General features: G+C 70.6%; 51 protein-coding genes. 30 read left to right on the top strand and 21 right to left on the bottom strand.

From position 1 onward, the window contains the following. Positions 1-279 precede the first annotated feature (279 nt). The 3 genes from ENSA5_RS36320 to ENSA5_RS24220 all read left to right on the top strand — a co-directional run bounded on the left by ENSA5_RS36320 (position 280) and on the right by ENSA5_RS24220 (position 4,474). A complete protein-coding gene (locus ENSA5_RS36320; protein ID WP_146156055.1) occupies positions 280-1,611 on the top strand; it encodes an FG-GAP repeat domain-containing protein in 1,332 nt (443 codons plus the stop codon). 98 nt (positions 1,612-1,709) lie between these two features. Further along, entirely contained in the window at positions 1,710-3,011 is a 1,302-nt protein-coding gene (locus ENSA5_RS24225) for a hemolysin family protein (protein ID WP_106394065.1), read from the top strand. A 311-nt stretch (positions 3,012-3,322) separates the two neighbouring features. Beyond that, the gene (locus ENSA5_RS24220; protein ID WP_106394064.1) at positions 3,323-4,474 is read left to right on the top strand and encodes a hypothetical protein; all 1,152 of its coding nucleotides are present in this window, start codon (positions 3,323-3,325) and stop codon (positions 4,472-4,474) included. A gap of 5 nt (positions 4,475-4,479) precedes the next feature. Here ENSA5_RS24220 and ENSA5_RS38155 read toward each other — a convergent pair whose 3' ends face one another. Both ENSA5_RS38155 and ENSA5_RS24205 read right to left on the bottom strand, forming a co-directional pair. After that, entirely contained in the window at positions 4,480-5,286 is an 807-nt protein-coding gene (locus ENSA5_RS38155) for a hypothetical protein (RefSeq protein WP_181198086.1), read from the bottom strand. Positions 5,287-5,441: 155 nt separating this feature from the next. Beyond that, positions 5,442-6,872 carry an RtcB family protein gene (locus ENSA5_RS24205; RefSeq protein ID WP_106394101.1) on the bottom strand — a complete coding sequence of 477 codons (1,431 nt, stop codon included), beginning with the start codon at positions 6,870-6,872 and terminating at the stop codon, positions 5,442-5,444. Between the two features lie 147 nt (positions 6,873-7,019). On the opposite strand from ENSA5_RS24205, the gene ENSA5_RS24200 reads away from it, so the two are divergent. The 7 genes from ENSA5_RS24200 (at position 7,020) to ENSA5_RS24170 (ending at position 14,066) form a co-directional block, all read left to right on the top strand. Then, positions 7,020-7,274: a metallothionein gene (locus tag ENSA5_RS24200; RefSeq protein ID WP_258182997.1), complete on the top strand. Its 255-nt coding sequence runs from the start codon at positions 7,020-7,022 to the stop codon at positions 7,272-7,274. Between the two features lie 3 nt (positions 7,275-7,277). Continuing rightward, positions 7,278-8,393 carry an AmmeMemoRadiSam system radical SAM enzyme gene (amrS, locus tag ENSA5_RS24195; RefSeq protein WP_106394060.1) on the top strand — a complete coding sequence of 372 codons (1,116 nt, stop codon included), beginning with the start codon at positions 7,278-7,280 and terminating at the stop codon, positions 8,391-8,393. Next, positions 8,390-9,061 (top strand): phosphoribosyltransferase, encoded by a 672-nt coding sequence (locus ENSA5_RS24190; protein ID WP_181198085.1) that lies wholly within the window; start codon positions 8,390-8,392, stop codon positions 9,059-9,061. The genes amrS and ENSA5_RS24190 overlap by 4 nt, the downstream gene beginning before the upstream one ends. A 62-nt stretch (positions 9,062-9,123) precedes the next feature. Continuing rightward, positions 9,124-10,359 carry a Mur ligase family protein gene (locus tag ENSA5_RS24185; protein WP_106394059.1) on the top strand — a complete coding sequence of 412 codons (1,236 nt, stop codon included), beginning with the start codon at positions 9,124-9,126 and terminating at the stop codon, positions 10,357-10,359. A gap of 112 nt (positions 10,360-10,471) precedes the next feature. Beyond that, complete coding sequence (locus ENSA5_RS24180; protein ID WP_146156052.1) at positions 10,472-11,080, top strand: hypothetical protein; 609 nt, start codon at positions 10,472-10,474, stop codon at positions 11,078-11,080. A 47-nt stretch (positions 11,081-11,127) separates the two neighbouring features. Next, a complete protein-coding gene (locus ENSA5_RS24175) occupies positions 11,128-12,975 on the top strand; it encodes a M20/M25/M40 family metallo-hydrolase (protein WP_106394057.1) in 1,848 nt (615 codons plus the stop codon). Between the two features lie 131 nt (positions 12,976-13,106). Next, the gene (locus tag ENSA5_RS24170; RefSeq protein ID WP_106394056.1) at positions 13,107-14,066 is read left to right on the top strand and encodes a hypothetical protein; all 960 of its coding nucleotides are present in this window, start codon (positions 13,107-13,109) and stop codon (positions 14,064-14,066) included. 5 nt (positions 14,067-14,071) lie between these two features. Here the strand turns inward: ENSA5_RS24170 and ENSA5_RS24165 are convergent, their stop codons facing one another. The 3 genes from ENSA5_RS24165 to ENSA5_RS24155 all read right to left on the bottom strand — a co-directional run bounded on the left by ENSA5_RS24165 (position 14,072) and on the right by ENSA5_RS24155 (position 18,565). Next, a complete protein-coding gene (locus ENSA5_RS24165) occupies positions 14,072-16,150 on the bottom strand; it encodes a gluzincin family metallopeptidase (RefSeq protein WP_106394055.1) in 2,079 nt (692 codons plus the stop codon). A gap of 1 nt (position 16,151) precedes the next feature. Then, entirely contained in the window at positions 16,152-16,709 is a 558-nt protein-coding gene (locus ENSA5_RS24160) for a ClpXP protease specificity-enhancing factor SspB (RefSeq protein ID WP_106394054.1), read from the bottom strand. Between the two features lie 293 nt (positions 16,710-17,002). Further along, positions 17,003-18,565 carry a dicarboxylate/amino acid:cation symporter gene (locus ENSA5_RS24155; RefSeq protein ID WP_106394053.1) on the bottom strand — a complete coding sequence of 521 codons (1,563 nt, stop codon included), beginning with the start codon at positions 18,563-18,565 and terminating at the stop codon, positions 17,003-17,005. 117 nt (positions 18,566-18,682) lie between these two features. Between ENSA5_RS24155 and ENSA5_RS24150 the strand changes: the two genes are divergently transcribed. Beyond that, positions 18,683-19,417 carry a hypothetical protein gene (locus ENSA5_RS24150; protein WP_106394052.1) on the top strand — a complete coding sequence of 245 codons (735 nt, stop codon included), beginning with the start codon at positions 18,683-18,685 and terminating at the stop codon, positions 19,415-19,417. A gap of 1 nt (position 19,418) precedes the next feature. Here ENSA5_RS24150 and ENSA5_RS24145 read toward each other — a convergent pair whose 3' ends face one another. After that, positions 19,419-20,393, bottom strand: coding sequence for a hypothetical protein (locus ENSA5_RS24145; RefSeq protein WP_106394051.1), 975 nt, complete (start codon positions 20,391-20,393; stop codon positions 19,419-19,421). A gap of 29 nt (positions 20,394-20,422) precedes the next feature. Between ENSA5_RS24145 and ENSA5_RS24140 the strand changes: the two genes are divergently transcribed. Then, positions 20,423-20,971 carry a gamma-glutamylcyclotransferase gene (locus ENSA5_RS24140; protein ID WP_106394099.1) on the top strand — a complete coding sequence of 183 codons (549 nt, stop codon included), beginning with the start codon at positions 20,423-20,425 and terminating at the stop codon, positions 20,969-20,971. Between the two features lie 164 nt (positions 20,972-21,135). On the opposite strand, the gene ENSA5_RS24135 is transcribed toward ENSA5_RS24140, so the two are convergent. Then, positions 21,136-22,353, bottom strand: coding sequence for an MFS transporter (locus tag ENSA5_RS24135; RefSeq protein WP_106394050.1), 1,218 nt, complete (start codon positions 22,351-22,353; stop codon positions 21,136-21,138). Positions 22,354-22,363: 10 nt separating this feature from the next. After that, a complete protein-coding gene (locus ENSA5_RS24130; protein WP_181198084.1) occupies positions 22,364-23,233 on the bottom strand; it encodes a class I SAM-dependent methyltransferase in 870 nt (289 codons plus the stop codon). A gap of 128 nt (positions 23,234-23,361) precedes the next feature. On the opposite strand from ENSA5_RS24130, the gene ENSA5_RS24125 reads away from it, so the two are divergent. The 13 genes from ENSA5_RS24125 to ENSA5_RS24060 all read left to right on the top strand — a co-directional run bounded on the left by ENSA5_RS24125 (position 23,362) and on the right by ENSA5_RS24060 (position 42,115). Then, on the top strand, positions 23,362-24,195 hold the full coding sequence (locus ENSA5_RS24125; RefSeq protein ID WP_106394048.1) for a hypothetical protein: 834 nt from the start codon (positions 23,362-23,364) through the stop codon (positions 24,193-24,195). Then, positions 24,177-26,972 carry a GNAT family N-acetyltransferase gene (locus ENSA5_RS24120; protein ID WP_146156051.1) on the top strand — a complete coding sequence of 932 codons (2,796 nt, stop codon included), beginning with the start codon at positions 24,177-24,179 and terminating at the stop codon, positions 26,970-26,972. The genes ENSA5_RS24125 and ENSA5_RS24120 overlap by 19 nt, the downstream gene beginning before the upstream one ends. Next, a complete protein-coding gene (locus ENSA5_RS24115) occupies positions 26,969-28,720 on the top strand; it encodes an IucA/IucC family protein (protein WP_106394046.1) in 1,752 nt (583 codons plus the stop codon). The genes ENSA5_RS24120 and ENSA5_RS24115 overlap by 4 nt, the downstream gene beginning before the upstream one ends. Positions 28,721-28,722: 2 nt before the next feature. Then, positions 28,723-30,027: a lysine N(6)-hydroxylase/L-ornithine N(5)-oxygenase family protein gene (locus ENSA5_RS24110; protein ID WP_181198083.1), complete on the top strand. Its 1,305-nt coding sequence runs from the start codon at positions 28,723-28,725 to the stop codon at positions 30,025-30,027. Next, positions 30,017-31,753 carry a PepSY domain-containing protein gene (locus ENSA5_RS24105; protein WP_181198082.1) on the top strand — a complete coding sequence of 579 codons (1,737 nt, stop codon included), beginning with the start codon at positions 30,017-30,019 and terminating at the stop codon, positions 31,751-31,753. Before ENSA5_RS24110 ends, ENSA5_RS24105 begins: the two co-directional genes overlap by 11 nt. Before the next feature lie 315 nt (positions 31,754-32,068). After that, positions 32,069-33,607: a zinc metalloprotease gene (locus tag ENSA5_RS24095; protein ID WP_106394042.1), complete on the top strand. Its 1,539-nt coding sequence runs from the start codon at positions 32,069-32,071 to the stop codon at positions 33,605-33,607. A 75-nt stretch (positions 33,608-33,682) separates the two neighbouring features. Continuing rightward, on the top strand, positions 33,683-34,489 hold the full coding sequence (locus ENSA5_RS24090) for an NYN domain-containing protein (protein ID WP_106394041.1): 807 nt from the start codon (positions 33,683-33,685) through the stop codon (positions 34,487-34,489). A 362-nt stretch (positions 34,490-34,851) separates the two neighbouring features. Continuing rightward, positions 34,852-36,294 carry a DUF4215 domain-containing protein gene (locus tag ENSA5_RS24085; RefSeq protein ID WP_106394040.1) on the top strand — a complete coding sequence of 481 codons (1,443 nt, stop codon included), beginning with the start codon at positions 34,852-34,854 and terminating at the stop codon, positions 36,292-36,294. A gap of 149 nt (positions 36,295-36,443) precedes the next feature. Continuing rightward, a complete protein-coding gene (locus ENSA5_RS24080; RefSeq protein ID WP_181198081.1) occupies positions 36,444-37,877 on the top strand; it encodes a carotenoid oxygenase family protein in 1,434 nt (477 codons plus the stop codon). A 294-nt stretch (positions 37,878-38,171) separates the two neighbouring features. Further along, positions 38,172-38,711, top strand: a complete 540-nt coding sequence (locus ENSA5_RS24075) for a hypothetical protein (protein ID WP_106394038.1) — start codon at positions 38,172-38,174, stop codon at positions 38,709-38,711. A gap of 251 nt (positions 38,712-38,962) precedes the next feature. Then, positions 38,963-40,759, top strand: a complete 1,797-nt coding sequence (locus ENSA5_RS24070; RefSeq protein WP_181198080.1) for a PAS domain S-box protein — start codon at positions 38,963-38,965, stop codon at positions 40,757-40,759. 76 nt (positions 40,760-40,835) lie between these two features. After that, a complete protein-coding gene (locus tag ENSA5_RS24065; protein WP_146156050.1) occupies positions 40,836-41,471 on the top strand; it encodes a hypothetical protein in 636 nt (211 codons plus the stop codon). Beyond that, positions 41,468-42,115 (top strand): hypothetical protein, encoded by a 648-nt coding sequence (locus ENSA5_RS24060; protein WP_106394035.1) that lies wholly within the window; start codon positions 41,468-41,470, stop codon positions 42,113-42,115. Before ENSA5_RS24065 ends, ENSA5_RS24060 begins: the two co-directional genes overlap by 4 nt. A gap of 18 nt (positions 42,116-42,133) precedes the next feature. Here the strand turns inward: ENSA5_RS24060 and ENSA5_RS24055 are convergent, their stop codons facing one another. Together ENSA5_RS24055 and ENSA5_RS36315 are read right to left on the bottom strand one after the other, a co-directional pair. Further along, positions 42,134-42,829 carry a hypothetical protein gene (locus tag ENSA5_RS24055; RefSeq protein WP_106394034.1) on the bottom strand — a complete coding sequence of 232 codons (696 nt, stop codon included), beginning with the start codon at positions 42,827-42,829 and terminating at the stop codon, positions 42,134-42,136. A 283-nt stretch (positions 42,830-43,112) separates the two neighbouring features. After that, positions 43,113-43,400 carry a hypothetical protein gene (locus ENSA5_RS36315; protein WP_146156049.1) on the bottom strand — a complete coding sequence of 96 codons (288 nt, stop codon included), beginning with the start codon at positions 43,398-43,400 and terminating at the stop codon, positions 43,113-43,115. Positions 43,401-43,529: 129 nt separating this feature from the next. On the opposite strand from ENSA5_RS36315, the gene acsA reads away from it, so the two are divergent. The 3 genes from acsA to ENSA5_RS24040 all read left to right on the top strand — a co-directional run bounded on the left by acsA (position 43,530) and on the right by ENSA5_RS24040 (position 46,939). Further along, positions 43,530-45,269 carry an acetate--CoA ligase gene (acsA, locus tag ENSA5_RS24050; protein WP_106394033.1) on the top strand — a complete coding sequence of 580 codons (1,740 nt, stop codon included), beginning with the start codon at positions 43,530-43,532 and terminating at the stop codon, positions 45,267-45,269. Positions 45,270-45,332: 63 nt separating this feature from the next. After that, positions 45,333-46,190: a zf-TFIIB domain-containing protein gene (locus ENSA5_RS24045; RefSeq protein ID WP_106394032.1), complete on the top strand. Its 858-nt coding sequence runs from the start codon at positions 45,333-45,335 to the stop codon at positions 46,188-46,190. A gap of 5 nt (positions 46,191-46,195) precedes the next feature. After that, a complete protein-coding gene (locus tag ENSA5_RS24040; RefSeq protein ID WP_106394031.1) occupies positions 46,196-46,939 on the top strand; it encodes a hypothetical protein in 744 nt (247 codons plus the stop codon). Between the two features lie 47 nt (positions 46,940-46,986). Here ENSA5_RS24040 and ENSA5_RS24035 read toward each other — a convergent pair whose 3' ends face one another. From ENSA5_RS24035 to atpD, 10 genes are all read right to left on the bottom strand, one after another. Then, a complete protein-coding gene (locus tag ENSA5_RS24035; protein WP_146156048.1) occupies positions 46,987-47,349 on the bottom strand; it encodes a hypothetical protein in 363 nt (120 codons plus the stop codon). A 160-nt stretch (positions 47,350-47,509) separates the two neighbouring features. After that, positions 47,510-48,349: a F0F1 ATP synthase subunit gamma gene (locus tag ENSA5_RS24030; protein WP_106394029.1), complete on the bottom strand. Its 840-nt coding sequence runs from the start codon at positions 48,347-48,349 to the stop codon at positions 47,510-47,512. Beyond that, the gene (locus ENSA5_RS24025; protein ID WP_106394028.1) at positions 48,346-49,932 is read right to left on the bottom strand and encodes a F0F1 ATP synthase subunit alpha; all 1,587 of its coding nucleotides are present in this window, start codon (positions 49,930-49,932) and stop codon (positions 48,346-48,348) included. Before ENSA5_RS24025 ends, ENSA5_RS24030 begins: the two co-directional genes overlap by 4 nt. Continuing rightward, the gene (locus ENSA5_RS24020) at positions 49,929-50,687 is read right to left on the bottom strand and encodes a F0F1 ATP synthase subunit B family protein (RefSeq protein WP_106394027.1); all 759 of its coding nucleotides are present in this window, start codon (positions 50,685-50,687) and stop codon (positions 49,929-49,931) included. The genes ENSA5_RS24025 and ENSA5_RS24020 overlap by 4 nt, the downstream gene beginning before the upstream one ends. A gap of 7 nt (positions 50,688-50,694) precedes the next feature. Next, a complete protein-coding gene (locus tag ENSA5_RS24015) occupies positions 50,695-50,946 on the bottom strand; it encodes a F0F1 ATP synthase subunit C (RefSeq protein ID WP_106394026.1) in 252 nt (83 codons plus the stop codon). Continuing rightward, on the bottom strand, positions 50,943-51,641 hold the full coding sequence (gene atpB / locus ENSA5_RS24010) for a F0F1 ATP synthase subunit A (RefSeq protein WP_106394025.1): 699 nt from the start codon (positions 51,639-51,641) through the stop codon (positions 50,943-50,945). The genes ENSA5_RS24015 and atpB overlap by 4 nt, the downstream gene beginning before the upstream one ends. A 6-nt stretch (positions 51,642-51,647) precedes the next feature. Next, on the bottom strand, positions 51,648-51,914 hold the full coding sequence (locus tag ENSA5_RS24005) for a hypothetical protein (RefSeq protein ID WP_106394024.1): 267 nt from the start codon (positions 51,912-51,914) through the stop codon (positions 51,648-51,650). Between the two features lies 1 nt (position 51,915). Beyond that, complete coding sequence (locus ENSA5_RS24000) at positions 51,916-52,236, bottom strand: AtpZ/AtpI family protein (RefSeq protein WP_106394023.1); 321 nt, start codon at positions 52,234-52,236, stop codon at positions 51,916-51,918. Continuing rightward, positions 52,233-52,655 carry an ATP synthase subunit epsilon domain-containing protein gene (locus ENSA5_RS23995; protein WP_106394022.1) on the bottom strand — a complete coding sequence of 141 codons (423 nt, stop codon included), beginning with the start codon at positions 52,653-52,655 and terminating at the stop codon, positions 52,233-52,235. Before ENSA5_RS23995 ends, ENSA5_RS24000 begins: the two co-directional genes overlap by 4 nt. After that, on the bottom strand, positions 52,652-54,073 hold the full coding sequence (gene atpD, locus ENSA5_RS23990) for a F0F1 ATP synthase subunit beta (RefSeq protein ID WP_181198079.1): 1,422 nt from the start codon (positions 54,071-54,073) through the stop codon (positions 52,652-52,654). The genes ENSA5_RS23995 and atpD overlap by 4 nt, the downstream gene beginning before the upstream one ends. Before the next feature lie 130 nt (positions 54,074-54,203). On the opposite strand from atpD, the gene ENSA5_RS23985 reads away from it, so the two are divergent. Both ENSA5_RS23985 and ENSA5_RS39925 read left to right on the top strand, forming a co-directional pair. Continuing rightward, positions 54,204-55,670, top strand: a complete 1,467-nt coding sequence (locus ENSA5_RS23985) for a cryptochrome/DNA photolyase family protein (RefSeq protein WP_106394021.1) — start codon at positions 54,204-54,206, stop codon at positions 55,668-55,670. A 41-nt stretch (positions 55,671-55,711) separates the two neighbouring features. Continuing rightward, positions 55,712-56,707: an FKBP-type peptidyl-prolyl cis-trans isomerase gene (locus ENSA5_RS39925; RefSeq protein WP_106394020.1), complete on the top strand. Its 996-nt coding sequence runs from the start codon at positions 55,712-55,714 to the stop codon at positions 56,705-56,707. Positions 56,708-56,721: 14 nt separating this feature from the next. On the opposite strand, the gene ENSA5_RS23975 is transcribed toward ENSA5_RS39925, so the two are convergent. Beyond that, positions 56,722-57,015: a hypothetical protein gene (locus ENSA5_RS23975; protein ID WP_106394019.1), complete on the bottom strand. Its 294-nt coding sequence runs from the start codon at positions 57,013-57,015 to the stop codon at positions 56,722-56,724. Between the last annotated feature and the right edge of the window lie 125 nt (positions 57,016-57,140).

Genomic DNA, 57,140 nt, shown 5'->3' with positions numbered 1-57,140 from the left:
AGACGCGCCCGTCGTCACTGACCACCAGGTGGGCCCGCGCGTCGGTCGGGTCACGACCCCGCGGGCGCGAGAGCTCAACCGGCGCCCCGGCGGTCGGGCTCGGGACCGTAGGCCGCGTACACGACCCCCCCATCGCCCGAAGCCGAGACGGTCCTCGAGCGCATCGCGCCAGTGTCCCCCACCCGCGGCTCGGCTCGGCGTCCAGCGTGTCTCGAGTCGATGCGCTCACTCTCACCCACCCGAACAAGCACAAATCAGGCGCGCGACGTAGAATGCGCCATGCCCCGAACTCTGATCGCTCCACTTGCCCTTCTCGTCCCCCTCGCGTGCTTCGCCGATCCGCAGCCCAGCGACGACGTCAGCACCAACGCAGACACGAGCGGCGGGACCACGAGCGACGACACGACGAGCACGAGCGACGACGACGACGACGACGACGACGACGACGACGACGACGACGACGACGACACGAACGACGACGACACGAACGACGACGACGACACCAACGACGACGACGACACCAACGACGACGGCACGACCGAGGGCGGCTGCGTCGACCCGATCTGCTACGAGGTCGGCGTCGAGCTCGGCGCCGGGTTCGGGCCACGGGACGTGATCGTCGCCGACATCGACGGCGACGGCGAGCGCGACATCGTCACGGCCAACGCTGGCGGGGACAACGTCGCGGTCTTGCGCAACCTCGGCGGGGGTGACTTCGGGGCCCCGAGCTTCTACCCGACCGGGGTCGAGCCCGTCGCGGTCGCGGCCGTCAACCTCGACCCCGAGGCGCCCGACGACGCGGGCATCGATCTGGTCGTCGGCAACGCGGGCGGGCAGTCGATGAGCATGCTGACCAACACGGGCGACGCCGTCGCCTTCGACGCCCCCGAGACCGACGCGATCGGGGCCGCGATCGTCGACCTCGACGTCGGCAACCTGACCCTCGACAGCAACTTCGAGAGCGTGGTCGGGGCGATCGGCGATCAGGGCATCCTGATCACCCACGGGACCGGGCTCGGGCTCGCCGGAGATCTCGACGCGGCGCCGACGGCCGACCCCGCCGTGGCCGTGACCGCCGGCTTCCTGACCCAAGACCCCTACTCGGACTTCATCTCGGTCTCGAACCTCGGCCCCTCACTGACCGTCGTCCACTTCCTGCCCGATCCGCCCTACCTCGACGTGTTCGACCTCGTGATCGCCGACGCAGCCGACGATCTGATCCTCGCGGACCTCGACGCGGACCCCAACCTCGACCTCGTCGTCGCGTCGGGGGCCCTCGACATCATCACGGTGTTCCCAGGCGACGGCAACGGCATGTTCAACCAGCCAACGCCGATCTCGGTCGAGGTCGGGCCCGACTCGCTCGCGGTCGGGGATGTCGACGACGACGGCAACGTCGACGTCGTCTACGCGTCGTCGACGGCCAACGAGGTCGGCGTGATGCTCGGCAACGGCGACACGACCCTCGCACCCGCGCTGACCTTCGACGTGGGCATGCGGCCGATGGCCGTCGCGCTGGCCGACTTCAACGACGACGGCCAGCTCGACATCGTCACCGCCAACGCCGACGGCGACAACGTGACGGTCCTGCTGTCGACGACGATGCCCTGAAGCGCGCGCTCGCAGGCTGCGCAACCAGCGCAGCTGTGAGCTTGACGTGGCGGCGGCCCTTGAGTCTGCGGTCCGGATCGGCGAAATCCCATGGTGAGATGCTCGCCAAGCTCATCTGGACTGCGGTGTTCGTGTTCCTCAACGGAATCTTCGTGGCCGCCGAGTTCGCGCTGGTCAAGACCCGTCCCGCGCGCATGCAAGCCCTGGCCGAGCAGGGCGACGCGCGGGCCAAGCGGCTGCTGGCCATGATCGACGAGCTCGATCTGTACCTCTCGGCCTGCCAGCTGGGGATCACGATCGCGAGCCTGGTCCTCGGCTACCTCGCCGAGCCCGCGTTCGCGGCCCTGATCGAGCTGGGGGCGGAGTCCGTCGGCATCGACACCCACGGCAGCACGACCCTGCACGTGGTCTCCTTCGGCCTCGCCCTGACGATCGTCACCTTGCTGCACATGGTGCTCGGCGAGCAGTGGCCGAAGATCTGGGCGATCCACACGGCCGAGCGGACCTCCTTGCGCCTGTCCTTGCCGCTCAAGATCTTCACCATGATGTTCAAGCCGCTGATCATCGTGGTCAACGTCTTGTCCAACGGCTTGCTGCGCCTGGTCGGAGTCTCGGGCGGGCACGGTGAGCACAACGCCGACGTCCGCGAGCTCAAGGGCATCATCGGCGCGGCGGCCTCGGCCGGGAACATCTCGGCCCGCCAGCGGATCTTTGCCGAGAACATCCTCGACCTCGTCGAGCTCGAGGTCCGCCACGTGATGTTGCCGCGGACCTCGGTCGCGTTCCTCGATCTGAGCGCGCCGACGAAGGACAACCTCGAGCGCCTGCGCTCGCTGGGTCACTCGCGCTGGCCGCTGTGCAACAAGAACCTCGACGAGGTCGTCGGCATCGTGCTCGCCCGGGACGTGCTCGACACCTTGCTCGCGGGCGGCGAGGTCGAGCTCGAGGCCATCGCCCGACCAACGCAGTTCGTGCCCGACACCCAGCCCCTGTCGCGCTTCATCGTCGGCTCGCAGCAGACCGGCCACCAGGGCGCGATCGTCCAGGACGAGCACGGCACGACGGTCGGCATGGTGTTCCTCGAAGACGCCCTCGAGGAGATCGTCGGGCCGCTCCACGACGAGCGCGACGAGCTCCAAGAGCCGTTCGAGAAGGGTGAGGACGGCGTGATCGACATGGACGGCGCCCTCGACCTGCCAGCGGCGAGCGCCCTGCTCGGCGTCGAGCTCGAGGACAGCCACGACACGATCGGGGGCTACATCATCGCCACGCTCGGCCGCTTGCCGCGGCAGGGCGACAAGCTCGTGGTCGGGGCCTTCGACGCCGAGGTCACCCGCGTCGGCCGACGCCGCAGCGTCGCGCGGGTCTGCTTCACCCCGCGCGAGGACGCCGAGAGCTGAAGCAGCCCATGGCAGCGATCATCCTCCTGGAACAGCTCGCTCTCCCACTTCGAGTGCTCACGGATGACTCGCTTGGTCGGTCGCTTTGTGCCGAGACGAACACACGGTCGATGGGCCAGGTTCAACAGCCCCGCCTTCTGCAGGCCCGACAGGGCCACGTGCAGGGCAGCCCGATCGCGACCTGCGGCTCCAAGGGGATCCGCCGCAGCGCACGGACCAGCAGGCGCCGCTGCTCGTCGCGCGCGAGCGAGGGCCCGCAGGGCTGGGACCCTGTCCGGAATCGTCGACATCGATCGTGCGTAGTCGCGGCGATGAGCACGCGCACCCGACTGCAGCTGGTCCTGATCGCCCTCGTCACAGGCGACTCCCTGGCCTGCACCTGCGGCTCCATCGAGGGCGACAGGATCGACGACGAGGCCGCGCTCAACGGCGCCCTCGACGATCGCCTGCTAGCAGCCCGGGGTGCAATGCCTCGCGCCGCCTCGCTTGGCCTTTTCGCCGAGGGCTTTGTCGCCAAAACTTCCAGTACGCCCGGTACAGCGGCGTTTTGGCTTCGCGCCCTCGGCGAACATTCCGGCGCGAGGCGACACGATGCATTGCACCCCGGGCTGCTAGAGCTCGTCCCGGCCCCGGATCGCCAGGCCGAGCCGGCCCCCGAGCGGCCCGTCGAGCCGCTGCCCCGCCCCGAGCTCGACGAAGACGGGCCGTGGCGGCCCGTGACCTACGGCGAGCCCAGCGGCCCGCCACACCTGAGCCTCGACGAGACCGGCTACGCCGGACCCTGCGAGTTCGGCCTCGCCAGCCAGGGCCTGCCCGCCGTCAACCGCGACACCGAGCGCGTCGTCAACGTCGAGTTTCAGCGCCCGGAGGGTCCCTCGGATTACGACGAGTCCCGCGTGGTCCTGGTCTGGCGCGACTTCGACGACGCGGTCGAGCGCAGCGTCGAGATCTACGACGCCCGCGCCCTCGCCCCCGGCGACTACGAGTCTGCCCCCCGGGTCTACTGTGCCCGAGCTCGGCGCGCCTTCGAGGCCCGCCTCCCCGAGCTCAACGCTCTGCTCGACGCCGAGCCCCTCGTACCGATGATCGCCCAACCCGTGCAGCTCGCCCCCAGGCCCAACGTGTTTGACGAGGTGCCCCTGTCCCCACGCGGGTCCGAGCGCCCCGTCGAGGTGCTGTTTAACGGCGGCGAGCTGATCACCCGCGTGCGCGGCCTGAAGGTCCTGGCCCGGCGCGCGCACCCGGACTGGCAGGGCGAGGCCTACACCATGAGCGCGTACAACCCCAACATCCTCGCGGTCCACGGTGACCGCGAGATGGAGGTCGCGGTCATCGAGCGCAGCTACGAGAGCGCGAGCTGCATGAGCGACACGCAGACCTACGCTGGAGTCACGCGGATGTCCGAGGCCGTGTTTGCACAGATCGAGCTGCGCTCAGAGCTCGCCCTCGAGCTCCGAGAATAGCGAGCCTACTTCGGCGGCCCCGAGGTGCTGTCGAACCCGAGCGTGACCCGCAAGCGCTCCATCTGGCCGACCGTGTTGCCCATGGTCGTGTGCGTCTGGAGATCTCCGTCGATCGCCCGCTCGACGTTCTCGGGCGCGGCGTTGTCCCCGAGGGCGACGAAGCTGGCGACGTAGTTGCCGTACTCGACGGTCTGGTCCGAGAAGTTGAGGCTGATCTCGGCGAGGTTGAGCCCGCCGCCGGCCGGGAGGGCCTGGGCGAAGGTCCCGGAGATCGTCAGGTAGCTGCCGTCGAGCTGAAACTGGCCGTCCTCGTCGGAGTAGTAGACGTCGTAGAATTCCCCGCTCGCGCCGTCGATGTCGTGGTTGGCGTTGGCCAGGGGGTCGTCGAGGCGCACGGTCAACTCGGCGCCATCGACCGTGAACGTGAAGGGATCCGGAGTCGCGCCGCCTGTGCGCTCGTAGAAGGTGATCGACTCGAGCATGGGCAGCTCCTTGACCGGGACCAGCTCGGGCGCGGGCACGTCGTCGGGTGTGCCGAGATCGAACTTGGGGCCGTCGTCACCGTCGCCCTCGCCCTCGTCGCCGTCGCCGTCGCCGTCGCCGTCGCCATCGCCATCTCCAGAGCTGTCTCCCGAGCTGTCTCCGTCTCCATCTTGGCTGCCCTCGCCGTCGCCGTCGCCGCCGCCGTCGGGACCATCGGACTCGTCTTGCGTAGTCGCGCCCTCGAGGGCATCGCCGCCGTCATCGGCGTCGGGCTTCGCACACGCGAGGAACAGCGGCAGCAGACACGAGAGGGACAGCGAGCGGCGCATGCCGCAGGCTACTCGATCACCACAGGCCGAAGCCACACGGCATGCCTCGTGATGCGACAACCCGTGCCCCGGTCGGTCCGCCACGTGATCGCCGTCGCCCCGCTCTCGGCGTGCACGATGCTCAACCCGAGCGGGCTCCTGGGTGTCTCACGGCCTCAGCCCTTGATGCAGATCAGCGGCTCGAGCCGCGCGACCTTGCGCGCGAGCCCGACGTGGTCGACCGCGTCGATGACTCCGCCGAGGTCTCTGTAGGCCCCCGGAGCCTCCTCGGCGACGCCGCGGGGCCCGACCGCCTTGATGAGGATCCCGCGCTCGACGAGCTCATCGGCGAGCTCGCGGCCCTGCCACCTGCGCGTCGCCTGAGCTCGGCTCACTCGGCGGGCCGCGCCGTGACACGCCGATCCAAACGAGAGCGCCATCGAGTCGGAGGTCCCGACGAGCACCTGAGACTCGGTCCCCATCGTGCCAGCGATGAACACGGGCTGGCCGAGCTCGCGCAAGGACTCGGTCAGCTCCGGGTGCCCGGGCCCAAACGCCCGCGTCGCGCCCTTGCGGTGGACGAACAAGCGACGGCGCGCGCCGTCAATGACGTGCTCCTCCTCTTTGCAGGTGTTGTGCGACACATCGTAGATGAGCTCGAGCTCGGCGCCGGGGACCACGTCGGCGAACACCCGCCGGATCAGGTGCGTGATGATCTGACGATTGGCGAGGGCGCAGTTGATGCCCGCGCGCATGGCCCCGAGGTAGCGCTGGCCGAGCGCCGACGCGATCGGTGCGCACGCGAGCTCCTTGTCGGGCAGGTCGAGTCCGTAGCCCTCGGCGGCGCGGACCATCTCGCCCAGATAGTCGGTCCCGATCTGATGGCCGAGCCCGCGCGAGCCACAGTGGATGCTGACCACGACCTGGTCGACGACCAGCCCAAACGCGGCCGCGAGCTCGGGCGCGAAGATCTCGGCGACCCGCTGGACCTCGAGGTAGAGATTGCCCGAGCCGAGCGTGCCCAGCTCGCTTCGCTGACGGGACTGAGCGCGCGCGGACACGTGCTCGGGCCGGGCCCCAGCCATGCAGCCGTACTCCTCGATTCGGTCGAGATCCTCGATGCGCCCCCAGCCCTGCTCCACGGCCCAGCGCGCGCCGCCGCGCAGCATCGCCTTCATCTGCCTGTCGTCGAGGTCAATCCGCCCGGTGCAGCCCACGCCAGCCAGGATTCGATGAAACAGCGCGTCCGCGAGGGGGTATTGCGCCGCCTTGACCCGCTCGACGCCGCCACCGGTCCGCAGGCACCGGACCCCGCACGAGATGTCAAAGCCGACGCCGCCGGGCGACACCACGCCGCCCGCCTGGGCGTCGAACGCGGCCACACCACCGACCGGAGCGCCGTAGCCCCAGCGTCCGTCGGGCATGACGTAGACGGCGCCGACGATGCCCGGCAAGGTCGCCACATTGGTGGCCTGGTCGAGGACCTTGTCGTCCATCTCGCCGACGAGCGCTTCGTCGCCGTAGAGCACGACTGGCACCTTCATCGGCCCCGTCGCCGGTCGCCGCCAGATCAGATCGGTCACTCGGTCGAGCGCGCTGAGGTCCACGAGGGTCTCCGTCGACAACGGTAATCTGCAAGACATACACCAGCGGGCGCCCCGCGGGGCGCTAGGCTTGCGCTAACGAAAGACCTGCGGTGGCATGGAGGGTGCAGCAAACTTGGAGTCAGAGGTGAATCCCCCATGGCACGATGCATGACCTGCGGCAACGACTACGAACACAGCTTCGAGATAAAGCTAGACAATCACACGTACACCTTCGACTCCTTCGAGTGTGCCATTCACAAGCTCGCGCCGGTCTGCCGAAACTGCGGCTGCCGAATCCTGGGTCACGGCGTGGAGTCCGGCGACGAGATGTTCTGCTGCGCTCACTGTGGCCGGGAGAAGGGCGTCGAGGGCCTCAGCAGCCGTGTCAGCGCCCACAGCGCTGAGCACGTGGCGGCGAGCTAAGCCATGGCAGGGGCGACACCACTGCGCGAAGAGATCGAGCCCGGCGTCGTCCGCGGTCAGTGGTGGCACGTGCTCGAGGATGGACGCATCCAGTGCGATGTCTGCCCGCGCTTTTGCAAGCTTCGCGAGGGTCAAAAGGGCTTTTGCTTCGTGCGCGAGGCCCGAGATGGCGGGATCGTGCTCACCAGCTACGGCCGCGCGAGCGGCTACTGCATCGATCCAATCGAGAAGAAGCCCCTCAATCATTTTTATCCCGGGTCCAGCGTGCTCTCCTTCGGGACGGCGGGCTGCAACCTCGGTTGTCGCCACTGCCAGAACTGGGACATTTCGAGGGCCCGAGAGGACCGCGTCCTCGCGGCCTCGGCGTCGCCAACGCGGGTCGCCGAGGCCGCCGCAGAGGCCGGCTGCAGGAGCGTCGCGTTCACCTACAACGATCCGACCATTTTTGCGGAGTACGCGATTGACTGCGCGATCGAGGCCCACGCGCACGGGCTCGAGACCGTCGCGGTCTCGAGCGGCTACATGACCCCGGAGGTCCTGCCTCACTTCTACGCCCACATGGACGCCGTCAACATCGACCTCAAGGCGTTCACCGAGAATTTCTATCGCAAGACCTGCTTCGCCCACCTCGATCCAGTGCTCGACACCCTCGAGTGGCTCCGGCACGAGACCGATGTCTGGCTCGAGGTCACGACCTTGCTGATCCCCGGATACAACGACAGCGAGACCGAGGTCGAGCAGCTGTGCGCGTGGTTCGTGGACAAGCTCGGACCCGACGTGCCCCTCCACTTCAGCGCATTTCATCCCGACTTCAAGGTGACGGATGTGCCGCCGACGCCGGCGGCGACGCTGCGGCGGGCCCGCGCTCAGGCCAAGGCCGCGGGCCTTCAATACGTCTACACTGGCAACATTCGCGACACTCACGGCCAGTCGACCTACTGCACCCACTGTGGCCAGGAGCTCGTCGGCCGCGACGGCTACGCGATCACCAACTGGCACCTCGACGCCGAGGGCCGCTGCGACGCCTGCGGCGAGCGGGTGCCTGGCCACTTCGCGGCGGAGCCGGGCGACTGGGGCATGAAGCGGGTGCCGGTCTCTTTGACCGAGGAGGCCAGGTGACCCTGAGGTTCCGCGACCGCGAGGATGCCGGGCGGCAGCTGGCGATGGAGCTCGCCTCCTACGCCGTCGACGATCCGATCGTGCTCGCGCTCCCGAGCGGGGGCGTACCGATCGGCGATGAGGTCGCGCGGGCTCTCCGGGCGCCCCTCGATGTCTGGGTCACGCGCAAGATCGGCGTCCCCTGGCGGCCCGAGCTCGGCATGGGCGCCGTGGCCGAGGGCGGGAGCGTGCACCTGTGTCCGAAGATCCTCGGCCGCGTCGGGCTCTCGGAGGAGGAGCTCGGCGACGCGATCACCCACAAACAACGCGAGGTCGAGGCCCACATCCAGCTCTATCGCGGTGGCGCTCCGCGACCGATTTTGCGCGACCGCACCGTCATCGTCATCGATGATGGCATTGCGACCGGCGGCACGATCCGGGCCGCGATCCCGTCGATCCGTGCCCAGGGTCCGAGGAAGATCGTGATCGCGGTGCCCGTCGCGGCGCCCGAGTCGGTCCGCGCGCTCGAGCCCGAGGTCGATCGCGTCATCTGTCTGCTGACGCCGCCCAACCTGTTCGCGGTCGGCGTGTGGTACGAGAACTTCGATCAGATGAGCGACGACGAGGCCGTGCGGGTGATCGAGCGTGCTCGACGAGACCTCGCAGAGTCCGGTCACGCGGTCGCCTGAGTGCGCAGGATTCCCCAGCGTCGCGTGGTTTCGCGCACCGCCAGGCTGCTAACTTGCCCCCAGTGAGCGAGACAGCGCCCCGACCGGTCCCGCCCGCGGCTTCGTGGGCCGAGGACATGTTCACCTTCGGCGTGACCGGGACCAACGGCAAGACCTCGACCACGCACCTGCTGGCCGCCGCGGTCGCGGCCGCGGGTCACTCGACGCTGCGGATCGGGACCGTGGGCGTCGATCTCGACGGCGAGGCCCTCGCGCGGGGCAAGAGCTACCAGGACTTCCTGGCGACCCTGCAGCTCGCGGCCGAGCGCGGCTGTCGTCACGCGGTGCTCGAGGCGACCAGCCGCGGGCTCGCCCAGGGCTACGCGCGAGCGTGGCGCTTCGACCTCGGCGTGTTCACCAACCTCTCGCCGGATCACCTGAAGACCCACGGTACCTGGGAGCACTACCTCGCGGCCAAGGCCCAGCTCTTCGTGCACCTCGGGCCGGGGCAGACGGCGGTGCTCAACGCCGCCGATCCCTTCGCGCTGTTCATCGACCAGGCCACGCCCGGCGACGTCACGCGGCGGTGGTTCGCGGCGCCCTCGCGCGGGCCCAAGCTCCACGACGCCGATCTCGAGGCCGCGCGCGTCGAGGTCACGGCTGCCGGGACCCACGTCGAGCTGCTCCCCTCGCCGCTCGCCGAGGCGCTCGGCGGCGAGCTACGCACGCGGATGGTCGGCGAGGTCTTCGCCGAGAACGCGCTCGCGGCCGCGCTCGCCGGCCTCGCCGCCGGCCTCCCGGGCGAGGCCGTGACCCGCGGGATCGCGAGCTGCCCCGGGGTTCCGGGCCGCTTCGAGATCCTCGATCACGGCGAGGCGCGCCCGGTCATCGCCGTCGACTACGCCCACAGCCCCGACGCGCTCACGCGCAGCTGCGCGACGGCCCGCGAGCTCGCCGGCTCCGAAGGCCGCGTGATCGTGGTCTTCGGTGCGGGCGGGGACGCGAGCGCGGACAAGCGCGAGCCGATGGGCGCGGTCGTGGGCGCGGGCGCCGAGCTCGCGATCGTCACGAGCGACAACCCGCGCAGCGAAGACCCCCAGGCGATCGCGGACATGCTGCTCGCCGGGCTGCGCCAGGGCAGCGCTCGGGTCCTCGTCGAGCTCGACCGCGCGCGCGCGATCGAGCTCGCCGTCCACGAGGCCGGGCCCGGCGACGTGGTCGTGGTCGCGGGCAAGGGCCACGAGACCGGGCAGGTCGTCCGCGGCCGCACCCTGCCCTTCTCCGACGTCGATCAGCTGCGGCGGCTGCTCGGGTCGTAGCCGGTCAGGCAGTGCGCCCGCACACGAATTTTCTCCGTTTTTGCTCCGACTGGGCGCTCGACCGCGGGCGCGCGGGCCTGGCACCGTGTGCATCGACCGGAGCAATCCCAGCATGAAGATCGACCTCAAGAAATTCTTGGCCATCACTGCGTTCATGAGCCACGGCCTCGCGGCGTCCAGCGGCTGCCTGATCACGTTGAACGACGGTGACGGCGGCACCACGCAGTCCGGCGACGGCGACGGCGACGGCGACGGCGACTCCGGCGAGACCGGGACCGGCGACGGCGACTCCGACACGGGCGACGGCGACTCCGGCGACGGCGACGGCGACCCCGGCGACGGCGACGGCGACCCCGGCGATGGTGACGGTGACACGGGCGACGGCGACGGCGACGGCGACGGCGACAGCGACAGCTGGATGTGCACCGACGGCTCGACGATCCCGCTCGACTTCGTCTGTGACGAGGAGGCCGACTGCCCCGACAACTCGGACGAGGTCACGGGCTGCGGGCTCCCGGCCGCGCAGTGCGGCGACGGGAGCGAGATCCCCGAGACCTGGCTGTGCGACGAGTTCGACGACTGCGAGGACAACTCCGACGAGGTCGAGGGCTGCGGCCTCGAGGCCTTCGTGTGCGACGACGGCTATCACATCCCGCTCGAGTACGAGTGCGACATGTACTACGACTGCCCCGACGACTCCGACGAGACCAACTGCGACTGAGTCCGGGGGTCGCTTGATCGAAGCGAGCGACGGGGTACGGTCCGGCCATGCGTCGGTCCCCCGTCCCCGCGCTCGCGCTGCCCCTCATCCTCGCCGCGACCGCCTGCGCCGACCCCACGCCCGCGCCGGTCGTACCGAGCGAGGTCGCGGTCGACACCCCGCAGCCACCGACGGCGCCCGAGCTGTCGGCCCAAGACATTCATGAGGCGGTCGCGTTCCTGGCCGACGACGCCCAGCAGGGCCGGCCGCCAGGCACCGAGGCCGACGCCCGCGTCCAGGCCTGGGTCATCGCGCGCATGGAAGCCGTCGGCCTCGAGCCGGGCGCGGGCGCGGGTGAGTTCGTCCAGCGCTTCGAGGTCGGCGACGGCGCGCGCCTGCGCGAGGGCCAGGCCAGCCGCCTCGGCGACATCCCCCACGCGATCGTGCCCTTCGGCCACGACACCGGTGAGACCGCGGTCTCGGCCAAGCTCGTGTTCGTCGGCCACGGCGTCACCGGTGAGGGCGACGACCCCGGCGACTTCGCCAAGATCGAGCTCGACGGCGCGATCGCGGTCGCGCTGGTCGGCAGCGCCGATCCCCACGCGCCCGCGGCCAAGACCCGACCCCAGGGCAAGCTGATCGCCGCGCGCGATCGCGGCGCCGTGGGCCTGGTCCTGTGGGACCCCGACAGCGACAGCCCGTGGCCCAACCACGGCCAGTTCAGCGAGCTCGAGATCCCCGCGGTGTTCGTGGGCAAGTCCGGCAACGAGGCCCTGCGCAAGGCCCTGCGAGCCCGCGGCGAGGCCCCGCCCAAGCTCGGCGCGACCAGCCGACGCGCGCTCGAGCTGCACACGCCGATCGAGCCCGTCGTGCTCGGCACCGCCAACGTGATCGGCGTGCTCCCGGGCAGCGCGCCCGCAGACACGCGCAAGCGGGTGATCATCGGCGCGCACATGGATCACCTCGGGCTCGGGACCAGCAGCTCGCTCGCGCCCGGCGAGCACGCCGTGCACAACGGCGCCGACGACAACGCCTCGGGGGTCGCGGTCGTGCTCGAGCTCGCCGAGGCCTTCGCCGCGCTCGGGCCCGAGCACCGCCCCCACGACCTCGTGTTCGTGACCTTCGGCGCCGAAGAGATGGGCCTGCTCGGCAGCAAGCACATGGTCGAGGCCCTCGACGCGTCCGAGCGCGCGCGGATCCTCGCGATGCTCAACTTCGACATGGTCGGGCGCCTGCGCGACAACGAGAGCCTGCTCGTCAACGGGACCGGGACCGCGCAAGAGTGGCCAGCGCTGCTCGAGCGAGCCAACGGCGGCGGCGGCGTTGCCAAAGCCGAAACCGAAACCGAAACCGAAGCCGGCGAGGGTGAAGCGCTCGTCGGGCGGCTGCGCCTCGCGGGCATGGCCGACGGCTGGGGCCCCTCGGACCACGCCTCGTTCTACGCGGAGGGCGTCCCGGTCCTGCACTTCTTCACCGGGGCCCACGACGACTATCACAAGCCGAGCGACGACCTCGACAAGCTCGACAGCGACGGGGCCGCGGAGGTCGGCGAGCTCGCGGGCCGCATCGTGCTCGGGCTGCTCGAGCGCTGCGATCCGCTGACCTACGTGAAGGTCGAGCGCCCGAGCCAGGGCCGGACCAAGTTCCGCGTCTCGCTCGGGACGATGCCCGACTACGGCCGTGACGTCGACGGCATGGGGATCGACGGCGTGCGTGACGGGGGCCCCGCTGCGGCCGCGGGCCTGCAAAAGGGCGACGTGATCAAGCGGATCGGCGCGCGCGAGATCCACAACATCGACGACTACATGGCCTGCTTCGGCGAGCTCGAGCCCGGCGTGGCCGTCGAGATCGAGTGGGAGCGCGACGGCGCCATCCAAACCGGGGAGCTGGTCCCCGCGGCCCCACGCTCGCGCTAGCACCCCGGGCTGCTAGCGGGCCGCCCAACAAACCAGCGCGGCCCAGAGTGCGTCCCTGGCCTTCGAGGCCGCGCGGGGCTCTTCGGCAGCCTGCGAGCACCGCGGCAGCCGCGATCCGCTAGACTGGGGCGGTGCGAGAGCTGATCGTCGCCTCTTGTCTTGTCTCCCTCGTCGCCGGCTGCAAGCAAACCCCCGAGCCACCCAAGAAGTCGCCCGCGGCCGAGCCCGCGACCAAAGAGGCGCCCAGCGCCGAGCCGCTGCCCGCTGGCGTGCGGGTCGAGCTGGCCAACACCGAGGGCCGAAGCTGTCGCCGGACCCTGTGCGTCGCCGGGCCGGGCGAGCTCGACAGCGTGGCCAACCGCGACCTCGCCGAGCTGTGTCGGCGCTCGCCTGGGATCGTCCAGCGCTGTGAAGGCGAGCGCTGCGCCACCGTGTGGACGAGCGAGCAGTGGCAGACCGGGCTCGACGGGATGATCGGGACCCTCGATCAGAACGAGGACGGCAAGGTCGATGAGAAGGATCCCAGCTGCTCCGTAGGCCTCGCCGGGTGGTCGACGGGGGCGGTGATCGTCAGCGACGCGCTGCCCCGGGCGCTCGCCGGCGACGCGCGCGTGAACGCCGACCGCGCCGAGGTTGATCGGCTCCTCGCGATCGCCCCCTACTTTGCCGAGCCCGGCCCGGACCGAGCGCAGCTCCAGATCGCAGACAACGTGCGCAAGGCCTTCATCTACCGCCAGACCAAGAGCCCCGCGGGCGACTGCTCGGCGGCGTTCGAGGGCGGCCCGTGGCTCAGCCCGGCCCCCGTCTGCGGCGAGAACACGACCTGCTACGACTACGACTACTCACAAAAGAGCGACAACTTGGCCTACATCGGACGCCGCGGGTCGAGGTCGGGTAACGAGGTCGGGCACTGCAACATCGTCTCGCTGGTCGCCAAGATCGGGCTCGACAACCTCGCCCGGGGCCAGGAGTCGTACACGCAGCTGGTCCCGCCCTACAGCGACGGCACCCACGGCGGCCGCGAGCTCCCCCATGGGCCGGCGAAGCCCGATCCGGTCGTGGTCCTGCCCAACGAACCCGAGCCGGACTGAGCCGGTCAGCGCCGGGCCTGAAGCCGCTCTCGCCGGCAAGTGGGGGCGACGCCTCGGGCCCGCCGCCGACGGCCGAGCCCGCCGAGCAGGAGCAGCGCGAGACCCCCGATCCACCCGAACGGCCCCGCGCCAAACGGCCCCGCGCCACCGCCCGCGCTCACGCACCCGCAGCCGGGCCCCTCGACCTCGGCCTCGACGTCGCTCGCGACCACGAAGAAGTTGGACACCGACACCCCACCGGCCGTGCGGTTGGCCAGGGCGACGTGGAGCACGTCGCCCGGCGCAACGGGGACGCGAGCGATGAAGTCATGACCGTTGAGCAGCTCGGCCTCGGCGGCGAGGTCCCAATCGCCGGTCACCGTGATCACATCCTCGTCGTCGAGCCCGTACTCGAAGGTGATCGGCTCGCCGCCGATCTTCATGAGCACGGTCGCGGCCGGAGGCCCCTCGCCCGAGCTCAGGCTCATGGTGAAGAACACGGTGACCTCGGTCTCGCCGGGCGGGACCTCGTAGCGCAGCTGCAGGGGCCCCGGCGCGAAGGGGGCGATCGACTCGTCGGCGGCGATCAGGACCATGCGCTTGCCGTTGGTCGCGAGCGAGAGGTCGTCGATGATGTGGGGGCAGTCGAGCAGCCCCCGGCCGGTCAAGCTGCGCTCGATCAGCTCGTAGTCGAGCTCGGCGAGGGTCCCCGCGGCGACGAAGGCCTCGGCGGCGGCCATGTACGCGCGGCCGAAGTCTTCGAGCGTCGCGTCGGGCGGCAGGCGCGGGAGGGTCTGGAGCAGGATCTCGTCAACCACCACGCCGACCCGAGCGCGAGCCGCCCACAGCGCCCCCGAGACGATCAGCCCGTCGCTGTGCCACTGCCCGACCAGGTCGTCGGGGCAGACCTTCTCGTGCAGCGCGGTCCGGATGTAGGGCGTCGAGCCGCTCACGCCGAAGCGCCCGATGTACTCGCCGACCTCGGGATCCCCCGAGAGCGACATCGCGAGGTAGTCGGCCACCCCCTCGTGGAGCGCCCCGGCCTCCGACACGATCCCGGTCGGGCTGAACCTGCGGTCGGCGAGGCCGTCGGGCGCGAGGTGCTGAATGACCGAGTGGCCCATCTCGTGAAACAAGATGTCGGCGTCGTAGGCGTAGTCGGCGTAGCGACCCTGGCCGATGATCAGCGTGGGCGACCGCTCGGGATCGCACTCGTCGACGAAGTTGGCTCCGCCCAGGGGGATCTGCTCACCGTCCTCGTCGAGCGCGTAGCGGTTGACGACGACCGTGAAGTGATCGCAGCGCGCGCTGTCGAGGCCGCGCTCGCTCATCCGCTCAAAGAACTGCTCGACGTAGTAGTAGGCCGCGACCTCGGCGTAGAGGTCGTCGGTCGCCTCGTTGTCGGCGATCAGCCCGATGTTGGGCAGCGGCACGAAGAAGTCGCCGCTCGCGTCGGACCGAGCCCGGGCGTAGGGAAAGCACTGGCCCGGCGTCCACCAGCCCGGCGGGGTCTCGTCGGACTCGTCCACGCAGCCGCGCACGTCGATCGTCGGTGAGGCCAGGGGCGCGTCGGCGACCGCGACGTCGATCGTTGTGAATTCGATCTCGATCGGCGTGGGCGTGGACGCCGGGTTCTCGGGATAGACGAGGGCGCCGCTGTCGAAGGTCAGCGAGCGCCGGGCCAAGACCGCGCCCGTCGACGCGCTCAGCCAGACCCGCGCGCGGGCCGGGGCCGGGTCCAGGTCGAGGGGCGAGGTGACCTCCCAGGCCAACACCGCCGCGTCGAGATGGCGCAGATAGACCAGCTCGAGCTCGAGGCGATCGGGCGCCCAGCCAAAGCGTGCGGCCGCGAGCGCGCGCGCGTCATCGCCCGATACCCGAGCCTCGTCGGGCGACGAGCGGACCGAGCCGATCTCGCGCGCGGCGACGCGCGTGGACGCGGCGTCGGCTGCCGTCGCCCACAGCTCGTAGGCGCCGCGGACCGGCAAGCCGTTGACCCTCGGCGTGTGCTTGACGATCTGGGTCTGCCCGCCCGCCTGACGCAGCTCGACCGTGCTCGGTGATCCGGCCAGGATCACACTCAGCGCGACCGAGCTCGCGATCATCTCAGCTGCCCCCGTCGATCACGGTGAACGCCGCGCGGCGGGTCTTGACCTCGGCCTGATCGACCGAGGTCTCGCCCTCGTCCTCGTCCTCGCCTTCACTGTGCTCGGCCGCCGCGAGCCCGACCACGGCCGGCGGCGACTCCTTGACCGGGCGGCGACGCTTGCGGCGACGCGAGCCGCGGCCGCGATCCTTGTCCGTGGCCTTGGTCAGCTTCGGGTCGACGGCGGTCGGCGCCAGCTTGGCCCGCAAGGACGCGGGGACGTGGTCCTCGAACACGCGGCCGCGGCCCGTGTCGCGCTCGGCGACGACATAGATCGCCGCCCAGGGGAAGACGCAGCGGGTCACGTAGCCGCCAAACGAGAGGTTGGCCTCGACCCCGAGGGCGGTGAACTCGAGCTCCAGCGGGTAGCTGGGGTCGAGGTCGATGACGAGTCGCTCGGTCCACTTCTCGCGCACGAAGTCTGGACACACCGCGTCCGCGTGGGTCACGTCAACGTGGAGGCGAGGGCAGGCGTCCTTGGCCTGGAGCGACTCGATCGTGCGTTGAATCTGCTGCATGGCTGAGGGCCGAGCCTACCAGAGTCCACCGACGTGGGCTGCCCGCGGGGCTGTCCAAGCGAGGGGCGGCGCACTGCGCGAGATCTGGTTCGACCGCGAGCACCGCCGCGCAGCGAGAAGGCAAGCGATGGCCTGGATCCGCACCGCGCGACGTGACGAGCTCCCTACGACAAGCTCCACAACCAGGACGAGGACCAAGCCCGGGCGGGACCCTGGCCACGGGCCGCTGGGGCACCTGCCGGAGCCACAGGTGCCGCGACCTCGAGGGGCGCGCGGGCGAGTGGGAGCGGCTCTCATGTCGCGCCCGCGGGGAGCTCGGGCGGATCGGGCGAGCCCTCGAGCTGATCGATCACGGCCGCGCCGATCGAGTCGCCCCACACGTTGACCGTCGTCCGACAGCGGTCGAGGAACCAGTCGATCGCGAGGATCAGCACGATCCCATCGGTCGGGAGGTTGACCGCGTTCAACACGATCACCATCGTCACGAGCCCGGCCTCGGGGATCCCGGCGGCGCCGATCGCCGCGAGGGTCGCGGTCAAGAAGATGATGACCTGGTGGGCGATCGTCAGCTCGATCCCGTAGGCCTGAGCGATGAACATGGCCGCGACCGCCTCGTACATGGCCGTGCCGTCCATGTTGATCGTGGTGCCGAGCGGGCACACGAAGCTGGCCGCGCGGGCACGCACGCCATTTTTGGCCACGCCGCGCAGGGTCAGGGGCAGCGTCGCGGCGCTCGACGCGGTCGAGAACGCGGTCATCAGCGCGGTGACCATGCCGCTCGCGTAGGCGATCGGGTTCTTCTTGCCGACAAACAAGAGCAGCGCGGGCAGCACGATCAGCGCGTGAAAGCCGAGGGCGCCGATGACCGTGCCTGCGTACCAGGCGATCTGTCGCAGCTGGGGCAAGAAGCCCTCGAAGCCCCCGGCGCGGCCGAGCCTCCCGGCGACGAGCGCGAAGATGCCGATCGGCGCAAAATACATGATCCCGCGGACCATGATCATGATCGCCTCGTTGAGCCCGTCGAAGAACAGGATCACGTGACCTCCGCGCTCGCCGAGGGTCGTCAGCACGGCCCCGAGCGCGAGCGCGAACAGGATCACGGGCAGGACCTGCGTCTCGGCTGCGGCCATGATCAGGTTCTTGGGCACGAGCCCGACGACGACCTCGCGCACGACCTCGAGGATGGTCTTGTCCTGGACTGGCGCCCTCGCGAGCTCGAGCTGGAGGCCGGGCTCGCCGCTGACCGGCGGGGCCACGCTCGTGCCGTCGGCGAGCTCCCAGTGCTGGATCGGCAGCTCGGTCTCGGTCACCGCCGCGTACTCGGGGATCCGACCGTGGTAGGTCTCAACCTCCGCGTCCGGCTTGGCGCGGCCCTGCACGACCACCCGGTACTTGTGGTCATAGTCGATCTTCTCGAGCTTGGCGCCGCCCTCGATCACGAGGGTGTCGTCTTCGATCCGCCAGCTCGCGGCGACGGACTCGCCGATCGTCACGCCCTCGCCTGGACGCGTCAGGTTGACGGCGACGAGCCCGACGAGGACCGCGAGCGCCGTCGTGATCGTGTAGTAGACCAGCGTCTCGAGCCCGATCCCGCCGAGCTTGCGCACGTCGCCGAACGCGGCCACGCCCATGACCATGCTGCAGACCACGAGCGGGACGACCATGAGCATGAGCGCGTGCAGGAACACCTCGCCGAGGAACTCGACCCCGCGCCCGAACTGGGGCCACTGACCGCCCGCGACCGCGCCGAGCGCGACCCCTGCGAGGATCCCGATCAGGAGCAAATTCGAGCCCCGTCGGGGGTCGTCTGCGTCACCCGACGGCTCACCTGGCGGATCTTCGAGCACCTCGGACATGGTGCCCTATCTGTGGGTGTGACACCGAATCGCAGAGGCCAGCGAGCACGCAGCAGTTGCGCGGAGCCTCGACGATCGAGACCTTGGCGACCTTGGCAGAGCTGATAACGTCAAGCGGTGGAGTGGGTTGGCAGGGCGGACTTCGCCATCACCTTGCTGGCGTCGGGTTGCATCTGGGGAGTCAACCCTGAGTTCCGCCCGGGCGACGACTTCCACGCTGACACGACCGACAGCGGGGACGGCGACAGTGGCGACAGCGACGGCGACACCGGCGACGGCGACGGCGACGGCGACCCCGGCCCCGGCCCGTGCGAGAACTTCCAGCCCACGGTCGAGCTTCACCGGCTGCTCGCCTCCGCGTCCGGCTTTCCCGATCCGCTGACCTCGTCAAACGCGAGCAACATCGAGCTCAGCGTGTCCGAAAACTCGATGGTCGACGACGAAGACCGAATCTACCTCTACTTTGATCACGACATGGCCGGCCAGTCCTTGACCACGCAGTTCAGCTACTTCGTGCTCGAGCTCAACGACGCCGGGTGTGCGCTCAACGCTGCCGTCGATATCGCCTCGCTCGACCTCGTCGATGCCCCGATCGTCGACTTCAGCGACGCCACGGCCGAGCCCGTCGAGCAGGGTGAGCTCGGTGGCGGCCCCGAGGGCGAGGGCGTCAACGTATGGGACATCACCGAGATCGGGCTCCAGGATCCCGACTGCGATCAATCGGTCCGAGACTCGGTCGCCTTCAGCATCAACGGTGGCCCCTACGATCTCCTCTGGGACTACCCGGGCGTGGCGGCGGTCATCCGCGAGACCCGGATCTACGCTGGCCGCGAGCTCGACGTGTGCCTTTGAGTCAGACTTCGTTGGCGCAGGTCGTGAACGCCTCGCAGGTCTCGACCGCCGCGCAGGCGTCGAAGGCCGCCCGCGCCGCCTCGTCGCCGGGCGCGAGGTCCTTGCCGCACTGGACCGCACACTCGACGTAGGTGCTGGTCATCACCTGCTTGAGCTCTTCGAGCTCCTCGGGCTCGAGCTCGACGTTCTCTTGCTCGGCGCCGCACACGATCGCGCGGGTGCAAAAGGCGTCGCAGGTCGGGCTGATCCCCGGCGTCGGTCCGCTCGCGTCGCCGTAGTCGGTCTCGGCCCAGCTGTCGAGGCAGCTGAGCATGCCGTCACACGAGGCGTGGTCGATGCAGCCGATCAGCTCGGTCCGCGCGGGGCTGTCGACGGGCGTGGCCTCGCACGAGAGCAGGCAGGTCTCGTCGAGCTCGCTGCGCCGGACGTCGTCTCGCATGCACTCGGGGTCGATGACCTGCTCGTCCTCGCCCGCGTCGGCGCCGGCCTTGCCGGGCCGCGTCTTGCGTCCGCCCGCCTCGGTCTCGCAGACCTTGGCGATCGCGCACGCGCTCGCCTGGCTGCACAAGTTCTCGCAGGTCCGCTCGCCGACGGGCGCGACCGCGGCCAGCCACGGCCGGACCGTCGCGGTCCCGACGCAGCCCCAGTAGGCGTTGCACGAGTCGAGGTTGAGGCAGTCGCGCAGCGCGAGGCTCGAGCCCCGGTCTTCGAAGGTCGCGCACGCGGAGTCGCACTCTTGCCCGAGGCGATCGGCGATCACCGTCGGGTCGCCGTCGATCTCCCCGACGAGCTCGGGCACGCAGCGCTCGAGCCGGTCACAGCCCGCGCTGCAGACCCCGGGGGCGTCGACCTCTTCGTCGACGACCGCGATCGGCGCGTCCTCGGGCTGCTCGACTGGCGTGGTCGGCTTGCGACATGCGCCCCCGAGAGCCCCCGTCGCCAGGGCCAGGACGAGCACCAGGCCTCGCTGCGGCATGCCGGGAGTGTAGATTAAGATTGAAAGTCATGTCCCCCGCCTCGAACCCGCTTTGGATCTTCGGCTACGGCTCGCTGGTCTGGCGACCCGCCTTCGCCCACGCCGAGCGCCACGCGGGCTACGTGCGCGGGTTCCAGCGGCGCTTTTGGCAGGGCTCGACGGACCACCGCGGCGTCCCCGGGGCGCCCGGGCGGGTCGTGACGCTGCTGCCGAGCACGCGAAACGAGCGCTGCTGGGGCACGGTCTACCGCGTGGCCCCCGGCCACGAGCCCGAGGTCCTCGCGAGCCTCGACCACCGCGAGAAGGGCGGCTACGAGCGCCGTCGGGTCGAGGTCGTGCACGGCGCGGGGCGGATCGCCGACGTGCTCGTGTACCTCGCGACGCCGACCAACCCCGAGTGGCTCGGCGAGGCCCCGCTCGAGCAGGTCGCCGCCCAGATCCTGACCAGCGTCGGACCGAGCGGGGCCAACGTCGAGTACCTCCTGCGTCTCCACGACGCCCTCGCCGAGATGGGCGGCGACGACGGCCACGTCAGCGCCCTCGCCGAGCTGGTCCGCGCACAGCTCCCGCGTGGGTGATCCTGCAGCCCACCCCATCGCAAAGCACGACCGAGAGCCCCGACGGCAACGACACCTGCGACACCCTGCTCGGCGCGGGCGCGACCTCGAAGGGCATCAAGCGCGCGCCTGGATCTGTCGGCGGCGCGGAGCTCGTGGCGCTCGGGCTGGGCCGAGCTTCGAGTTCACGACCCGCTTCGCGGCGACGAAGCTGTAGCTTGGTCCTGGCCGCGGAGCCTGGCGCCCGTGCACGCAAGCATCACCAGGGTCACGCCAGCGCCGAGCAGCGCGGGCGATCCGGGTCCGAGGAGCTCGAAGGCGCTCCCGGCTCCGACCGGTCCGAGCACGCGGCCGAGGCTCGCGGCCGCCGAGGCCAGGCCCAGCGTGGCCCCCTGGCGACTCGGCTCCGTGCCCTGACTGATCAGCGCGGACAAGCTCGGCGAGACCAGCCCGTTGCCCAGCGCCACCGCGCACGCGGCCACGATCAAGCTCGGCGCGTGGCTGGCCGCGCCCAAGCCCGCGAGGCCCAGGCTCAACACGACGAGGCCGACGCGCAGCGTGCCTCGCTCACCGAGCCGCGCGACCACTCGCCCGACCACCACGCCTTGGCTGAGCACGATCGTCACGCCGATCAGCGTGAACAAGAGCCCGACCTCCGAGGCGCCCCAGCCCAGCCGGGCCTCGAGCAGCAGGGCGAAGGTCGACTCCATGCCCGCGAACGCGACAAACAAGCCGAGGTTGAGCCCGATGAGCGCCAGCACGGGGGAGCGCCGCAGCGTGGCCCGGGGGCCTCGCGGGGTCGGCCGGGCGCGGGCGTTGCGAGCTTCGGGCAGCCACACGAACGCGAGCACCCAATTGCACACGCTCAGCCCCGCCGCGGCCACGAAGGGCAGCGCCGGCCAGCTCGGCGTGGTCAGGAGCGCGCCGATCGCCGGGCCGAGCACGAAGCCCACGCCGATCGCCGAGCCCACCCGACCCAGGGCCTTGGCGCGTCGCTCGGGCGCGCAGCGATCGGCGACGTAGGCCTGCGCCGTCGGGACCTTGGCGCCGCACGCCCCCGCGCACAGTCGCGCCACGAACAGCCAGGCGAGGTCATTGGCGACGGCGAGCAGCAGCATCGACGCGCACGATCCGGCGATCGAGAGCAGGAGCACCGGTCGTCGGCCAACGCGGTCCCCGAGCCGCCCGAGCAGCGGCGCGGCGACGAGCTGGGCGAGGGAGAAGGCCGCTGCCAGGTAGGCGATCGCGGCCGGCGTCGCCCCGAAGCGCTCGGCGTGAAAGGGGAGCACCGGGAGGATGATCCCGAACCCAACCATGTCGAGGCAGACCGTCAGCCACAGCGTGAACAAGGCGCGACCGGACAGCCCTGGCTCGACCCGCGCTCGCGCGGGGTCACCGATCATCGGTCACCGGTCATCGGTCATCGGTCATCGGGGGGTGGAGCTCGACGCGGTTGAGGGCGTGCGAGCGGAGCAGCTCGGGCTTGCGCCAGCGCAGGTAAGGGAGCATCAGGCGGTGCTCGAGCGGCACGCGGCGTCGAAGCTCACGGGGCAGCTCGTCGATCGTCGTCGTCTCTCGCAGCCGGTGTTGGGCCCAGCCCTCGATCACCCGCGGATCGTCGCAGCCCCACACAAAGGGGGCCTGGTAGGACTTCATCATCGGTCGGTTGCGAGAGCTGACCGCCCGGGTCGTCACGGTGTCGAAGATGATCTCGCTGCCCGGGAACGCCCGAGCGATCTGCTCGAAGCCCCGGCGGACCACGGCCTCGTCGAGGTAGACGAGCACGGCCTCGACGATGAACAGCTTGGGGCCCTCGGCCGGCTCGATCCTCGCGAGCCAGTCCTCGTCGCCAAACGCCCCCTCGATCATCGTGCGCCTGCTCGTGTCCGTGAAGAAGCGTCGGCGCAGCGCCATCGAGTCGGGCAGGTCGACGTCGAACCATCGCAGCGCCCCGTCATCGACCCGCTCGAAGCGAGTGTTCAGGCCCGTACCGATCTCGACGACCGTGGCGTGGCGGCGCGCTCGGATGAAGCGCTGGACCCAGCGATCGATCATCACGGTCCGCAAGCAGGCCCGGAACGCGAGTCGACGCAGATCAGCGAAGCGACGGTCGAAGTCGTAGTCGAGCGCGGCGACCATCGCCTGAGCCTTGGGGTCGTGCAGGAGTCCGCGGCGTCGCTCGCTCTCGATCGCTCGGCACCACAGCGGGATCATCAAGGTCTCGCTCACCTCCCCGAGCACGACGGGCTCGGACAGAGTCGAGGTGGATGCCAGGTTGACCATGGCGACCGACATTATTGATATCCGTTTTCAAAATCAATTAATTTTCAAGACCTACAGCTTGAGAAGACTCTCAGGCGATAAAATCATTTAAGTTGAAAACAATTTTCAATATCTAGTAGAAGCGGCCCATGCTCTCAGCCTCTTCTCGCGCTCTGGTCCTGACGGCCTCGTGTTGGCTGCTCGCCTGTTCGACCCCTCCGGGGATCGACGACGAGGGCACCGAAACCCACGCCGAACACGAGGATGAGGCCGACCACGAAACACCCGGCGAGACCGGCGAGGCCAGCGAGACCGGCGAGACCGAGGGCGAGGGCCAGGGCGATCCCGAGGGGGCGCAGTGCCTGCCGGAGGCGCAAGACTGTCCCGACGACTACAAGTGCCTGCTTCGTCTCGGCGCCGACGACTGGGAGTTCGTGTGCTTGCCCGTAGAGGGCGACAACGGTGCCGGCGAGGAGTGCATGCACGACGGCGTGATCGCCGGGACCGACGACTGCGATCAGAGCTCGTGGTGCATCGGCCCCTTCGATCCGAACGGCGCCCCGTGGTCGGGGCTGTGCTACCCGCTGTGCGTCGAAGAGGGCTGCGCGAACGAGGAGCGCTGCGTGGGCATCGGCTCCCTGCCCGTGTGCGCGCCGGTCTGCGATCCCCTGATCGTGGGATCTTGCGGCAGCGATGAGGCCTGCATCTACCGGCCGCCCGAGGGCTTTGTCTGCTTCCCGCGGGGCGCCGAGGGCAACGGCGTCGGTCAGCCCTGTGCGACCGGCGCGAGCTGTGCGGCCGGCCTCCACTGCTCGCAGTTCGTCGCTGGCTGCAGCTCGGAGGACTACTGTTGCACGGACTACTGCGACACCACCGAGGACACCAACACCTGCGCGGCCCAGGGCATCGGCGCCGTGTGTGAGTCGATCGGCGCCTCAGACCCCAACCAGGCCCACGTCGGCGCGTGCGTCGTTCCCAACTGATGGACGACGCACGCACACACTCGGGTCCCCCTCGGCGCCTCGGCGATCACCCGGCGCCGGGCTTTGATGGATCGGTCCAGGCGCTGCTCAGCGCGCTGATCCGCGAGTTCGAGGGCTGGTCGGTGCGCGAGAGCGCGGGCCGCCATGAGCTCGAGCTGCCGCTCCCAAGCCAGGCCGGGGTCGTCGTGGTCGCGCTGCGTGAGCCGATCGGGGTCGGCCGGATCGCGGCCGGCCCGGCGCGCTGGCGCGACCTCGAAGGAGAGCTTCACCCGCTGCCGATCACCGAGCTCATCGCCCGGCTCGTCGCCGAGCCCGAGCTCGCGCAGGCGATCGGACTCGACGGCCGCGACCCGGCCGCCGGAGATCGCCTCGTCGCCCGGGTCCGCGCCAGCGCCAGCAACCTCGAGCGGGTCCTCGACGCTCGCGCGGCCGACATCGAGCACCTGCTCCGCGAGCCCCTCGGCTTCGTCGAGGCCGAGCAGGGCTTGCTCCTCGGTCACTCGGTCCACCCGGCCCCGCGTCTGCGCGAGCGCCTCGACGCCAGCCACGACGGCCGCTTCGTCCCGGAGCTCGGCGGTCGCACGCAGCTCGAGCTGTGGGCGGTGGCGCGCGAGCGCGTGTTCATGGGCGGGGGGCCCGAGGCCGCGACCCGACTCGACGAGCTGATCGCCAGCGATCCGAGCTGGTCCGCGCGCGCGGGCGAGCTCGGCGAGGACTTCGTGCTCCTGCCCCTGCATCCCGTCCAAGGCCGCGCTCTGGCCCGCGATCCCGAGCTCGCGCAGCTGCGCGAACGCGAGCAGCTCCGGGCGCTCGGCCCAAGCGGCAGGCCGTGGGCGCCGACCTCCTCGCTGCGCACGCTCCACGCCGACGCGGCCCCGTGGATGCTCAAGGCCTCGCTGCCGATCCGCCTGACCAACTCGCTGCGGACCCTCGCGCCGGCCGAGCTCGAGCGCGGCGTCCTGCTCGGGCGGGTGCTCGACGAGACCGAGGCCAGCGCCCTCGAGCGTCGCCACCCGAGCTTTCGGATCCTGCGCGAGCCAGCCTACTTCGGACTCGACGACGGCGCCGGAGGCCCCGGCCCCTCGGTGTCCTTCATCGCGCTGCGCGAGAACCCCTTCGCCGCCGAGGTCCCGGTCGAGACCCTCGCGACCTTGGTTCAAGACCACCCGCGATCCGGTCGCAGCCGCCTCGCCCTGCGCCTCGAGCACGCCGCCTCGCGCTGCGCCTCGACCACGGCGGTTGAGCTCGGGCAGCGGTGGTTCGCCAGCTTTCTGGCCCGCGTGCTCGTGCCGATCATCGAGGCCCAGGCCGAGTTCGGGCTGCTGCTCAGCGCCCACCAGCAAAACCTCGTGCTCGGCTTCGCCGCCAACGGCGAGCTCGCCGGGCTCGAGCCGCGCACGGCGTGGTTCCGCGACGCCCAGGGCACGGCCTACACAACGCTCGCGCTGCGGCGCTTTGGTGAGCGCCTCCCGGGCCTCGCCGCGGCCAGCTTCGCGGCGCCCCTGGCCGAGCGGGTCTGGGCCTACTCGGTCGTCATCAACGGCGTGTTCAACGTGATCGCCTCGCTCGCGATGATCCCCGGTCTGACCCAGTCGGCGCTGGTCGAGCAGCTCCGAGCCACGCTCGAGACCCAGCGCGAGCGCGGGCTCGCGGATCCCTCGGCGCTCGACTACCTGCTCGACGCGCCGCAGCTGTGGACCAAGGCCAACCTGCGCTGCTTCGCGGCCGGCATCAGCGAGGTCTCGCTCCCCGATCCCCAGCTCATCTATCGCGCGCTGCAAAACCCCCTGGCCCGCGCCGCGTCGCCCGGGCCCGAGCTCGCGGGCGCCCACCGCATCGCCAACTACGCCGACCCCGACGCCCGGATCACCTGGCAGACGCCGACGCGCTCGAGCTGGCGCCGCGCTCGGCTCGACCTCGACGGTCAGGCCCACGACTTCGAGCTGCGCGACGCTGGGCCCCGCGCCGAGCTGCGCTGGATCGGGCCCCCGACCACGCGCAGCCGGGCGCTGATCCTCGATCACCTGTTTGCGACCCGGGCGGGCCTCGCCCACGTCGTCGACGGCGATCGGGTGGTCCTGCGCGAGACCTTCTATCAACGCCCCGGGCCCTGGCATCACCGCAACGATCGTCCGCCGCCGCCCGAGCTCGGGCGCACGACCACCGCCGGCATCGAGCACCCGCGTCGCCCCCCGGCCCCGGCTGGGCTGCTCTACCGACGCTACTGCGCGAGCATCGATCGCAGCTTCAGCCTCCGACACTTCGACCCCGAGCGCGACCTCGACCGCTTCTGCCGGTGGATGAACGACCCCGTCGTCGCGCGCTTTTGGGACCAGGCCTGGCCCCCCGAGCAGCTGCGAGACTACATTGACGCGCGCCTCGCCGATCCCCACGTGATCCCGGCGATCGGCGCGTTCGATTCGCAGGACTTCGCCTACTACGAGATCTATTGGGCCAAAGAAGATCGCCTCGGTCCCCACTATGTCGCCGAGGATTACGATCGCGGCTTTCACATGGCCGTCGGCGAGCCCGAGCTTCGTCACCGGGGTTGGGGGCGGCAGTGGTTCCTGGCCATGGCCCACTTCTTGTTCCTCGACGAGCCCCGCACGCAGCGGCTGGTCGGCGAGCCGCGGGTCGATCAGGCCATGGTCCGCGGCTGGTCAAAGAGCACCGCGTGGGACGAATGGGGCGAGGTCCAATTTCCCCACAAGCGCGCGGCCCTGATGGTGATGACTCGTGAGCGCTTCTTCGCCTCGCTCGGCGGTCAGCTCGGATGATCGGCGCGAGCGATGACTGGCGAGAGGCCTGGCGCCTCGCAAACGCCCGGCGGCTCGCCCAGGCGATCGGCGAGCTCAGCTTCGAAGGTCTGCTCGCGCCCGAGCGCCTCGATGACGATCGCTTCCGCCTGAGCCTCGGCGACGCGATCGAGTATCGCTTTCACGCCCGGGCCAGCGCCTGGGGGGGCGTCCACGTCGAACGCGAGGGGATCGAGCGGCGCGTCGGCGCCAGCGAGTTCAGCCCGGTCGACTCGCCGCTGCAGCTGTTGTTCGACGCTCGCGAGCAGCTCGGGGCCACGCCCGAGCTGCTCAGCGAGTGGTTCACGGAGATCCACAACGGCTTGCTCGCCGAGGCCCAGCAGTGCGAGGCCCTGCGCGAGCGCGACGCCGCGGCGCTCGCCGAGCTCGACGGCGTCTCGCTCGAGCGCTGCCTCGACGGCCACCCCAAGCTGATCGCCCATCGCGGCCGCATCGGCTGGGGGGTCGATGCGCTGCGCGCCTACGCGCCAGAGTTCGAGGGCGAGCTGCGCCTGCAGTGGTTGGTCGTCGACCCCGAGCTCGCGCGCTCCAGCGGCGCCGCCGCGCGCGGCCGCGAGCTGGTCTCCGAGAGCTGCGACGAGCGCGAGCAGGCCCGGCTGCTCGAGCGCCTGGCCACCCGCGCGCCGGCCCTGGCCGGCCCTGGGGTCCTGGTCCCCGTGCACCCCTGGCAGTGGCAACACCACGTCGCCGCCCACTACGGTCGCTGGCTTGGCAGCGGGGCGATCGTCGCGCTCGGCTCCTTCGGTGATCGCTACGCGCCGCGCTTGTCGCTGCGGACCCTCGCCAACCTCGATCGCCCCGAGCGCGCCGATCTCAAGCTCGCGCTGACGATCCTCAACACCTCGTGCTGGCGGGGCCTGCCGGGCCGCGACATCGCGCGAGGATCGGGGATCGCCGTCGCGCTCCGGGCCCTGGTCGCCGCCGATCCGAACCTCGCAAAGGTCCGCATCCTCGGCGATCTCGGCGGCGTCCATGTTCCCCACCCGGACTTCGAGGCCCTCGACACCGCGCCCTACCGGGTCCGCGAGCTGCTCGGCGCGATCTGGCGGACCAGCGCGAGGAGCCAGCTCGCCCGCGACGAGGCCGAGATCCCGGCGGCGGCCCTGCACCAGCGCGACCTCGCCGGCACCCCGCTGCTCCGAGTCTGGGTCGAGCGCAGCGGGCTGTCGCTCAGCGCCTGGCTCAGCGCGCTGTTCGAGCACACCGCCGTCCCGCTCTATCACCTGCTGTGCGCCCACGGCCTCGGGGTGATCGCCCACGGGCAAAACCTCGGCCTGATCTTCGTTCAAAATCGGCCCACGGGCATCGTGCTGCGCGACTTTCATGGCGATCTTCGCCGCCGCGAGAGCGTCCGCTTCGCGCCGGGCTCGGCCCTCGATCAGCTCACGGGTCTGCCCGACGAGCACGTGCTCCACGACCTCTACACGGGCTACTTCGTCAGCGTGCTGCGCTTCGTCGCGCCGCTGCTCGAGCGCAGCTTTGGCCTGGCCGAGGCCGAGTTTCTCGCGCTCTTGCGCCGCTCCCTGCGCCGCTACCAGGACGCGCACCCGGAGCTCCACGAAGCCTTCGAGCGGCTGGATCTGCTCCAACCCACGATGGCGCGAATTTGCCTCAATCGCGCGCGCCTGCGGGTCAACCATGGCGGCGGCGCCCTCCGCCCGCTCCCGGTCCTCGGGCCACCGCTGCAAAACCCATTGTCGGGACAATGACCATGATCAATGAAGTCGATCTCGCCGGCGTCGGTGTCGGCCCTTTTAATTTGAGCATCGCGGCGCTCGCCGACGAGATCCCCGAGCTCCACACGCGCTTCTTCGAGCGACGCGAGCGCTTCGCCTGGCACCCCGGGCTGATGTTTCGAGGCTCGCGGATGCAGACCTCCTTTCTCAAGGATCTGGTCACCGCGGTCAGCCCGACCAACCGCCACTCATTCGTCAACTACCTGGTCGAGCACGGCCGCTTCCACGCGTTCTTGGCCGCCGAGGGCGCGGCGGTCGAGCGCCGGGAATTTGCCGACTACCTCGGCTGGGTCGCCGGGCGGCTCCGCTCGCTGCGCTTCGCCGACGAGGTCCGCGAGCTTCGCTCCTTCGCGGGCGGCTTCGAGATCATCCACGCCAGCGGCCGCACGCGAGCGCGGCACGTGGTCCTCGGCACCGGGCGCGTCCCGGCGGTGCCCGAGTGCGCGCGGGCCCGGCTCGGCCCGCGCTGCTTTCACGCGATCGACATCCTCGCTCGGGGCCTCGATCTTCGCGGCGCTCGGGTCGCGGTCGTCGGCGGCGGCCAGACCGGCGCCGAGGTCATGCTCGAGGTGTTGCGGGGCACCTGGGGCGAGGTCACGGAGCTGAGCTGGGTCTCCCGGCGGCCAAACTTCGAGCCGCTCGACGAGAGCCCGTTCACCAATCACCTGTTCACGCCGGGCTTCGTGTCGGTGTTTCACGAGCTCGCTAGCGAGCACCGTGAGCACCTGCTCGCCCGCCACAAGCTCGCGGGCGACGGCATCTCGGCGTCGACCCTGCACGAGCTCCATGACCGCTTCTACGAGGCAGCGATCACCCGGGCCGGCCCACGCGTCGAGCTGCTCCCGGCCCGCGAGCTCGTCGGCGTCGACGCCCGCGGCGCGGGCTTCGAGCTTGGCGTGCACAACCACCTCGATGACCAACACGAGCGCGTCGACGCCGACTACGTGATCTTGTGTACGGGCCTGCGCGAGCAGCTGCCACCGTGCATCGAGCCCCTGTTCGCCGAGCTCGAGCTCGACGAGCGAGGCCGACCGCAGGTCGAGCGCAGCTTCGAGCTTCGTCGTCGCCGCCGCGACGGCGAGCGGGCCTACATCGTCAACGGCGCCCGCACCACCCATGGCATCGCCGAGTCGCAGCTGAGCCTCATGGCCTGGCGCTCGGCGGTGATCCTCAATGACGTGCTCGGCCGTCGCCGATTCGCGGTCGAGCGCGAGCGCGACCTGGTTCGGTGGCGCGCGCGGCCCTCAGCCTCGACGAAGAGCGACAGCTGTGTCGACTGAGTCGCGGGGCCCAAGGCGCGGACGTCGGGCGCTGGTCGTCGTCCTGACTGGCGCGCTCGCCTGCCTGGGCAGCTGGTTGATCGCCCGCAGCTGGCCAGCCCCTGCGGTCGAGCGCGCGACCCTGGCCAGCCTCGCGTTTGTGCCGCTGTGGTCCGGGTTGGCGCTCGCCGGCCTGGCCCTGCTCCGCCGCGCCCCCCAGCGCCGATCCCCGCGCTCCGAGAGCTCGCGCGACTCGGCCCGGTCGCGACCGGCCCGGCCCGGGCACGGGCGTCGGAGCCTGTTCGCGCTCCACCGAAGCCTGGGCGGGACCCTGGCCGTGGTCGCGATCCTCGTGTTTGGCTCGGGCGTGGGCGCGGTGCTCGATCGAGCCCTGGCCAGCTGGCAGCTTCGGGCCGACGCCACCCAGGCCGTGGCCCCGGCCTCCGATCAGGCCCTCGACGAGGCCCTCGCCGAGCTCTTGCGGCAGCACCCCGAGCTCGGCGCCGGCGACCTCGCCCTCCACCCCGCGGGCGCCGGGCACCCCTGGATCCAGGCGGACTTTTTCGACAGCGATCGCGAGCTCGTGCGCGTCGAGCTCGACCCCGAGACCGGCGCCGAGCGAGGGCGCGGTCAAGGGCCGCTGTGGATCCTGCGGGAGCTCCATCGCCGGCTCTTGATTCAGCCCGTGCTCGGCGAGCTCGCCCTCGGGGTCGTCGGCTTTGGCCTCGGCCTGGTCCTGCTCTCGGGCCTGGCGACGCGCCGCTGGCTGCGTCCGCGCACTCGCGCGGCGACGCACAAACGAGCGCCGCTGACCATGCGCGCGCACCAGTGGCTGGGGCTCGGGCTGCTCCCGGTTGCGACGCTGTGGGCATGGACCGGGGCGCTGCTGGGCCTGACCTTGATCATTGTTCCGATCGTCGGCGGGGCCGCCTATGGCGGCGATCGAAACGCGCTGATGCACGAGGTCTTGGCCGTCGACCGCCCGCCCCTCGACGAAGGCAGCGCGACCCTGGCCCCGACGCGGCTGCGCGAGCTCGTCGCGTCCGGCGCATGCCCGGCGATCCGCGAGCAGCTCCCCGACGCCGAGCTTCACCGGATCCTGATTCACCACCCGACCCAGGCCAGCGCGAGGATCCGCGTCGACCTCGAAGGCCGCGGCCTCCTCGCGCGGGCCTCGTTCACCGTCGACGCCAGCGGTGAATTGCTCGACTGCCGGAGCTTGCCGAGGGCGGGGATCGGGCTCCAGAGCTTCATGGCCTCGGTCGCCCTCCACTACGGCGAGTGGGACACGCCGGGGCTCTCGCGCCGGGTCGTCGACGGCGCGTACCTGCTGCTCGGCGCGGGCCTGGTCGCCCTCGCCTGGCTCGGCGGGTGCTTGCTCGCGCGTCGACGAGCCCGCGACGGCGACGCTCGCGGGGCGCTGTATCTCCGGCGCACGCTGAGCTGCGCGGGCTTGGGCTTGGCCGCCCTCGTCGTCGGCTTGGCCTTGCTGTCGAGGATCCCAGGCCTGGCCCGGAGCGAGCCGGCCGCGTTGCTGAGCGCCGGGCTGATCAGCGGCGCGGTCGTGCTGTGGATGTTCACCGGAGACCTGTCCTCGCGCCGCCGCGGGCTCCTGTTCGCGCTAGCGATCGGGCTTGGGTTGATCCCGCTGCTCGGCTACTTCGTCGCCGACGTCGCGCCCACTTCAGTCGACGTCCTCGCAGCCCTCGCGGGTATCGGTCTGGGCCTGCTTGGTCGGCGCTCGTGAGCGGCTTGCGGTTCACGGATCTGCGCGAATCGACCGCCATCCACGACCGGGTCGGCGACAGCGCCGCCTTCGTGCTCGTGAGCGAGTACTCCGAGACCATGACCCGGATCATCACGCGCTGGCGCTCTGACGAACCCGAGCGCGAGCCCGAACTTCAGACGCGAGAACGAGAGAGTCGAGGACCCGCTGCCGCTGTATCGCTTCAGCTTGGGTGCGTGACCATTGGTCGCAGCTGAGCGAAGACGAGCGGGCGCCTCGCGCCGTGACCATTCCCCCGTTGTGAAGACTCGCGTTGCCCGCTATGGTTTTCGCAATATGAAACGCGTCGCCTGCCTCGCCCCGTTGCTCCTGTGTCTGTCAGCATGCGCCGCCGATGACACGGGTCCGGGCGTCGAGACCGGCATCAGCGGCCCGACCACGGGTAGCGGTGACGGTGACGGTGACGAAGAGGGGGCCTTCGAGCCCGTCCCCGCCCGGGGCATCACGATCACCCGAGTCACCGCAAACCACGGCGTCAACGTCTCGATCGCCGATGGCGCCGAGTGGGTCGATGGGACCGGTCGTGAGGCGCGCCTGGTCACCGGCCGCGACACGCTAATTCGCATCTACCACGAGCTCGACGAGAACTGGGTCGAGCGCGACATCGAGGCCCGGCTCGAGTACTCGGTCGGCGGCGAGACCTACGAGTACAAGACCCAAAAGACGATCGTCGTCGACGCGTCCGACACCTACCTCGACGGCGCGATGTGGTTCGCCCTGCCCGCAGACCAGGGCCTGATCGAGCCCGACGCCCGCTTCCAGGTCTCGCTGTGGGAGGTCGGGCCTGGCGGCGAGAGCTTGGAAGAGCACGTCAACGTCTCGCCCGAGAGCGGCCTCGAGCTGATCGGCTTCGAGAGCTTCCCAATGGAGATGAACGTCGTGTTCGTGCCCTTCGCCTTCAACGGCGGAGCGCCCGACGTCGCCGACGAGGCCAAGATGGAGATCATCACCAATGAGATCTACCAGACCGAGCCGATCCAGACCCTCAACACCTGGATGGATCCGCTGCGCGATAGCGGGGCCAACTCCAACGTCTGCCAGATGCTCGGGACCATGGAGCAGATCTGGAGTCAGGCCGGCGCGCCCAGCAATGTCTACTATGTCGGATTGGTCGACACGGGCGCGGGCTCGGGGGTCATGGGCTGCGCGCTGATCAACGCCAATTTCAACGCCGACGTCTGGGTCGACAACAACATCGGCACCACGTCAACCAGCATCGTCCACGAGATCGGCCACAACCAGGGCCTCAGCCATGTCGAGTGCGACGACATGGGCAACCCCTCGACCGGCAACGATCCGAGCTACCCCGATCACCCCGACGGCCGCACGCTCAACACCGGCTTCGGGATCCGCGACTTCTCGATGTACCCGGGCGACACCACGATCGACTACATGAGCTACTGCACCAAGCGCTGGGTGTCGCCGTGGACCTGGAACAAGGTCTGGTCGCGGATCCAGAGCTTCACGGCCATGGGCAGCCCGCTGGTCGTCGATCCCGATCCGATCATTCGGCTCGGCATGTACCCCGACGGCACGACCGCGTGGTGGACCGCGCTCACCCGCCCCGACCCCGAGCGCCAGCCCGGGCCCTACGACGGCTGGGTCGAGTTCGAGCTCGACGGCGAGATCATCGCCCGCGAGGCCGCGCTCCGCGACACCCTGACCGACGGTGAGAGCGTGTGGATCTCGGCGCCGATGCCCAACGGCGACCCCGAGGCCGCGTTCGACACGGTCCGCTACCTCGACGTCAACGGGGTCCACCAGGCCAAGCGCGACGAGGTCAGCTTCTTCACCCAGCAGCACGTCGTGCGCTGAGCTCGGGCGGGGGGCTCGGGCCCGGGGCTCGGGCCTCGATCGCTCGCCCCCCGCGATCGTGGTACGCCCCCGGGCATGGCAGACAACGGCAGCGCCGCGCCCAACATCGCTATTTTCGCCGACTACGAGAACGTCGCGCTCGGTGCCCGCGACGCGAAGTTCAAGAAATTCGAGATCGACCTCGTCCTCGAGCGCCTGCTCGAGCGCGGCAACGTGGTCGTGCGCAAGGCCTACTGCGACTGGGGCCGCTACAAGGACCACCGCAAGAACCTCCACGAGCGCGGGTTCGAGCTGGTCGAGGTCCCCCACGTCAAGATGTCGGGCAAGAACTCGGCCGACATCCGCATGGTCGTCGACGCCCTCGACCTCGCCCACACCAAGGCGCACGTCGACGTGTTCGCGCTGATCACCGGCGACAGCGACTTCTCGCCCCTGGTCAGCAAGCTGCGCGAGAACAACAAGCGCGTGATCGGCATCGGCGTGCGCCAGTCGACCAGCGATCTGCTGGTCGAGAACTGCGACGACTTCATCTACTACGACGACCTCGTCCGCGAGCACAAGCCCAAGCGCCCCCGGGCCAAGGCGACCAAGGCCAAGGGCAAGGCGACCGAGCCCAAGTCCGAGGAGCAGCGCCAGGACGAGGCCATCGAGCTGACCCTCGACACCGTCGAGGCCATCTTCCGCGACCGCCCCGGCAAGCTGTGGGGCTCGATGGTCAAGCAGACCATCAAGCGCAAGCGGCCCAACTTCTCGGAGAGCTACCACGGCTACCGCAGCTTCAACCAGCTGCTCGAGGACGCCGAGGCCCGCGAGCTGCTGGTGCTCGAGAAGGACGAGAAGTCGGGCGGCTACGTGATCGTCGAGCTCGGGGACAAGGCGTGAACCCGGCGGCGCCGAGCCTGCAAGCTCGGCTCGCCAAGCCAGCCCCGACGGCCCATCGGCTCGCGGCTCGCGGCTCAGCAGGGGCAGCCTGACTGACGACCGAGCGCTGGCGCAACGCAGCTCCCCCAGCGACGTCGTCGCAGGCACCGACCCCGGCACCGACCCCGGCGAAGCCCCCCGGCTCGTCGTTCAGCACCCCCGCGGGCGTACGGCTCGCCTCGTGTAGATGCGGCTGGAGTCGATCGGAGGGTCGGGACCCCCCCTCCCCCCTGAGCCGGGTCGGGTTCCCGTATGCGCGGCGATCTACGGGCCGTCAGGGGCGGCGCTGGACTTGCTCAACCAAAATTTGGTCCCATGCAGCCATGCGCACCACTCGCTTCGACGCTGCCCTGACCGCGTCCCTTCTCTGCTCGATGCTCGGCGCCTGCGTCGAACCGATCATCGAGGCCTCGAGCGTCGGCACCGACACGACCGGGGACGGCGACGGCGACCCCGGCGACGGCGACGGCGACCCCGGCGACGGCGACACCGGGGACGGCGACACCAACGCCTTGTGCGGCGACGGCATCGTCGACCAGGGCGAGGAGTGCGACGACGGCAACCCGATCGACACCGACGCGTGCACGAACGCCTGCACCGCGGCGGTCTGCGGCGACGGCATCGTGCAAGAGGGGGTCGAGGGCTGCGACGACGCCAACGACGTCGACGGCGACGGCTGCTCGGCGACCTGCACGCTCGAGAGCTGCGGCGACGGGGTCGTCCAGGCGATGGAGGAGTGCGACGACGGCAACGATGACGACACCGACGCCTGCACCTCGCTGTGCGCGACGGCGACCTGCGGCGACGGCTTCATCTACGAGGGCGTCGAGGAGTGCGACGACGCCAACATGGACAACGCCGACGACTGCGCCGAGTGCGCGGTAGCGACCTGCGGCGACGGCTTCATCCACGAGGGCGTCGAGGAGTGCGACGACGGCAACACGGACGACAACGACGCGTGCACCGCCGCGTGCACCGAGGCCGTGTGCGGCGACGGCATCGTCTACGAGGGCGTCGAGGAGTGCGACGACGGCAACATGGAAGACAACGACGGCTGCGTCGGCGTCTGCACCCTCGCGACCTGCGGCGACGGCCTGGTCAACGAGGGCGCCGAGGAGTGCGACGACGCCAACATGGACAACACCGATGACTGCACGAACGCGTGCACCGCCGCGACCTGCGGCGACGGCTTCTTGCAGGTGGGCGAGGAGTGCGACGACGGCAACGTCGTGGCGTCCGACGGCTGCGCGCCGGACTGCGACTGGGAGTCCCGCATCGCGTTCGTGACCAGCACGACCTACACGGGCGACCTCGGCGGCCTCGACGGCGCGGACGCGATCTGCAACGCCCGGGCCGCGGCTGCCGACTTGCCGGGCACCTACATGGCCTGGCTGTCGACCGTGCAGAGCTCGCCCTCAACCCGCTTCACCCCGTCTGCCGTGCCCTACTACCTGCCCGAAGGGACCAAGGTCGCCGACAACTGGTCCGACCTCACCGACGGCACGCTCGACTTTGCGATGGCCCGGACCGAGTTCGGCACCCCGTCGATCAACACCGGCGCCAGCTGTGAGGGCAGCGTTCGTCTGGCCCGGACCGGGACGACCGCGTTCGGGACCAAGGGGCCGAACATCTGCAACAACTTCACCTCGGACAACCCGGACTATCTGGGCACGATCGCGCGCACGACCTCGGAGACCGAGTCGTGGTCGCTGTGCGCGGCGCAGTCCTGCAGCACCCCGCTGCCGATCTACTGCTTCCAGCAGTAGGCGGCCGGCCCCCGGCGCGCGCAGCTCGGCGAGGGCCTCGGCGAGGGTCTCCCCGGCCGCGGCCGTGATCCCGGCGGTCTCGTCGGGCGTGTAAATCGAGACCGGGCCACGCCGCGCCGCGGGGCTCGGGGCCGATGCTATGGTGCTTCATGGCCAGCGCGCGGGATTTCATCGACGGCGACACCTACTCGAGCCAGGACTTCGCCCCGGTTGAGCGCGAGCTCGACCACCCCGAGCTCGAGCTGCTCGAGGGTGAGCTGCCCCCGGGGCTCCAAGGCGTGTTCGCCCGCAACTCGAGCAACCCCCGGTTTGTGGCGCCCGAGCCCTACCACTGGTTCGACGGCGACGGGATGGTCCACGCGGTCAGCTTCGCCGACGGGCGCGCGAGCTACCGCAACCGCTGGGTCCGCACCGCCGGGCTCGCCGAGGACGAGGCCGCGGGTCGAGCCACGTGGACGGGGCTGCTCTCGCGCCCGGACTTCACCCGAGCGGGCGGCCCGTACAAGAACACCGCCAACACCGACCTGCTCTACTGGAACGGCCGACTCCTGGCGCTGTGGTGGATGGGCGGCGGGCTGCCCCACGCGCTCACGGTCCCCGAGCTCGAGACCGAGGGCCCGTGGCCCGACGCCGGAACCATGACGGCCCACGCCAAGGTCGATCCACGCAGCGGGGACCTGGTCTTCCTCGACTACGCCCCCACCCCGCCCTTCGCGACCCACGGCACCTTGACCACCGACGGCCAGCTCACCCGCACGCCGATCGAGCTCCCGGGCCCGCGCCCGCAGCACGACCTCGCGCTGACCGAGCGCTACACGATCTTGCTCGACGTCTCGATGTTCGCCGACCCCGAGGCCCTCACCCGCGGCAAGGTCCACATGCGCTTCTTCCCCGACCGGCCCACGCGCGTGGGCCTGTTCGATCGCAAGGCCCACCGCCTGGTCCGGTGGTTCGAGGTCCCGGCCTGCTACGTCTACCACTTCGCCAACGCCTGGGAGCAGGGCCGCGAGGTCATCGTCACGGTCTGTCGCATGCGCGACCCCCTGATGTACCAGCCCCAGCCCGGGCGCACGGATCGGGTCGTGCCGCGCATCTCCCACCTGCGCCTCGAGCCCGAGCTCGTCCGCTGGACCCTCGACCTCGACACCGGCCTCGCCCGCGAAGAGCTCATCGACTCGGCCCTGGCCGAGTTCCCGCGGATCGACGATCGTCGGCTCGGATCGCCGACCGACGCCGCGTTCTTGGGCACCTTCGCCGAGCAGGAGGCCTTTCGCTTTGACGGCGTGCGTCGGGTCGAGCTCGGGTCCGGGGCCGCGATCGAGCGCAAGTATCCGGCCGGGTGGTACGGCGGAGAGGTCAGCGTCGCGCCGCTCGGACCGGACCCCGACGACGCCGTGCTCGTGACCTTCGTGTCCGAGCTCGGCAGCGGGCGCAGCGAGCTGTGGCTGCTGTCGGCGCGCGAGCTCGACCTCGTCGCCAAGCTAGCGATCCCCTCGCGGGTTCCGGCTGGCTTTCACACCCGCTTCATCCCGGGCGAGGCCTGTCGCTCGACGCGCGCGAGGCCGAGCAGCCCCTTGATTTAGGCCTAGCAGCCCGTGGTGCAATGCATCGTGTCGCCTCGCGCCGGAATCTTCGCCGAGGGCGCGAAGCCAAAACGCGCTGAAGCTCCACCTCGACGAGCGCAGCGCTTGATTCAGGGCTAGCAGCCCGGGGTGCAATGCCTCGCGCCGCCTCGCTTGGCCTTTTCGCCGAGGGCTTTGTCGCCAAAACTTGCAGTACGCCCGGTACAGCGGCGTTTTGGCTTCGCGCCCTCGGCGCAAATTCCGGCGCGAGGCGACACGATACATTGCACCCCGGGCTGCTAGGCTGCTCGCCGCGTGAACGAGGCCAAGCATCAACCCCGCGGCGTCCCCCGGCGCGTCATCCTCCTCATCGCGTTCGGGGCCCTGATCCCCTTCGTGGTCGCCGGCGTCCTGCTGTGGACGACCTTCGCCGGGAACACGGAGCCGAGCCTCCCCGTGGTTGCCGACTACCTGCGCGCGCCCGAGACCGTGCCCGAGCGGGTCGAGGCGATCAGCGATCAGGTCCGGCGCATCCAGATCAGCCCCGGCGGCATCGAGGCCTACGACGCCGAGGGTCAGCGCTACTCGATCCAAGCCGACGGCACACACCTGCGCCGCGGCGACGCCGTGCCGGTCCCCAGCCAGAGCTTCGCCGTCGCCGAGGTCGACTTCAGCGCGCTCCCCGGGATCCTCGCGGCCGCGACCGAGCGCAGCGGCGGCACGCCCAACCGCGCGACCGTCGAGTTCATCGACGGCGACCTGGCCTGGCGGATCCTCGTGTGGTCCGAGGTCGGCAGCAACGAGCTCGTCTACGACTTCGACGGCCAGCTGCGCGTCGGCGCCAACGCGCGCTGACCAATGCCACGAGGCCGGCGACGTCGAGCGAACAGCGCGACGGCCCGGCGGCTGGCCGCGACCAGCTCGCGGGCCGGCTCCACAACCGCGCGCGGGAATGGGTCGATCATCCGGCGACCGGCGTCGTCACATGCGCAGGCATCGTCGACGTTTAACTTGCGATGCCCGTGAGCTTCCCGGTCCAGGCCGCCTTTAGTGTCGGATGGATCGCGATTACCCTCTCGCCCATGGGGCTTGGCGACGATTCCAACGTGCAATTCGGCGCACTTCCCCCCAATCACGGCCTCATTGACGAGAACGCTGCGTGTGATCCCAAGCCGCTCCACGAGCGGCCAACGCTGCCCCGGCGCACCTCGCTCGATTCAGACATCGAGCTCGATGACGAACTCGACGAGATCGACCTGGGCACCCTTCCGTTGACGGTCCGCGAGCGGATCACGCTGCGCGGCCTCCACTCTTCAGGTGGGATCGGCGAGGTCTGGCGGGCCTACGACGAGGTCCTCGATCGCGAGATCGCCCTCAAGCGCCTCAAGGACGACCAGGCCGATCATGTGGGTAATCGCGCGCGTTTTTTTCGCGAAGCGCGGATCACAGGCCAGCTCGACCACCCTGGCATCGTGCCGGTCTACGACTTCAGCGCGACCGATGACGGGAGGCGCTGCTTCTACACAATGCGCTTCTTGCGGGGCCGGACTTTGTCCGCGGTCATCACCGAATTCCACGAGAACCTCGACGACGGCGACGACCTGGTCTCGGGCCCATTCCTGCAACTGCTGAACAACTTCATCAGCGTCTGCAACACCATGGCTTTCGCCCACTCGCGCGGAATCGTCCATCGCGACCTCAAGGGCGAAAACGTGATCGTCGGCAACTTCGGCGAGGTCGTCGTGCTCGACTGGGGCCTCGCGAAGCGCATTCGCACGGACGACCAGCCCAGCTCCGCGGGCGGGAGCGACCCCGCCGCGCTCGGGACCGCGCTCACCAGCGTGCCGGTCCTGGCCACGATGCAGGGCCAGCGACTCGGAACCCCCGCGTTCATGGCACCCGAGCAGGCCCAGGGCCTGGTCGATCGTATCGACGAGCGGACCGACGTCTACGGGCTGTCCGCGATCCTCTACGACATCCTGACCGGGCGGCCTCCCTTTTTGGGCGACGACGTGGCCGCGATCCTCGACGCCGTGGTCGAGACCCCGCCGACCCCGCCAACCGAGCTCATCCCCAGCGTCCCGCCCCAGCTCGAGCGCATCTGCATGTCCGGGCTCGCCAAGGCGCGGGACGCTCGCTGGCAGTCGGTCTCGGAGCTCGCGGCCGCGGTCCAGGCCTGGCTGACGACCCTCGCCGAGCGCAAGCGGACCGAGCAGGAGCGCGAGCGCTTCTTCAACCTCTCCCTCGACCTCCTCGCGATCGTGGATCAGCACGGGCACATCACCCAGTCGAACGCCGCGTGGAGCTCCTTGCTCGGCTGGGTCGAGGACGCCCGCGCCAACGCGCCGCTGCGCCAGTTCGTCAGCCCCGAGCACCGCGAGCTGTTCGACGCCGAGCTCGCCAAGATCTGGGCCGGCGAGCCCCAGGCCGGGTTCGAGATCCGCATGCGCCACAGCGAGGGTGGGCACCGCTGGATCGACCTCCGGGCCCGCTCGATCCCCAACGAGACCGGGATCTACCTCGTCGGCCGCGACGTCACCGAGCGTCGACAGTCCGAGCAGCAGTTCATCGGCCTGCTCGAATCCGCCCCCGACGCGACCTGCGTGATTGACGAGAGCGGCACGATCGTCCTGATCAACCACCAGCTCGAGCGCATGTTCGGCTACCCGCGCGAGGAGCTCGTCGGCCAAGCGATCGAGATCCTGGTCCCCGAGCCCCTGCGCAAGCGACACGTCGACCACGTCCGGCGCTTCACCCAGGCACCGAGCCCGCGCCCGATGGGCGCCGGCCTCGAGCTGACGGGGCAAAAGCAAGACGGGACGATCTTCCCGATCGAGGTCAGCCTCAGCCCGGTCAAGACCGAGACCCGCATGCTGGTGTCCTGCGCCCTGCGAGCGCGCTGAGCCGGCCAGGGCCTCCGCTCGCCCGCCGCCGCGATGACCCCTCGGGCGCGTGCACGTCTGAGCTATCCTCTCGCCGATGCGACCTGGCCCGAACGCCACCTTACCCGTGCTGCTCCTCGCCCTGGCTGCCAGCGTCGGCTGCACCGCGAGCAAGACCCGCGAAGCCGCCGCCCTCGACAAGCGCATCGCCAAGCTCGAGCAGGAGGAGACCCGCAGATCCACGAAGCTCGCCGAGCTCGAGGGTGAGATCGAGGTCGCCGAGCGCTCCTTGGACCGTGCCGTGGCCGAGGCCAGGCGCGCCGAGTGCCGGGCACAAAAGGCGATCGTCGAGGCCAAGGTGACGGAGGCCGCGGCTGCGTGCGGAGCCCAGATCGCCCAGCACGAGGCATGCCTGGCCCGCAACGACGCCCGCGTCAGCAAGGGCGCCGCCCTCGGCTGCGGCCTCGGGATCCTCAGCGCCGTCGTCAGCGGCGGCGCAACAGCGCCGCTCGCCATCGCCGGGTGCGCCGGGGGAGCGGTCGCGGGCAAGGCGACGGCGTCGAGCTGCGGTCGGGCGCCGGCCTGCTACGAACGGGTTCGAGCCGAGCGCAAGCAAGCCGTCCGCGACATCCACCAGCTCCAAGCCTGTGTCGACGGCGCCACGGGCAGCGAGCGGCCCCCGACGAAGCGACGCTCCCGCAGCCCTCGGCCCGCGCCTGGGGTGCCTCGATGAGCCCCCACGACAGAGCTTGGCTCCTGACATGCTCGCTCGCGCTCGGCGCTTGTCGGCCCGCCGCGGCCGAGATCACCGCGCACCTCGACGCCCGCCTCGCCGCGGTCGAGCAAGCCAACGCAGGCGGCGACGCGAAGCTGCGCGAGCTCGAGGTCCGGGCCGAGCACATCCAGCGAGCCACCCGCGAGCTCCTGCAGGTCTGGGATCAGGTCGAGGCGGACATGGGAGAGGCAGCCCGACATCTCGAGGCTGCGGCCCGGCGCCAGGGCGAGGCGACCGAAGCCTACCGTCAAGCTCAGCGCGACTATGAGCAGGCGGCGCGAAACTGGAAGATCGTCGCCGTCAGCTTGATGGTCGCGTCGCTCTCGAGCTCGGGCTCGAGCTCCTTGTGCGGCGGGCAGATGAACACCGCGAAGGTTCGCCGAGTGTGGCGCAAGAAGGGCTACGACCTCGACGGGATCGACGCCGACCACATCTGGCCCAAGAGCCTCGGCGGCGCCAATCACCCGTGGAACTACCAGCGAATGGCGGCGAGCCTGAACCGCTCGCTCGGCAACAAATTGGGCTGGAAGCTGCTCAACGAGCCCGTCGCGCTCCTGCGCGGGGGCGCGGTCTCGGCCGCCATCGCGCTCGCGTGCCGTTGAGCAGCCCCGAGCTCGGGGTCAATACGGAAGCGGGTCGAAGCGAAGCTCGATGTACGACTCCTCGACCATGCCCACCCAGCCGCCATCATGGAGGATGAGCTTCGGGACCCTGTCGCACTGATCAAACTCGTCGGTCCAGCACATCGACGTAATGTAGTCGTCGAAGAATGCATCGACCTCGTAGAAGTCGAGCTGAAGCGTGCTGAGTGAGTCGTAGCTGAAAGGCTCCTGGGGCCAGGCCCCCGGACAGCCAGCTTCGCTCGAGAGGTCAGTGAACACCTCATCTTGGTAGACCTCGTACTCGAGCTCCGCCGTCCCCACGCCGTCGCGGCAGATCGGCGGGACGAACACGACCACCGAGGCGTCGTAATAGTAGAGGTCTGTGTCGCCGCAGGCTCCCTCGACGCAGACCTCGTCGTCGAGGCAGTCGGCGGAGATCTCGCAGGAGAGGTCTCCATCCCCGCTGGTGTCGCCGTCGCCCATCTCGGCGCCGCCGCTCTCCTCGCCCGCCGTCTCGTCGCCGCTCTCGGCCGATCCGCCGACGCACAGGCCGAGATCGCAGGTCGAACCGTCGGTGCACAAAGTCCCGCCAATGCACTCACAACCCAGCTCGCCTGGCTGACAGTCCCCCTGGGAGCCCTCGGCACACGCGGTCAAGAATCTGGTGGTCAGCCCGAGGGCGAAGGCGAGAGCGTAGATGTGCCGCTTGTTCATCGGCGGATGGTCGATCGACTCCTGGCGAAGTGCAAGCTCCGAAGACCAGCGCCTCGGAGGTCGTGCTCGACTCTGGGGGCGCGCTCGCGGACCCTGGCCCAAGCAGATCGGCACCCGCCGCGACCGGCTGCGGGCCCGGCTCGAGCAGCTGGGCTCGTGCTCGCCCGACGGAGCGGGCCCGCGCGTCGGCCCGTCGCCCGGCGAGCCGGTGACCGCCGCCTCGGTCGACACACCTACTTCCGAGCCGGTGGTGACCTCAGGGGTGGTCACCACCGGCTCGATGTTAGTGCAAACAGAAGCTCGCGCAGGTCGCGCCCGCGAAAATCTCGTCAGTCTGCGAAGCTGCTCGCAGCGTCTTCGACCTGCGCGCCGCGGCCACGCTCAACGCCGGCGCGCCGCCAGGCTCGCGGGACGACGGCGGCGGAATTTCAGGCGGCGCGGGCTGAGGCGCGGGCTCCGGCGGCGGCGGCTGGACCTCCGGCAGCGGTGGTTCGGGCAGCTCCGGCGGCGGCTCCGGCAGCTCTGGAGACGGCGACGGCGGCGGGATCTCGGGCTTCGGTGTGACGGCCACGGGTGCATGATCCAACTGCGTGCGGTCGAGAGCGTCAATTCACGGCTCGCGAAACTTTTGACGAGGGGGGTGCCAGCCGACGCAAGCGTTTTGGTTGGCCCCCGCGCGCCGTGATTCTAGCGTCGCAAGATGCCCAACATGCCCGACTACGAGCAGGCCCGCGCGAGTTTTTCGTGGTCGGATGCTCGCGGATGGCTCGACGGGCAGCCCGGCGGCGGCCTCAACATCACCCACGAGGCGGTGACTCGACACGCCCGCGGGCCGCTCTCCGACACGATCGCTCTGCGCTGGCTCGGCAAGCACGGCCACCAGCGAAGGTTCAGCTACGCGGCGCTCGAGCGCGAGTGCAGCCGCTTCGCCAACGTGCTCACCAAGCTCGGCGTGACCCCAATGGAGGCCGTGTTCGGGCTGTGCGGTCGGATCCCCGAGCTCTACATCGCGGCGCTCGGGAGCCTCGCCCACCGGGCGGTGTTCTGCCCGCTCTTCGCTGCGTTTGGGCCCGAGCCGATCCACGCGCGGATGAACCAGGGCCGGGCCAAGGTCCTGGTCACGACCAGGCGGCTCTACACCTCCAAGATCGCGCAGCTGCGTGAGCGGCTGCCGAGGCTCGAGCACGTGCTGATCACCGACGGCGACCCGCCGCCGGGTTGCCTCGATCTCCGCGCGCTGATGGCCGAGGCGAGCGAGACCTACACGATCGCGCCGACCCACCCCGAGCACCCGGCGCTGCTCCACTTCACCAGCGGCACGACCGGTCAGCCCCGGGGCGCCCTGCATGTCCACGAGGCCGTCGTCACCCATCACGTGACCGGACGCCTGGCCCTCGACCTCCGCCCCGGCGACGTGTTTTGGTGCACCGCCGATCCCGGCTGGGTGACCGGGACCTCGTACGGGATCATCGCCCCGCTGACCAACGGCGTGACGGTGTTCGTCGACGAGGGCGAGCTCGACCCGACGCGCTGGTACAAGCTGCTCGAGCACGAGGCCGTGACGGTCTGGTACACCGTGCCGACGGCGATCCGGACCTTGATGCGGGCCGGGATCGAGCTCGCCCTCGATCGCGACCTGTCGCAGCTGCGCTTCATCGCCAGCGTCGGCGAGCCGCTCAACCCCGAGGCCATGCGCTGGGGCCTCGAGGCCTTCGCCCAGCCGATCCACGACAACTGGTGGCAGACCGAGACCGGCGGGATCATGATCGCCAACTACGCGTCGATGACCGTCAAGCCCGGGTCCATGGGCAAGCCGCTGCCGGGGATCGTCGCGGCGATCGTCGAGCGTCGCGACGACGGCTCCGTCCGCGTCATCGACAAACCCAACGTCGACGGCGAGCTCGCGCTGCGGGCCGGGTGGCCGTCGATGTTTCGGACCTACGTCGGTCGCGAGCAACGCTACAACGAGTGCTTCGCCGACGGCTGGTACCTGACCGGCGACCTCGCCCAGCGCGACCGGGACGGCTACTACTGGTTCGTCGGGCGGATCGACGACATGATCAACTCGGCCGGCCACCTCATCGGCCCCTTCGAGGTCGAGAGCGGGCTGTTGGAGCACGACGACGTGGCCGAGGTCGCCGCGATCGGCAAGCCGGACTCGGTCGCGGGTGAGGTCGTCAAGGCCTTCGTGGTCCTGCAGCCGGAGGTCGAGCCCAGCCCCAGGCTCCGGCGCGCGCTCCTGGCCTTCGCGCGCAAGCGCCTCGGGATGGCCGTGGCCCCGCGCGAGATCGAATTTCGCGCCAGCGTGCCCAAGACCCGCAGCGGCAAGATCATGCGCCGCCTCCTGCGGGCGCAGGAGCTCGGTCTGCCCGAGGGCGACACCTCGACGCTGGAGTCGGAGAGCCTCCAGCCCCCGATGTGGATGAGCCGCGGCCCCTGACCCCGGTCGAGACCTGCCCGCAGCTCGGGTGCTCGCCGCCCGCGCGACTGCTATCTTGGGGCCGTGCGCCTCATCGTCGCCTGCTCCCAGTGCAACCGCCAATTCGACGCCTCGGGCTACGAGGTCGGCAGCCGCTTTCGCTGCTATTGCGGCGAGGTCGTCACCGTCAGTCAACCTGCGGCCCACGAGGCCGCGGTGGTCCGGTGCTCGGGCTGCGGCGCGCCGCGGTCTGACGGCCCGAACTGCTCGCACTGCGGGTCGAGCTTCGCCGCCTACGAGCGCGACCTGACCAGCATCTGCCCGCGCTGCGTCACCCGGGTCAGCGACAAGGCGCGCTTTTGCCACAGCTGCGCCCAGCCCCTCGCCGCCGAAGGGGCCGCGGGCGAGCTCGATGACCGGATCTGCCCGGCCTGCGGCGGCGACCAGCGCATGCACAGCCGCCGCCTCGGCGCGGACCTCTCGCTGCTCGAGTGCAGCGGCTGCGCGGGCCTGTGGCTCAGCTCCGAGACCTTCCAGCACGTGATCCGACGGGCCGAAGAGATGGTCGCGGATGTCGAGCCCAACGCCGACAGCGAGCGCCCCGCCGCGGCCATGGACCAACCCGTGCGCTACCGACCCTGCCCCGAGTGCAAGGCGCTGATGAACCGCAGCCAGTACGGCAAGTTCAGCCGCGTCATCATCGACACCTGCAAGCAGCACGGCGTGTGGCTCGACGAGGGCGAGCTCAGCAACATCCTCGAGTGGGTCCGCGGCGGCGGCCTCGATCAGTCGCGCAAGGCCGTGCACGAGGCCCGAGTTCAGGAGCTGCGAACCCAGCAGCTCGGGGTCTCGCTCGCGCGCAACAACGAGTGGCGCGAGTCGGGCTCATCCGGCGCCGGACGTGGGCGCCGCGGCTCGCTGCTCTTGAACTTGTTGTTTTGACGGTCATGCGTGACGCCGTGGGCGAGGCCGGATCCCAGCTCGAGCTCGAAGACGGCGCCCGCGTCCGGCGAGCCGGCGCCACGGACCTCCGCGCGGTCCTCGAGGTCAGGCGCGGGCTCCCGATCACAGCCGCGAGCGAGGCTCGCAGCTCAGGCTTCTTGCTTGGCAGCGAAGACAGCCGCTACGCCCAGCTGCTCGCGCGCGCGCGCGTGTGGCTGCTCGAGCTCGGCGACGAGGCGATCGGCTTCACGCTCACCCTGCCCGATCCGATCTTGCGCGCGTCGCCGCTGTGGGCTCAGCGCCCGACGATCGCGTGGCGGCCTGGCTTCGACCCCGACGCCGAGCTCCGGGGCCGGATCGCCTACTTCGATCAGCTCGCGGTCTTGCCCGCCAGGCGCCGACGCTCGTGGACCGCGGCCCTGGCCCTGCGCGCCCTCGCCGAGCTCGTCGTCGACGAAGGCCACGATCGGGTGCTCACGACCACGGTGCTCGAGCCGGTCACCAACCGCGCCGCCTTGCCCTACCTCGCCCACCTCGGCGCCCACAAGATCGGCCAGCTCGACGAGCACTACCCCGGCGTCGGTCCGGTCGTCTCTGCGCTCCACATGATCGAGGCCCGGGGCTATCACGCCTACGTCGAGGGCTTGACCGAGATCGAGGGGCCCAATTTTAGCGAGATCGTCTCGGCCCTGGCCACGGCCGCGCGCGCGAGGGACCCCCGCGTCCTCGACCCACCTGTGACTGAATAGGCGCCCCTCGGCTGGGCCACGGCGCGAGGCTCGTCGAGAGCCACCGATCAGGGCGGACGGGGGCCGCGTCGGTTCGGGCAGGGCTTGGTCCGAAGCGACCGCCACTCGATCGACTGGACCTTCGCGGGCACGACGACCAACAAGGTGCCCTGCCAGCTCATCAGCTCTTGTCCACCGCACTGGCGGATCCCTCGGGTGACCACGTGGAGCCGTCGCCCGCTCACGCTCATGCGGTCCACGCTCGACCGCCCCCGCCGTACGATCACCGCGACCGCCTCCGTGTCCCAGTCGACCTCGGGCAGCTCATCGAGGGTACAGGCGGGGACCGACTCCTCATCCCAGGCTTCACCCTTTGCGAGGGCGATCTGTGCTTCGAGCTCCGCTTGGGAGCGCAGGATTGGAGCGCTCACGTGGGTGGTCGGACAGGCCACCTGAGCCTGGACCGAGCTGCACCCCGCCAGGGAGCACAGCCCAAGCGACGCCGCACCGAGCCATCGCCAAATCTTCACTCGGACAAGATAACACCCCTTGGCCTTCGAAGAGATGCCGCCGCTCGGATGCCGGTCGTGTTCACCCTTGACGACTCGTGCCCGATCCCTGTCGCGCCTCGAGCATCTCCTGGGTGATCAGCTCCTGGCGGAGCCTGCGAAGCCGCCGCTCTTGCTCGCCGATGCGGCGCTGGGCGGACTCGTGGGCCCGGCTCATGGTTCGCCAGCGAGCCTCGTTCTCGCTGGTGATCGCCCGGCACAGGGCCGCGACCAGCCGCGCGTTGCGGGCGAGGAGCTGGGCCTGGCCCGCGAACGAGGCCGGGACCGAGAGCTCGCGGCGGGGCCGGTCGAGCCAGCTCCGATCGCTCGGCTCGAGCTCGAGGTCCGGCCGCGCGCTGGTCCGCAGCTCGACGCGCGGGTGGGCGTCCTCGTCGACCGCGGTGGCCAGCACGATGCTCAGCTCGACGGCGAGCGCGTCCGGCAACAGGTTGATCAGATCCTCGATCTCGGCGCCGAGCCGACGCGCCGCGGGCAGCGAGCTCGGGGCCTCGCGGTGGATCGGGCGTGCGCCCGCGAGCGGCTCGAGCAGCGCGAGGCGCGAGCCGACGACGACCGACAGGACCGTGGGCGCGCGGTCGAGGCCCGCCCGCTCGCAGCACGCCGCGAGCTCGCGGTTGAGCGACCCGCACAGGCCCAGCTCCGTGCCGAGCACGAGCACGACCCGCGGGCGCGGTCCCGGGCTCGGCGGCAGGCGATGGGCGGCCGCGACGGCCTCGCACCAGCTCAGGTGCGCGTCGGCCCGGGCGCTGCGCTCGGCCCACTGCATGGCCTGGACCGCGGCGAGGGTCTGGGTCGCGCGGGCGATGTCCCGGAAGCTCCGCCACGCCCGCAGCGGCGACTCGAGCGCCCGAAGCTTGGTCACGCGCCTGGCTCCTCGCCCGCGCGGTCCACAGTCGCGTCGATCCCGAAGCGCTCGACGAGCGCGGCCGCGACCACGGCGGCGCGGCGCCGCAGCGGATCGATGAGCTCCCGACCCACGCGACCACCGTCGATCGCCGCCCGGTCGAAGGCCGGATCATCGAGCAGCCTCGCAACCCCCTCGTCGACCGCGTCCGCGACCCCTTCCTGGCTCAGCTTGATGAAGGCCGGATCGTCGACGAGGAGCATCCGCGCGACGGTCTGGGCCCAGGTCCGGGGCTGACCGTAGGCCTGATGCAGCGCCGCGCGGGCCCGCCGGCCCCAGTCGATCACGGCCTGGGCACTGGGCTCGAGCCGCCCCCCGAAGCGCGCGAAGGACTCGAGCTCGAGAAATTGCGCGTAGCGGTTCTTGAACGAGCCCGCGAGGGTTCGGACGAGCTCGGGCTGAGCCTTGCCGCCGACGCGCGAGACCGAGAGCCCGAGATCGACCGCCGGGTTGAGGCCCGCCGCCACCAGCCCGGCGTCGAGGCGGATCTGCCCGTCGGTGATCGAGACCAGGTTGGTCGGGATGTAGGCGGTCAGATCCCCGGCTTGGGTCTCGACGATCGGCAGCGCCGTGAGCGAGCCGCCGCCCAGCTCCGCGCCGAACTGCGCGGCGCGCTCGAGCAGGCGCGCGTGGGCATAGAACACATCGACCGGGTAGGCCTCGCGCCCGACCGGACGGCCGAGCAGCAGCGCGAGCGAGCGGTGGGCGTGCGCGTGACTGCTCAGATCGTCGTAGACGATGACCACGTCGCGGCCGCCCTCGACCAGGGACTCCGCCATCGCACAGGCCGCGTAGGGCGTCAGGTGGACCAGCCCGAGCGGATCGTCGGCGTCGCTGACGACACAAAAGCCGCGCTCGAGCACGCCCGCCTCGCGCAGCTGAGCGACGACCCCGGCGATCTCCGAGCCCCGGCGGCCGATCGCGACGTAGACCCCGACGATCTCGGGCTCGAGCGCGGCGAGGATGTCGACGCACAGCTCGGTCTTGCCCGTCGAGCGATCGCCGATCACCAATTGGCGTTGGCCGCGGCCGATCGGGATCATCGTGTCGATCGCAAACACCCCGGTCCGCAGCGGGCGCGAGACCAGCTCACGGTCGGCGAGCGGGACCTGATCCCGCTCGACCCGGATCCGTCGGCGGCCAGCGAGGGGGCCGCGGCCGTCGAGGGGGTGACCGAGGGGATTGACCACCCGCCCGAGCAGGCCCGAACCGGCCGGGGTGTCGAGGATTCGCCCCGCCCGGCGGACCGGATCGCCGGCCTCGACGCTCCCGCGCCCGAGCAGGACCAGGCGAACCTCCGACGCCGACACGCTCTCGGCCCGACCCGCGACGCCGCCGACGTCGACCAACTCGCCGAACACCGGGCGCTCGAGCTCGTGCGCGATCGCAACCCCATCGCCGACGGCGACGACCCGCCCGAGGCGCTCGATCCGGGTCCGCGGCTCGAGCCCGGCGAGGCCCTCGCGGGTCTGCTCGAGCGCGCGCTCGAGCTGCGCGCGCATGGCCCCTTCGAGCTCGGTCTCGCCACCTGGGTCGCTCATCGGGCGCCCGTCTGCGCCTGGATCGCGGGCCCCTCGCCGTCGCCCTCATCGCCGATCAGATCGCGGTACCACGCGTCGAGGCTCGCGCCCACGCTCGACTCGACCTCGCGGCCGTCGGCGTGGAGGCGCACGCCACTGACGAGCTCGGGGTCGGGCTCGAAGCGGAGCTCGACCTCCGCGCCGAGCTCGTCACGGATGAAGGCCTCGAGCTCGTCGGGCTCGACGTCGAGGCTGTGCTCAACCCGGATCTGTCCGGCCGCAGCTTCGCCGTCGACGGCGTCCTCGAGCGCGTGCACGGCCCGACGGGCGAACGCAAAGCTGAGCTCGGCGGTCCCGATCTCGCCCACGACCCGGCGCGCGATCTGGGCGCCGAGGCCCAGGACCTCGGCCCGGAAGCGCGCGAGGGTCCGCTGGCGCGCGCGACCGAGCTCGGCCTCGGCCTTGGCGCGATCGCTCCGGGCGGCCGCCCGCGCCTCTTCGATGATCGCCTCGCCCTCGGCCCGGGCCTCGGACAGGGCCGCGCTCTGGCGCCGCTCGGCGAGCGCGTCGATCTCGGCCAATTGGGTCTCGAAGCGCGCGCGGACCTCGGCGGCTTCGGCCTCACGCGCGGCGGTCTCGGCCTCGCGCTGGGCGAGATCGGCCTTGCGCTCGTCGAGGATCCTGCGGACCGGACGAAACACGAAGCGGAGCATGATCAGCACGAGCAAGCCGAAGTTGACCATCTCGAAGATGACGGTTGTCCAGTCGACGCCCATACACGGCTCAGATCAAGGGATTGGCGAATAGCAGGACCAGCGCGACGACCAGGCAGTAGATCGCGGTCGACTCGACCATCGCCATACCCACGAACAAGGTCCGGGTCGTCGACGAGGCCGCCTCGGGCTGGCGCGCGATCGCGTCGAGGGCCGCGACCACGGCCCGGCCCTCGGCCAGCGCCGGCGCGATGCTCCCGATCGTCACGGTGATCCCGGCCATGATGATCGACGCGAGGGACAACAGGGTCTGTTCGTTCATGTCTTCTCCTGAACCTGGGCCGGCTCGGCCGGCTGATCGCGCGCGAGGTCGACCTGGATCGCCGCCGCGATGAAGACCGCGGCGAGGATCCCGAAGATGTAGGCCTGGATCATCCCGGTCAGCAGCCCGAGCATGACCAGCGGGATCGGGACCAGCAGCCCCGCGACCACCAGCAAGACCGCGCCGACCATGTGTCCGCTCATCACGTTGCCGAACAGGCGCACGGCCAGCGCCAGGGTCCGGGTCAGCTCACCGATGATGTTGAAGGGCAGCAAGAGCGGGTGCGGGCGCAGATAGGTCCGGAGGTAGCCGCCGACGCCGTGTCGCCAGATCCCGTAGCCCGGGACCGCGATCATCACGACCAAGGCCAGCGCCACCGTCGTCGACAGGTCCGCGGTCGGCGGCCGAACCCAGGGCACGGCGGTGAGCAAGTTGCACAGCCCGATCCAGACGATCAAGGTCCCGATCAGCGGCACGTAGGGCCTGGGGTCCTCGCCCATGATCCGCTCGACGGTGTCGCTGAGCCAGACGACGAAGATCTCGAGCACGACCTGCCAGCGGCTCGGCTCGTGGACCACGAGCCGCCGCGCGCTCAACCACGCGACGACCAGGATCAGCGCGACCAGGCCGAGCGACACGGGGATCGTGTCGGGGATCTCGAGCCCGAACAGGCGCAGCGTGAAGACCGGGTTCATGGCGGATCAATCTCGAGCGCGAGTCAGGCGAGCGCGCGCCAGGACTTGACCGATCGCGAAGGCCAGCACGCCGCCGGTCAGCGCCGCGGGGCTCGAGAGCGCGAGCGCAAACAGCCCGGCCGCCGGCGCCACGACGCGGACCGGGAAGGCGAGGAGCGCGTCGGCGCGGCGAGCGTCCACGACCCGCGCCGCCGCCCGGTAGACCGCCCAGGCGTGGACGCCCGCGAGCGCCGCGCCGACGAGGGCACCGATCACGAGCTCGAGCGGGTCCATCTCAGTCGTCCAGCTCCTGCGCGTGGCGCCACAACCCGAAGCCGGCGAGCGCGACGCCGACGACCAGCAGCGCGAGGGTGAAGGTCAGCCCCGTCCCGAGGTGGCGATCGACGATGCTGCCGAGCAGCGCGCCGCCGACGATCGGCAGCGCGATCAGCCAGCCCAAGGTCCCGACCCGCGAGACCTGAACCCACAGGTTGCGGCCGCGGCGGGTCATCGCGTTGCGCTCGAGGGCCTCGAGCTCGACGATCGCCGCGGCCATCTCGCGGGTGTGCGGGTCACCCGGTGGGTCTGAACCCCGCTCGTGCTCGCTCGGGTTCACGGCCTCGACACCCTCCGTTCGAGGCGACCGAGCGCCCGGCGGGTCGCAACTTCATGACGGCGCGTGAAGGCCCTGGCCTCGTGCTCGAGCCGTGTGCGCTCGGCGTCGCGGGCCTCGACGAGCTCGCGCAGATCCACGAGCGAGTCGGCCAGCGCGGCCCAGCGCGTCAGGATCCGCAGCTCGGCGCGGTCGACGAGGACGACGCCGTCTTCGGTCGCCAACCACCGCACGCGGGCCTCGGCCCGCCCGACGCCCGCCTCGACGCAGCGCGCCGCCCCCCGCCGCAAGCGGGCCCGAGCCGGCTCGTGACCGGGCAACACCCCGCGCCAGCCGTCCTCGGCGATGAAGCGCAGCGCGACGAGGGACTCGAGCTCGAGCTCGCGCTCCGGCGTCGACACGACCAGGCGCATCGTCCTCACCCCGCCCTCCCCTGCTCGTCTGCTCGCCCACCCTCGCGACCTCGACGCAAGAGCGCGTCGAGGCTCCCGCCCATGTAGAGCGCGGCCTCGGCGAGGTCGTCACACTCGCCCGCGAGGATCGCCTCGACCCCGGCGAGGGTCTGCTCGAGCTCGACGTAGACCCCAGGCTTGCCCGTGTAGGCCTCGGTCACGGCGAAGGGCTGGGTCAAGAAGCGCCGCAGCCGACGGGCCCGGAGCACCGCCTCGCGGTCGCGGGGCGTGAGCTCGTCCATGCCCATCAGCGCGATGATGTCGCGGAGCTCCTCGTACTTGGCGAGCACGCGGCGGGCCTCGGCGGCGATCCGGGCGTGGCGCTCGCCAACGATCGCCGAGGTCAGCAGGCTCGAGCTGCTCTCGAGCGGGTCGACCGCGGGGTAGAGGCCCTCGGCCGCGGCCTCGCGCGAGAGGACCAAGAAGGCGTCGAGGTGGGTGAAGAGCTCGGCGACCGCCGGATCCGTGATGTCGTCGGCGGGCACGTAGACGGCCTGGATCGACGTGATCGCGGCGTCGACCGACGAGCTGATCCGCTCTTGCAGCGCCGCGACCTCGGCCGCGAGCGTCGGCTGGTACCCGACCCGCGACGGCGGCCGCCCGAGCATGCCGCTGACCTCGTTGCCGGCCTGGACGAAGCGAAACACGTTGTCCATGAACACGAGCACGTCTCGACGGGCCTCGTCGCGGAACCACTCGGCCATCGTCAGCGCCGCGGCGGCGGTCCGAAACCGGACCCCGGGGGTCTCGCCCATCTGGCCGAGGACCACCGTCGAGCTGTCCAGGACCCCCGACTCGGCCATCTCGAGCCACAGCTCGCGAGCCTCGCGCGAGCGCTCACCGATCCCCGCGAACAGGGTCGCGCCGTGGTGACGGTGAACCGTGTTGTGCATCAGCTCCATCATCAGGACCGTCTTGCCGACCCCGGCCCCGCCGAACAGGCCCGTGCTCGCGCCGCGGGGCACGGGCGCGAGCAAGTCGACGATCTTGAGCCCGGTCTCGAACACCGCGTGGGCCGGGACCCGCTCGGTCAGGCTCGGCGCGCGGCGGTGGATCGGCCAGCGCGGCTCGGCCAGCGCCGCCCCGCCGTCGAGGGGGCGCCCGAACACGTCGAGGATCCGCCCGCGCAATTGCTCGCCGACGGGGACCTCGAGCGGGCCCCCGGTCGCGATCGTCCGCTCACCGACCTCGAGCCCGCGGGTGTCGGCCAGGGCGATCGCCCGGACGCTGTCCGCGGCCACGTGCGACACGACCTCGAACGCGACCCGCTGCCCGCGAGTGTTGCGAGCGTGAATCAGCTCCCCGATCTTGGGCAAGGTCTCGGGGCGATCGACGAGGAAGCGGGCCTCGACGACCGGCCCGTTGATCGAATGGAGCGCCCCCCACACACGCTTGATGGTGGCGGAACTCGGCCGCGGCGCCCGTCGCAAAACCACCGAGTTGGGCCCGCGCGCGCAGCAAAGCGTGCGGAGGCCCCTTCGCCGGGCGCGACGACGAAAACCCGCTACACACCCGCCGATGCCCGTGCCCCCCGATCGCGTCCGCTGCCTGGTGCCCAGCCCGCCCCGCCCCGCGGGCAAATTCGTCGTCTACTGGATGGTCGCCGCGCGTCGACTCGCGCACAATTTCGCCCTCGATCGGGCGCTCGAGCTCGCCCGGGAGCTCGAGCGCCCGCTGCTGATCTTCGAGGCCCTGCGGGTCGACTACCCCTGGGCCAGCGACCGCTTTCACGCCTTCGTGCTCGACGGCATGCACGCGCACGCGCAGCAGCTCGCGGACACCCCCGTGAGCTATTTTCCCCATGTCGAGACGCGCCCCGGTCGCAGCTCGGGCCTGCTCGAGGCCCTCGCCGCCAAGTCCTGCGCGGTCGTCACCGATGACTACCCCGTCGGCTTCCTGCCCCGGGCGCTGGCCGCGGCCGCGGGTCGCCTCGAGGTCCGGCTCGAGGCCGTCGACTCGAACACGATCTACCCCATGCGGGCCACGGATCGGATCTTCACGACCGCCGCGTCCTTTCGTCGTCACCTGCAAAAGACGCTGCCCGATCACCTCTTTTGCCGACCGACGCCCACGCCCGACTTTTCCGGGCTGCCCGCGCTGAGTCGAATCCCCGCCGCGATCACCCGGCGCTGGCCGCCCGCGTCCACGCTCCTCGATCCCGATCGGCGCGAGCTCGCCACGCTCCCGATCTGCCACACGATCGCCCCCGTCGCCGTCGGCGGCGCAGGGCCCGGCCGCCAGCGCCTCGCGACCTTTCTCGACCAGCGCCTGGCCGACTACGCGGACAAGCGCAACCACCCCGATCGAGACGAAACCAGCGGGCTCTCGCCCTATCTGCACTTCGGCCACATCGGCGCCCACGAGATCTTCGAGGCCGTCGAGACCCACGAGGACTGGGACGCCTCGAAGATCATCGGAGCCAAGGCCACGGGCAGCCGCGCGGGGTGGTGGAACATGAGCCCGCCGGCCGAGGCCTTCCTCGATCAGCTGATCACCTGGCGCGAGCTCGGCTTCAACCGCTGCGCCCACGACCCAAGCTACGCCGAGTACGAGACGCTGCCCGACTGGGCCAGGCGCACCCTCGCCGACCACCGCCACGACCCGCGCCCGCACCTGTACAGCGCGGCCGAGCTCGACGCGGCCGCGACCCACGACGAGATCTGGAACGCGGCCCAGACCCAGCTCGTGCGCGAAGGCCGAATTCACAACTACATGCGGATGCTGTGGGGCAAGAAGATCCTCGAGTGGTCGGCCTCGGCTCCGGCCGCGCTCGAGACCATGATCGAGCTCAACGACAAGTACGCCCTCGACGGCCGCGACCCGAATTCCTATAGCGGGATTATGTGGTGCTTCGGCCGCTACGATCGGGCCTGGGGGCCCGAGCGGCCGATCTTCGGCAAGGTCCGCTACATGAGCTCCGACAGCACGCGCCGCAAGCTCCGCCTGCGCGGCTACCTCGACCGCTACGCCAAGCTCGCCGCCTGACCCGATGACAGGGCCGAGCTTTGTCTATATACCTGCGCGCCATGACCACCGTGTCCCGCGCCCTGATCTCGCCGTGCCTGCTCGTCGCGCTCGTCGCGTGTGTCGCTCCGCCAAGCGCGAGCGACACGGCCAAGGCCGAAGCGGGCGCGCAGGCGACACCAGCGGGGCAAGCGGCGCCTGCCCAGAACCCCGCCCAGACCCCGGTTAAAAACCCGATCCCGCCAGACCCCGGCTACGACGGCGAGCCGGTGTCCACGGCCACGCTCCCGGGCGGCATCCTCGTCGAGGATTTCGTGATCGGCGAGGGCGAGGAGGCCAAGGTCGGGTCCGAGGTCAGCGTCCACTACTACGGCACGCTCGCCGACGGCACGATGTTCGACACCTCGCGCAAGCGCAAGCACCCCTTCACCTTCACGCTCGGCCAGGGCCGCGTGATCAAGGGCTGGGACCAGGGCGTGCCGGGCATGAAGGTCGGCGGCAAGCGCAAGCTGACGATCCCCCCCGAGCTCGCCTACGGCAAGCGCAAGAAGGGCAAGATCCCCGCCAACTCCCAGCTGACCTTCACGATCGAGCTGGTCTCGGCCGTCCCGCCCCTGCCCGATCCCAAGGGCGACGAGGTCTTCGCCGGTGAGCCGCTGCGGCGCTTCGAGCTCGAGGGCGGCGTCATCGTAGAGGAGTACGCCGAGGGCGAGGGCCGGGCCGCCGCCGACAAGGACCGGGTCACGGTTCACTACACTGGCAAGCTCGACGACGACACCGTGTTCGACTCGTCGGTCACGCGCAAGAAGCCGATCGCCTTCGTGCTCGGGACCGGGCGGGTGATCAAGGGCTGGGAGCTCGGCATCGCCGGGATGAAGGTCGGCGGGCTGCGGCGCCTGATCATCCCACCCGAGCTCGCCTACGGCGAGCGGGCCACGGGGAAGATCCCCGCCAACTCGAGGCTGACCTTCACCGTCGAGCTGATGGCGGTCAAGGACGCGCCGGCCCGGCCGACCCACCCGACGCGGCCCAACCCCACGAGCCCGCGGTCGCACTGACTCGAGGACTGCGCTCAGCCTTCGGTCGGCTTGACCCCCGCCCGGCCGTCGACCTTGCCGTCGAGGCCGTCGACCTCGCGGATCAGCATCGCGAGCGTGTCGCGGTTCATCAGCTCCTGGTTCTCGAGGTAGACGAACATCGCCTCGATCACCAGCTCGGCGCGATCGAGCCGAGCCTCGGTCAGATCGAGGCGTCGGCGGAGGTGGCTGATGTTGTCCGCGTCGACCTCGGCGTCGAGACGCAGCGTCTCGATGTCGTTGCGCTGGCGGTACGCGCTGTCGAACAGGTGAATGAAGAGATCGCTCATGACCCGGCCAGCATACTCTGCGCTCAGGCTCAGCCCAGGTCCGCCCGGCCCCAGCCTGGCGCTGGCCGGGTCATGAGCGATCTCTTCATTCACCTGTTCGACAGCGCGTACCGCCAGCGCAACGA

It is taken from the genome of Enhygromyxa salina (assembly GCF_002994615.1).
GTDB lineage: Bacteria > Myxococcota_A > Polyangia > Nannocystales > Nannocystaceae > Plesiocystis > Plesiocystis salina_A.
Note: the sequence above shows the minus strand (reverse complement) of the source record. Positions and strands in the feature narration are given on the sequence as shown.

What these genes read in the sequence shown, in the direction of transcription:
- ENSA5_RS24020 (WP_106394027.1), bottom strand. Translation starts at nt 50,687, where the DNA reads ATGGGCGTCGACTGGACAACCGTCATCTTCGAGATGGTCAACTTCGGC.
- ENSA5_RS24055 (WP_106394034.1), bottom strand. Translation starts at nt 42,829, where the DNA reads ATGAACAAGCGGCACATCTACGCTCTCGCCTTCGCCCTCGGGCTGACC.
- ENSA5_RS24085 (WP_106394040.1), top strand. Translation starts at nt 34,852, where the DNA reads ATGCGCACCACTCGCTTCGACGCTGCCCTGACCGCGTCCCTTCTCTGC.
- ENSA5_RS23975 (WP_106394019.1), bottom strand. Translation starts at nt 57,015, where the DNA reads ATGAGCGATCTCTTCATTCACCTGTTCGACAGCGCGTACCGCCAGCGC.
- ENSA5_RS24060 (WP_106394035.1), top strand. Translation starts at nt 41,468, where the DNA reads ATGAGCCCCCACGACAGAGCTTGGCTCCTGACATGCTCGCTCGCGCTC.
- ENSA5_RS24090 (WP_106394041.1), top strand. Translation starts at nt 33,683, where the DNA reads ATGGCAGACAACGGCAGCGCCGCGCCCAACATCGCTATTTTCGCCGAC.
- ENSA5_RS38155 (WP_181198086.1), bottom strand. Translation starts at nt 5,286, where the DNA reads ATGCGCCGCTCGCTGTCCCTCTCGTGTCTGCTGCCGCTGTTCCTCGCG.
- ENSA5_RS24220 (WP_106394064.1), top strand. Translation starts at nt 3,323, where the DNA reads ATGAGCACGCGCACCCGACTGCAGCTGGTCCTGATCGCCCTCGTCACA.
- ENSA5_RS24065 (WP_146156050.1), top strand. Translation starts at nt 40,836, where the DNA reads ATGCGACCTGGCCCGAACGCCACCTTACCCGTGCTGCTCCTCGCCCTG.
- ENSA5_RS24225 (WP_106394065.1), top strand. Translation starts at nt 1,710, where the DNA reads ATGCTCGCCAAGCTCATCTGGACTGCGGTGTTCGTGTTCCTCAACGGA.
- ENSA5_RS24160 (WP_106394054.1), bottom strand. Translation starts at nt 16,709, where the DNA reads ATGCAGCAGATTCAACGCACGATCGAGTCGCTCCAGGCCAAGGACGCC.
- ENSA5_RS24115 (WP_106394046.1), top strand. Translation starts at nt 26,969, where the DNA reads ATGATCGGCGCGAGCGATGACTGGCGAGAGGCCTGGCGCCTCGCAAAC.
- ENSA5_RS24110 (WP_181198083.1), top strand. Translation starts at nt 28,723, where the DNA reads ATGATCAATGAAGTCGATCTCGCCGGCGTCGGTGTCGGCCCTTTTAAT.
- ENSA5_RS24155 (WP_106394053.1), bottom strand. Translation starts at nt 18,565, where the DNA reads ATGTCCGAGGTGCTCGAAGATCCGCCAGGTGAGCCGTCGGGTGACGCA.
- ENSA5_RS23985 (WP_106394021.1), top strand. Translation starts at nt 54,204, where the DNA reads ATGCCCGTGCCCCCCGATCGCGTCCGCTGCCTGGTGCCCAGCCCGCCC.
- ENSA5_RS24165 (WP_106394055.1), bottom strand. Translation starts at nt 16,150, where the DNA reads ATGATCGCGAGCTCGGTCGCGCTGAGTGTGATCCTGGCCGGATCACCG.
- ENSA5_RS24130 (WP_181198084.1), bottom strand. Translation starts at nt 23,233, where the DNA reads ATGGTCAACCTGGCATCCACCTCGACTCTGTCCGAGCCCGTCGTGCTC.
- ENSA5_RS24180 (WP_146156052.1), top strand. Translation starts at nt 10,472, where the DNA reads ATGAAGATCGACCTCAAGAAATTCTTGGCCATCACTGCGTTCATGAGC.
- ENSA5_RS24145 (WP_106394051.1), bottom strand. Translation starts at nt 20,393, where the DNA reads ATGCCGCAGCGAGGCCTGGTGCTCGTCCTGGCCCTGGCGACGGGGGCT.
- ENSA5_RS36320 (WP_146156055.1), top strand. Translation starts at nt 280, where the DNA reads ATGCCCCGAACTCTGATCGCTCCACTTGCCCTTCTCGTCCCCCTCGCG.
- atpB (WP_106394025.1), bottom strand. Translation starts at nt 51,641, where the DNA reads ATGAACCCGGTCTTCACGCTGCGCCTGTTCGGGCTCGAGATCCCCGAC.
- ENSA5_RS24025 (WP_106394028.1), bottom strand. Translation starts at nt 49,932, where the DNA reads ATGAGCGACCCAGGTGGCGAGACCGAGCTCGAAGGGGCCATGCGCGCG.
- acsA (WP_106394033.1), top strand. Translation starts at nt 43,530, where the DNA reads ATGCCCAACATGCCCGACTACGAGCAGGCCCGCGCGAGTTTTTCGTGG.
- ENSA5_RS24135 (WP_106394050.1), bottom strand. Translation starts at nt 22,353, where the DNA reads ATGATCGGTGACCCCGCGCGAGCGCGGGTCGAGCCAGGGCTGTCCGGT.
- ENSA5_RS24015 (WP_106394026.1), bottom strand. Translation starts at nt 50,946, where the DNA reads ATGAACGAACAGACCCTGTTGTCCCTCGCGTCGATCATCATGGCCGGG.
- amrS (WP_106394060.1), top strand. Translation starts at nt 7,278, where the DNA reads ATGGCAGGGGCGACACCACTGCGCGAAGAGATCGAGCCCGGCGTCGTC.
- ENSA5_RS24175 (WP_106394057.1), top strand. Translation starts at nt 11,128, where the DNA reads ATGCGTCGGTCCCCCGTCCCCGCGCTCGCGCTGCCCCTCATCCTCGCC.
- ENSA5_RS24140 (WP_106394099.1), top strand. Translation starts at nt 20,423, where the DNA reads ATGTCCCCCGCCTCGAACCCGCTTTGGATCTTCGGCTACGGCTCGCTG.
- ENSA5_RS24080 (WP_181198081.1), top strand. Translation starts at nt 36,444, where the DNA reads ATGGCCAGCGCGCGGGATTTCATCGACGGCGACACCTACTCGAGCCAG.
- ENSA5_RS24040 (WP_106394031.1), top strand. Translation starts at nt 46,196, where the DNA reads ATGCGTGACGCCGTGGGCGAGGCCGGATCCCAGCTCGAGCTCGAAGAC.
- ENSA5_RS24005 (WP_106394024.1), bottom strand. Translation starts at nt 51,914, where the DNA reads ATGGACCCGCTCGAGCTCGTGATCGGTGCCCTCGTCGGCGCGGCGCTC.
- ENSA5_RS39925 (WP_106394020.1), top strand. Translation starts at nt 55,712, where the DNA reads ATGACCACCGTGTCCCGCGCCCTGATCTCGCCGTGCCTGCTCGTCGCG.
- ENSA5_RS24095 (WP_106394042.1), top strand. Translation starts at nt 32,069, where the DNA reads ATGAAACGCGTCGCCTGCCTCGCCCCGTTGCTCCTGTGTCTGTCAGCA.
- ENSA5_RS24125 (WP_106394048.1), top strand. Translation starts at nt 23,362, where the DNA reads ATGCTCTCAGCCTCTTCTCGCGCTCTGGTCCTGACGGCCTCGTGTTGG.
- ENSA5_RS24200 (WP_258182997.1), top strand. Translation starts at nt 7,020, where the DNA reads ATGACCTGCGGCAACGACTACGAACACAGCTTCGAGATAAAGCTAGAC.